Raw genomic sequence first — 50,497 nt, 5'->3', positions numbered from 1 at the left:
ATCAGTCCCATAGATGCCCCCGGTCTCTCCCGAGCGTCTCAACCGTCTTTCCAGTCCGTCAGGCCGTCTCTCCGACCCGTCAGCACCGCCTCAGCAGCGCCGGTGAAGGGGGTTCTAAGTATAACCAACAAAACCCGCAAGCGGAAAATACACAAAAACAGAAGAAATTCTTGAGAAGTTCATTTATCCAGCAATTACAGACACTTAAGTCAAGTCAATCAAACGCGCTGCCGTCGACAACAATGTAAAGGCAGGTCAGAATTCGAGGTTCAGCGCGTTATGCACATGATTACCCACAGACTCACGCCCGAGTCAGGCGGAATCGGCCCTGTTGGACCGGAAAGACAGGTTGGGAATCCGCAGGCGCAGGGCAAGCAAGGCGATGATGGCAACCAGGTAAGCAAGCGGCTCGATCTGAAATCCTTTTGCCAGCAAGAGGTAATGCATCGCCCCCAACAATGCGGCCGCGTATACAAGGTAGTGCAGCTTGCGCCAGCGCGGTCCCAGTCGGCGCACAGACCAGTTGTTGGAGGTCAACGCCAGCGGAAGCAGAAGAAGAAACCCCGCCATGCCGACCGTTATGTACGGGCGTTTGAGGATATCCGCCCAGATCTGGCTGGGAAGCTGCACATCGAGAACCAGCCACACAAGAAGATGCAACGCGACGTATAAAAACGTGAGCACCCCGATCGCTCGACGAAACTTCATCAGGTTGAGGCCGACATGCCGGCGCAGGGGTGTGACCGCCAGACCGGCAATCAGCAACTGAAGGGCCAGTTCCCCATATCTGTGCTCCAACGCCTCAATCGGTTCGACCCCCAGACCACCGGTCAGGCCAAGATAAAACAGCCAGGGCGCTGGCAATGCCCCCAGCAGATATATGACCCATACCGGAATACGGCGGAGTGTCTGGTTCATCGCCGACATGCTTCTAATAATTCTTGGCCAGATCCATGCCTTCATAAAGGCTGGCGACCTCTTGTTCATAGCCGTTGAACATCAGGGTCGGCTTACGTGACGCGAAAAGCCCGCCCCCGATCTCGCGCTCTGAAGCCTGAGACCAGCGTGGATGGTCCACGTTGGGGTTCACATTACTGTAGAACCCGTATTCGCGTGGATTGGACATGTTCCAGCTGGTGGGTGGTTCGTCCTTGGTAAGCGTAATCCGAACAATCGACTTGATCGATTTGAAACCGTATTTCCAAGGAACGACCAGACGCAAAGGCGCACCGTTCTGGTTGGGAATCGGGCGGTCGTAAATTCCGGTTGCCATGATTGTCAGAGGATGCATCGCCTCGTCCAGGCGCAAGCCCTCTCGGTACGGCCAATCGAGAACGGGAAACCGCGTTCCCGGCATTTCGTCCGGGCGATAGGCCGTCTCAAAAGCCACATATTTCGCACCGTCTTGCACGCCCGCCACATTGAGAAGGTCAGCCAGCTCAAATCCGTTCCACGGAATTACCATCGACCAGGCCTCCACACAGCGAAAGCGGTAGATCCGCTTCTCTATCGTCATCTCGGACAGGATGGCCTGAAAATCATAGTCGCCGGGACGGTCGACCAGACCGTCAATCTTGACGCTCCAGGGGTCGGTCACCAGCGAATGAGCATATTTCGCCGGGTCATCTTTTCTGGTCCCGAACTCATAGTAGTTGTTGTAGGTGGTGATCTCTTCCCACGTATTCGGCTCCAACCCATCCTGTGCTGCCGCCGGCTTGGCCATCGCGGTCAGGCCGACACCTGCCAGCCCGGCCATAACCTGCCGCCGGTTAAGGAACGCCGCCCGGGGGGTGACGTCGGCATGTGTCAAAGTATTGGTCCAGCGATGCGCCATATGGGTCTCCGTCATCTTCAGTGGTCGTTATTGACGTAGTGTGCTGATAGCACAGAGCCACGGAAACAGGCGTAACGATTGAGCGAAGTGATTGTAACGTTCCAATGTGACGAGGCCTTCGAATAACGTTTCAGCACCGAAATCTATAGACCCAAGAGCCTTTGGAGCCCGGAGGAAAACCGCGGTTTTCGTGGATTATTGTCAGAACACGGGCACAAAACTTTACAACTGCGGGCGCAAGGCTGCACTATTTCAGACGGGCGCCACGCCAAGCCGAACGCGAGGCAAGGCTGCGATTGCAGACTTTTGGCCGCAATGGGAGGAAGAAAAATGTGTGATATCTGCGTAATGAATGCCGTCAAAGACAAGATGCTGTCTCGTCGCGGGTTCTTCAAAGCTGCCGCCGCTTCGGGTGTTGCAGCAGCCGCGACCGGGGCCGTCGCGCCGGCAGCACTGGCGGCCGGGCATGGCGGTGTCGAGGATATGACCCATACGCTGAGCCCGGATTTCCCGACATGGGGCGGTGAACCCGGCATCTCGGCCGAGCAAGCTTTCAACTTTGCTGATCACGGCTTCAATCTGTTCAACCTGTCAATCAACGAACACACGGGCACGCATATCGATGCGCCGCTTCACTTTTCGGCGGATGGGACGTCGGTTGATGAAATCCCCGTCACGGATCTGGTCGCCCCCTTATGCGTCGTGGACATCGCAGCTCGGGCGGCCGAGGACGCTGACACGCGCGTCACCCCGGACGATCTGAAAGCCTGGATTGCGGCCAAAGGTGATATCCCTGATGGTGCCTGCGTGGCGATGCATTCCGGATGGGCAGGCAAAACCGCCACGGATGAGTTCCGCAATTTTGACGGCGAAGCGCAGCATTACCCGGGCTTCCACGTTGAAGCCGCGCAGATGCTGATGGAGGAGACCGGAGCACGATCAATTGCCGTTGATACCCTGTCCCTGGATCACGGCATGTCTGCAGATTTCGCGACGCATTACGCGTGGTTGCCGTCAGGCCGGTTCGGGATCGAATGTCTGGCTGGGCTGGATCGCGTGCCTGCGTCAGGTGCAACGCTGGTGATCGGCGCACCGAAACACGCAGGCGGCACCGGGGGTCCGGCCCGGATATTTGCATTGATCTGACAAATTCCCGGGCGGCCGACCAGCGCCCGTCCGGCCATCTTTCCGGCAGGGCCAAACTTCTGCCACAGTCGCAGGCCAGGACTTCGTGCATTCTTGATCTGTTCGGGACACCCTGCTTTCATGTTGCTCAGACCACTTGTTGTTTCTCTGTCTTTACTGTGCGGACCTGCATTGGCTGATGTGCAATCGTGCAAAAAGCTGTTTGAGCGCGCGCCGCAGGTCCTGAGCGATCTGAACCAGATCGGGTCTGAAGTTTATGAAGACAGCCATCCGGGTCTTGGCTATTCCGCCACTTTTGCAGACCCGTCCTCCAAGATCACGGTTTTCTTCTATGACCATCAACAAAGGGACGTCTCATCCGAAATGGCCCTTGAAAGCTTTAAGCAAGCTGCACGCGATATCGCTGCAATAGCTGCGCGGCGCGGTGCCGAGCTTGGCGAAATCAACGCCTATCAGTTGCGTGATCCGTCGCAGGTGTTGCCGTATCGGGCCGAGGCCAAAGCATCAGATGGCCTGTCCGAATTTCTGGCAGTCGGCGTCGTGGACAATTGTATTGTGAAACTGAGATTCACGGCCCAGTTTCCAATGGAGAAAGCGCAGGTCTGGATGAAGGTCCTCAGTGATTATCTGAACAAAGGCTATGGAAAGCCGACACGAAAAAGGCCCGCCAAAAAAGCGGGCCTTTCAGTTCACGGTGTCAGATCAATGCACCACGGCATCGTCCGGGCGGGGTCGCTCGGAAGTTCCCAAACGATCACCGATGATCAAACCATCGGGCCCGGCGGTGACCGGAACGACGTCACCATCCTTGATTTCCCCGGCCAGCAGAGCCTCGGCCAGAGGGTTCTGCAAGGCGCGCTGGATGACGCGTTTCAGCGGGCGGGCACCGAAGACCGGATCATAGCCTTCATTGGCCAGCCATTCCTTGGCGCTGTCATCCAGGGCCAGCTCGATCTTGCGGGCGGCCAGACGTTTTTGCAGACGTGCCATCTGAATATCGACGATGCCATCCATATCGGCCCGCTTGAGGCGGTCAAAGATGATCGTTTCGTCCAGACGGTTCAGGAACTCGGGCCGGAAATGTGCCCGGACCGCATCCATCACGTCGCGCTTGGCCTGTGAACTGTCCGCACCTTCGGGCAACTGGCTGAGCGCCTGAGACCCAAGGTTCGACGTCAGGATGATCAGCGTCTGTTTGAAGTCCACGGTGCGGCCCTGACCATCGGTCAGCACACCGTCATCAAGAACCTGCAACAGCACGTTGAACACGTCCGGGTGTGCCTTTTCGACCTCGTCAAACAGCACGACCTGATAAGGCCTGCGCCGCACGGCTTCGGTCAGCACACCACCTTCGTCGTAACCGACATAGCCCGGAGGAGCCCCGATCAGACGGGCAACAGCGTGTTTCTCCATGAACTCGGACATATCGATACGCACCATCGCGTTATCGTCGTCGAACAGGAAATTCGCCACGGCTTTGGTCAGCTCGGTCTTACCCACGCCGGTCGGGCCGAGGAACAGGAACGAGCCCAGCGGGCGGCCTTCGTCATTCAGGCCCGCACGCGCACGGCGCACGGCGTTGGCCACGGCGGTCACGGCCGCATCCTGACCTATCACGCGGGAATGCAGATCGTCTTCCATCCGCAGCAGCTTCTCACGCTCACCTTCCAGCATTTTCGAAGTCGGGATACCCGTCCAGCGCTCCACGACGGAGGCAATCTGTTCCGGACGCACCGTTTCCTCGGCCATCATGGCGTTGCTTTCGGCGTTCTCGGCCTCGGTCAGCTTTTTCTCAAGCTCGGGAATGACGCCATAGGACAGCTCACCGGCTTTCGCCAGATTACCCTCACGTTTTGCGATCTCCAGATCAGCCCGCGCCTTGTCGAGCTGTTCTTTCAGATCCCGCGCGCCAGCCAGCTTGTCGCGTTCGGCCTGCCACTGCGCGGTCATCTCGGCGGATTTTTCCTGAAGTTCGGCAAGATCCTTCTGCAAGGTTTCCAGACGATCCTTGGAGGCCGCATCGTCTTCCAGCTTCAGCGCCTCTTCCTCGATCTGCATCTGAAGGATCTGCCGATCCAGCTGATCGAGTTCCTCGGGCTTGGAATCCACCTCCATCCGCAGACGCGACGCCGCCTCATCGACCAAGTCGATGGCTTTGTCGGGCAGGAACCGGTCGGTGATATAGCGATGCGACAAGGTCGCCGCCGACACCAGCGCCGAATCCGAGATGCGCACGCCGTGGTGCAACTCGTATTTTTCCTTGATGCCGCGCAGGATGCTGATCGTGTCCTCGACCGTCGGTTCGTGAACCATCACCGGCTGGAACCGGCGCGCAAGGGCCGCGTCTTTTTCAACGTATTTGCGATACTCATCCAGTGTGGTCGCGCCAATACAATGCAGCTCACCCCGGGCAAGCGCAGGCTTGATCAGGTTGGCGGCATCCATCGCACCATCGGACTTCCCAGCCCCGACCAGCGTGTGCATCTCGTCTATGAACAGGATGATTTCACCCGCAGCTTCAGTCACTTCGGTCAGAACGGCCTTGAGGCGTTCTTCGAATTCGCCACGGTATTTCGCACCGGCAATCAACGCACCCATGTCGAGCGCCAGCAGCTTCTTGTCCTTCAGCGATTCCGGCACGTCGCCGTTGACGATGCGCAACGCCATGCCCTCGGCAATCGCGGTTTTACCGACGCCGGGTTCCCCTATCAGAACCGGGTTGTTCTTGGTGCGGCGCGACAGAACCTGCATCGAACGGCGGATTTCCTCATCCCGCCCGATGATCGGATCAATTTTGCCTTCGGCCGCAGCCTCGGTCAGGTCACGTGCGTATTTCTTGAGCGCGTCATAACCTTCTTCCGCCGATGCGGTATCAGCGGTGCGACCCTTGCGGATGTCATTGATCGCCTCATTGAGTTTCTGGGCAGACACCGCACCCGCCTCCAGCGCCTCTTTGGCCTTGGATTTGACCATGCACAGCGCCATCAAAACGCGTTCAACGGGCACAAAACTGTCGCCTGCCTTGGTGGCGATCTTCTGCGCCTCGTCCAGAACCTTGGCGGTCTGGCCGTCCATGTAAATCTGGCCGGCATCGCCGCTGACTTTCGGGATTTTGCCCATAGCGGCGTCCAGCGCCTCGACCACGCGGTTCGGCGCGCCGCCCGCGCGTGTGATCAGGTTGCTGGCCAGCCCCTGATCGTCATCCATCAATGCTTTGAGTATATGTGTGGGCTCCAGCCTCTGGTGCCCCTCGCGCAGCGCAATCGTTTGCGCCGCCTGCACGAATCCCCGTGCCCGCTCGGTGAACTTGTTCAAGTCCATGATATTCTCCTTTTCCAAGCGCCCCGTTTTGATGCGCCCGCCTGGCGGCACGCGTCGGTCGAAGCCTCACATTCAATCTGGGAAATATCTTTGCCGGTTCAAGAGGCTGAACGGCAGAATCCCGCACTATTCGCGCTGGATTGTGTAGACCGTGTACCCTCCGGTCTGGGCCACCTCAACAGCGCCCAGATCATCAACCAAAGACTGTGCCGCATCGCTGCCTGTCGGGCATGAGACAAGATCGGCGGTGTGGTCGAGGAAATTGCCGGTAAAGGCGGTTTCTCCGGTCAACTGGCACCAGTCATCCTCGGACCGATAACCGCGGACAAGATACAAATCATCATTGGTCGGGGGCGGCGCGGCGCCTGTTCCGGTCTGTGGAGGCGTGTCGGCGCAGGCGGCCAGCGTGGCCACGACGGCCAGCGGAACAAGGTGCTTCATGGTCTGTCCCTTTGATGCAATTTTCGTTTCAGAATGGCAGCACCATAGCACAGTTGGGACAAAGCGGGGAAACCGCTGGCTCCTTTGTCAGCCGTGGGGGTCAACCGCCGTCGATCTGCCGGATCAGCTTTTGCGCCTCGTCATCGCCCTGCTCGACCGCGAGGCGAAGAAACCTCAGCGCCTCTTCGACATCGCCGATTTCATAGAGCAACCGGCCGAATTTGCGCTGCGATTTCATATCGCCAAGCTTTGCGGCCCTGCCCCAGAACAACAAGGCCGCTTCCGTGTCCTGGGGCACACCGTCCCGCCCGTGATAGGTCAAGGACCCAAGATTGTGCAGCGCCACGACATTGTTCTGCTTGGCGGCCTGGAAATAATAATCCAGCGCCTGTTCGATGTCCTTGGAGTAGCCGTTCTCGCCGATCTCGTAGATGTAGCCCAGGCGCGCCGCGGCATCGGCGCTGCCGTTTCGGGCCGCCATCTTCAGATAGTCGACCGCGCGCTGCATATCGCGCGCGACATGCGTTCCTTCGCGATAGATTACGCCGAGGTGCAGCAGAGACGGCTCATATCCGAAGAACGCGGCCCTTTCATAATAGTACAGCGCCTTGTCGATGTCGGGCGCAACACCTTTCCCGTTCTCGAAGCCATACGCGACGTTGTGCATTCCCATCGGCAGACCGCTTTCGGCAGCCGCCATGTACCAGGCAAACGCGGTCTCGTGGTCCTCGAGAACGATCTCGCCATCACTATACAGCGAAGCGAGCGTGTTCATCGCCAGCCCGCTGCCCTCCATCGCGGCCAGTTCCGAAAACTCGAGCGCCATTTCCAGCTTGCCGCCCTTCATGAGCGCCCGGCCAAAGGCGGCCACGACCTCGGCATCGACATCCTGGTCTTTCAACAGCAGATCGGCGCAGATCGCCATCGCATTCTCGGCGTCCATGTCGGCCCATTTCACCCCGTCGAAATAGGGCGACTGGCCCGGTGCGGCAGCGGCCATCAAGCAGTCATACTCTCCATCCGAATAGTCGGGGTCTTGTGGTGGATCGTCGGGGTCGGGTTCCGGCCGGGGGCGCAGGTCGGAAACCCGCAGGCGCCGTTGCGGTTCCTTGGGGTCGTCGACCATTGCCGGCGCAGAGGCCTCCCCGGTCAACCCGACCAGCAGATCGCGCGCCAGCTGCGAATAGATCGGGCAATCGGCGTAGATCTGTGCAAAACTCTCAATGGCCGTCGCCGACCCGCTGTCCTTGACATCCGCCCAGACCAGTCGGGCCTCGCCGCAATCCGTTTCACCGGCCCAGACCGCGCCCGCCCCGACCAGAACAGCCGCCGCGGCCACCACACCCAACCGTATCATCCCGTATTTTCCTGCGTCTTTTCTTGTCTCGATGCGTCACACGCTCTACAGAAGCGCCGATCCCGTCAAGCTTGAAAGGCCGATACAATGCCCCAAACCGCCGATGACCGCCTGATCGTCGCCCTCGACGTCCCCAACGCGCTGGAAGGGCTGAAGCTGGCCGAGACGCTGGGCGACGCCGTGTCGTTCTACAAGATCGGCCTGGGCATGCTGACAGGCGGCGGGCTGGCACTGGCCAATGAGCTCAAGCAGGAACATGGCAAGCGCATCTTCCTGGACATGAAGCTGTTCGACATCGGCAACACGGTGGAAAACGCGGTGCGGGGGCTGGCGCAGTTCGATCTGGATTTCCTGACCGTGCATGGCGACCCGCATGTGGTGCGCGCCGCCAAGGAAGGCGCGGCGGGCAAGGATCTGAAAATCCTGGCGGTGACCATCCTGACCTCACTGAACCGCGACGACCTGGATGCCGGCATGATGAAGGCCGGTGACGTTCAGGACATGGTGGTGGAACGCGCCGCCCACGCCTTCGAGGCCGGCGCCGACGGCGTGATCGCCAGCCCGCAGGAGGCCGCCCTGATCCGCGCCCTGCCCCAGGCGGCGGGCCGGCTGATCGTAACCCCCGGCGTGCGTCCGGCAGGCGCGGCACTGGGCGATCAAAAACGTGTGGCCACACCTGCCAGCGCCATCCAGGACGGGGCGGATCATATCGTAGTTGGCCGCCCCATTTATCAGGCCGAAGATCCGAAATCCGCGGCCGCGGCCGTTTTGACCGAGTTAAATTCTCTGAAAACGTGATGAGAAGGGCCTTCGTTTCAACTGGGATTCATGCTGAAAAAACCGCCACAACAGGTTGACCTTACGTCAATTTTTCGCGAATCCGCGCCAAATCGTCCCTGTGCCAGAAAACACACATTCAAAAAGCGAGTTTTTGAAAAGCGCGCTTAACCCTATCTCAGCCCGAAAATCTTGGCGATTCTCAAGGAGATTTACTCCCCAACGAACCTACTCTTCCTGAGGTTCGTTACTTCCCCCCGCGAAGCGCGGGGGGTTTCTTTTCTCGGAATGATCTTTGATCGATATCACTGGATGATATAAGGAACCCCCAAGACAACTGCGGAACACACGAGGACGCAGATGCCCGGTCTTTGCCGAGATTGCCTGACCCCATTGACGAACGAACGCCGCTGCACGGCCTGCGGCAGCCCCAGGATAAAGTCTCATCCCGAACTGTTTGATCTGTCCATCGCGCATATGGATTGCGATGCCTTCTATGCTTCGGTGGAAAAGCGGGACAACCCGGAACTGGCAGACAAGCCCGTCATCATCGGCGGCGGCAAACGCGGTGTTGTGTCCACGGCATGCTACGTGGCCCGAATTCGCGGTGTGCGATCCGCCATGCCCATGTTCAAGGCGTTGCAACTGTGCCCCGATGCCGTCGTGATCAAACCGCGCATGTCCGTATATGCCCAGGTCTCACGGGACATCCGCGCCATGATGGACGAACTGACACCGGTGGTCGAACCCCTGTCCCTGGACGAAGCTTTCATGGACCTGTCCGGCACCGAACGCCTGCACGGAGCCCCCCCGGCCGTCATGCTGGCGCGCCTGGTCAAACGCATGAAGGATGAACTGGGTGTGACAGGATCCATCGGGCTGAGTCACAACAAGTTTCTGGCCAAGGTTGCCTCGGACCTCGACAAGCCCCGCGGGTTTTCGGTGATCGGCAAGGCAGAGACGGCAGAGTTTCTGAATGACAAACCCGTAAGGTTGATCTGGGGCATTGGCCCCGCCGCGCAGGAATCACTGGACCGGGCAGGGATTCGAACCTTCAACGACCTGCTGCGTTGGGATCAGGAGGCTTTGACTGCGCGTTTCGGCTCGATGGGGTATCGCCTGTGGCATTTGGCACGGGGTCAGGACAAACGGCGCGTTTCAGCCCATGAACCGATGAAATCCATCAGCAATGAGACCACGTTTTTCGAGGACACCGCCAATATCGACGTTCTGGACGGGCATTTGTGGCGCATGGCCCTGAAGGTCTCGGACCGGGCCAAGGCCAAGGATCTGGCTGGCCGGGTCGTTACGCTGAAGCTGAAGAAGGCCAATCACAAGGTTCTGACACGGCGCGTGTCATTGCGGGACGCAACGCAGATCGCCGACAGGATTTATCGCACCGCAAAAGGGCTTTTCGATCAGGTGGGGGATCAGGGGCCGTACCGCCTGTTGGGGTGTGGCCTGTCTGACCTGTGCCCAGCGGATCAGGCCGACATCTCCGGCGACCTGCTTGACCCCGGCGCTGGCCGCAGATCACAAGCCGAGCGGGCCACCGACCAAATCCGCCAGAGATTCGGCCCGGAAGCAATCGTGAAGGGCCGCGCTTTGCGCTAGTTTCATTCCGCAGCCAGACGGAGAGGTTTTGAACCGATTCCGGATATGTCGCGCACCACCTGCCGGAGGAGTTTCGAAAACGTCATGAAATTGGCGTTCGGCGCAATCTTTTCTTCGTCCATATACAAGGCCCGGTCGATTTCAATCTGGATCGCGTGTTGCTGGCGGGTGGGGCGGCCGTAAGTCTGTGTCACATAGGCCCCGGCAAACGGGGCGTTGCGCACCACGTTCAGACCTGCCGCAGCAAACGCCGATTCGATGAGGTCCACGATTTCGGATGACGCCGACGCACCGAACCGATCACCCAGCACGATTTCCGGCCGTTTATTTCGGGTCGTACCGGCCATGGCGACCGCCTCATGCGGCATCGAGTGGCAATCCACCAGAATGGCCTGGCCGAATTTCTCGTGTGATTCGGCCAGCAGGGATTTCAAACGTGCATGATAGGGTCGCCAATAGGTGTCGATACGCAACCGCGCCTCGTCCATGGTCAGCTTGCCGCTGTAGATTGCCCGTCCATTTGCCACAACGCGGGGAATCACACCCAACCCTGATGCGACCCTGGGGTTGTGCCCATGCCTGCGGGCACCGCTGATCAACGCCGGGTCCAGTTCGTCCAGACTGCGATTCAGGTCCAGATAGGCGCGCGGCATGGTCGCTTTGATCAAAGGCGCGCCATTTTCGGCCGCAGCGGCAAACAATTGATCCACGAAAGCGTCTTCCGAGGATCGAATCACGCTTTGATTCAGAACGGACCGCTTCAAAAACGCCTCGGGATAATTCCGCCCGCTATGCGGGGATGAAAAAACCACGCATGAACTGCGGTTTTCCGGCATATCCAATACAAAGGCTGCGTTCTGCATGATCCCTCCATCTTCGCAATCAACATAGACCGGAAAATAGTTCTGCCAAACCCCTTGAACCCTTTTGCGACTCCTTTTATAGACCCCGCTACCGGCGCGGGGTTCCGCGCCCCATTTCGTTATGGGGCTGGGCACGCAAAGGGAAAGTGGGCGGTTAGCTCAGCGGTAGAGCACTTCGTTGACATCGAAGGGGTCACAAGTTCGATCCTTGTACCGCCCACCATGATTTCACTGTTCCGGAGATCCGGGACACCCGAGTAACCCAGGCGCTGGCCACGTCCTTGATGAAGGCGCCGCAGATTGGAGACAGACCATGAAGGTCAAGAACTCGCTCCGCTCGCTCAAGAATCGGCACCGCGACTGCCGTGTTGTGCGTCGCAAAGGCCGCGTCTACGTTATCAACAAGACGCAGCGCAAGTTCAAAGCTCGTCAGGGCTGAGAACAGCAAAACACCGTTTTAGAAAACCGCGCTCTTGAGCGCGGTTTTTTTGTTTTCTGCACCTGTGGGCCTGACGTGCTACCCTTGCTTCGATATTGCGGAGTGTGAAACCCATGCGCGAACACGGCATCGATGTACTGGTGGGAACGACCAAGGGAACGTTCATTGTCTCTGGTGATCAGACCAGGTCAGACTGGAAAGTGACGGGCCCGCATTGCGAAGGATGGCCGATCAACCACGTCATTGGCGACAAGGAAACAGGCACGCTTTGGGCCGGGGGCGGTGGTGACTGGCATGGTGCCGGTGTCTGGCGTTCCGAAGACGGCGGTGTGACTTGGCAGGTCGCAAAACTCACCAAGGGTCAAATGGACGAGTGGGCCGCCAACGACCAGGATCTTGCCCAGATGATCGGCTGGACCGGAGAACCCGCACCATTCGCCGATGAGTTTTCGCAGGTCTGGTCTTTGCGCTATCGACATGGAACGTTGTACGCTGGCACAAAACCGGCCCGTCTGCTTGCCAGCCACGACAATGGTCGGACATGGGACACGCTTGAGGGCCTGACAAACCACCCCTCAGCACCCGATTGGAATCCCGGCGGGGCGGGGTTGGTCCTGCATACAATCGTGACTGACCCAAATGATTCGAAAAAGCTCTGGGTCGGCATATCCGCTGCGGGTGTGTTTGCAACCGAGGATGGCGGCGCAAGCTGGGAGCGGCGCAACAGATTGTCCAACGCCGAAGCTTGTGCGCACCATGATCATCCCGCTGCCCCCAGGGATGGTGAAACGGGTCATTGCGTTCACAACATGGTTCAAGCTCCGGGAACCGCGGATCTGCTGTACCAACAAAACCATCACGGTGTCTGGCGCTCGGCCGACGGAGGGCGCAGTTGGGATGACATCACCGAAGGCCTGCCATCCACCTTTGGATTTCCGATTCATGTTCACCCGCGCGATCCGGACACGATCTGGACATTGCCTTTGAACGGAGACAGCATCGGGCGCTATCCACCGGATGCCGCCGCGGCCGTTTGGAAATCCACAAACGGAGGCGCAACGTGGCAAGACCAGCGACGTGGCTTGCCGCAAGAAAACTGTTTTTTCACCGTTCTGAGACAGGCCATGGCCGGAGACCGCCGAGACCCCGCCGGCATCTATTTCGGGACCAACAGCGGCTCGGTTTTTGCCAGTGTTGATGAAGGGGACACATGGACGGAAGTCGCCCGCCATTTGCCCACGATCCTTGCAGTTGAGGTACTTGATCGTGAGTGATCCAGACACTGCTGTGTGACGCGGAATTTCCCGTTCAACACAACTCGCGCCCGCCCAAAAAAGCCTCGCAAGGGCGCCTGCGCTCATTTGACCAAGTAAATCTGTCGGATTTTCTTGCATCTCGCTGAGAATCGTATAATTGAGCAAATCAGTCGGGTTATTAGCCGACGCGAAATTCAATTGTTGGGGCAAACTATGCTGAAATCCACAACCTGCCTGGCCGCCGCTCTGTCGGCATTGATCGCAACATCAGCCGCCGCCGAAGGCGAGCTGAATCTTTATTCGTCGCGCCACTATGACACTGACGAACGCCTCTACACCGATTTCGAAGAGGCCACCGGCATCAAGATAAACCGGATCGAAGGCAAGGCGGATGAATTGATCGCGCGCATGGAAGCCGAAGGCGCGAACTCACCGGCAGACGTCATGCTGACGGTCGACACGTCTCGGCTGGCGCGTGCCAAAGATGCGGGCATTCTGCAAGCAATCGACAGTGAAACCCTGGAAGAGCGCATCCCCGCCAACCTTCAGGACGAAGACAACCAGTGGTTCGGCTTCTCGCAACGCGGTCGGATCATCTTTTTCAACAAAGAAAACGTTGCCAATCCGCCGGCCACTTACGCAGACCTCGCCAAGCCGGAATATAAGGGCATGATCTGCATCCGGTCCTCGACCAACACCTACAACCAGACCCTGCTCGCCTCGATCATCACACATGAGGGCGCCGAAGCCGCAAAATCCTGGGCCGAAGGCGTTGTCGCCAACATGGCCCGAGACCCGCAAGGGGGTGACACCGACCAGCTGCGTGGCATCGTTTCGGGCGAATGCGACATCGCTGTATCGAACACCTACTACTATGCGCGGGCCATCCGCAAAGACGTCAAAGGCCTTTCCCCTGACCTGGACAAGATCGGCCGGGTCTTCCCCAATCAGGACAGCTATGGTGCGCATATGAACCTGTCGGGCGGTGGCGTCGCGGCACACGCGCCGAACAAGGAAAACGCAATCCTGTTCCTCGAGTATCTGGCAAGCGATCAGGCGCAGAAGTACTTCTCGGCGGGCAATGACGAATTCCCGGCAGTGCAGAGCGTTGAACTGGCGGAATCAGTAAAGGCACTGGGTGAGTTCAAAGCTGACGACGTGAACCTGTCGGAGGTCGCAAAGAACATCCCGGAAGCACAGAAAATCTTTAACGAAGTCGGCTGGAAATAATCCGCTGCCTCGTCAAAAGCTTGCGAAGGGCGCAGAGCTTCTGTGCCCTTTTTCATTTACACATACATAATTTTTATTTAATTTTCCCGTAAATGAAAATTTCTCTCGTTTGTGATCCATGCTCGACAACCTCTCAAACCGCCTTGCCGTCCGTTTGAACGATCTCCGCCACGGGCGCGGGTGGTCCCTGGATCAACTGGCCGCCCACAGCGGAATCAGCCGCGCCACGCTGTCCCGCATGGAGAAAGGAGAGGTCAGCCCCACTGCTGAGAATCTCGGCCGCCTCTGTGCTGCTTATGACCTGCCGATGTCACGGCTTTTGATGATGGTCGAAGACAGCTTTGACCCCAAAGTGCCGTTTGAACGCCAGACCGAATGGCGTGATCCCGAAACCGGCTTTACCCGCCGCGCAGTTTCACCCCCTGCAAACGGCCTGAACGCCGAGGTCGTGGAATGCCACCTGCCGCGCGACATGGTCATCACTTACGAGGCGCCGCCCAAGTCCGGGCAGGAACACCATCTGATCCTGATCGACGGCGCACTGACACTGACAGTTGACGGAACACCCCATGCGCTGAGCGCCGGAGATTGCCTGCGCTATCACCTGTCGGGCCCAACCCGGTTCGAAACCGGCGCATCTCGCGGTGCGCGTTATCTCTTGGTGCTGATATGATCTCGCGTCTGACCGATCTCGATTTCAGCGCGGCAGTGGATGATCTGGCGGAAATCCTCCACGCCTGTGTGCATGACGGGGCCAGCATCGGCTTTGTCCTTCCGTTTACCGAGGATGACGCACGAAAATACTGGCTGCAAAATGTTCGGCCTGGGCTGAAAGCCGGTGCATTGGAGCTGTTTGTGATCCACGACAACGGGCGCATTCAGGGCACGGTGCAACTGATCCCCGCGACCATGCCCAATCAGCCGCACCGCGCGGATGTCGCAAAACTTCTGGTGCACCCGAACGCCAGACGGCGCGGTTTTGGCCGCGCCTTGATGGAAGCCCTCTTTCAACGAACGACAGAGTTGGAACGCACGATGCTGGTTCTTGATACCCGCAGCACCGATCCTTCTCGATTGCTTTATCTGGACCTTGGGTTTCAGATCGCCGGGGAAATTCCGAACTATTGCCGGAACCCGTTCGAAACCAGACTGGAACCCACAACCTACATGTATAAAGAGCTGTCAGTCTGACCCCAAACAGTGACCGTATGACCGTGGATCATGGATTTTTCCCCAGTGGTCCACGCGAAGTCGTGCGAAAGGTTCGGGGCATTCCCATGCCGCGCTTTTGCGCGGCGCGCGCTGCAACCAGGCCTGAACACAGCGGAACTCAATCGCCCGGCCACCTGAAGGGATGACCGGGCGATCAACTTAGTGCCTTGCGTTCAGAAATGCGCTGACTTCGTGCCTGCGGGCTTTTCCATCGGAGGCGCAAATTTGGTCAGGTCGATACCTTTCACGGCCGATTTGTATTCCTCGGCGGTCGGCATTCGGCCCAAAACAGCCGACAGCACCACCACCGGGGTCGATGCCAGCAGGGATTCGCCTTTCTTGTCCGCCGCGTCCTCAACAACACGCCCCTGGAACAGGCGTGTGGACGTGGCCAGCACGGTGTCACCCTTTGCGGCTTTCTCCTGGTTGCCCATGCAGAGGTTACATCCCGGACGCTCCAGATACAGGATGTTCTCGTATTCCGTCCGCGCTTTGCTTTTTGGAAACAGATCGTCGAATTCAAAGCCTGAATACTTCTGAAGAATGCTCCACTCGCCTTCTTCCTTCAGCTCATCGATGATGTTGTAGGTGGGCGCCGCAACGACCAGCGGGGCCTTGAACTCGACAGTGCCCTTCTCCTTTTCGATGTTTTTCAGCATCTGCGAGACGATGACCAGATCGCCCTTGTGCACCATGCACGATCCAACAAATCCCAGATCGACCTTCTTTTCCCCCTTGTAGTGGGAAACCGGCCGGATCGTATCGTGGGTATACCGCTTGGATACATCGGCGTTATTGACATCCGGGTCGGCGATCATGGGTTCGCTGATCTCATCCAGGTCAACCACCAACTCGGCAAAATACTTGGCGTTCTCATCCGGTTTCAGGGCCGGCTTTTCACCCGACTTGATTTCCGCGATGCGCGCGTCGGCCTTGTCGATCAGGCCTTGCAGTGTCCGGGCCTCGTTATCCATTCCCTTGTCGATCATGATCTGGATACGGCTTTTCGCGATTTCCAGAGATTCGATCAACGTGTCATCCGCTGAGATGCAGATCGACGCCTTGGCCTTCATCTCGGCCGTCCAGTCGGTAAAGGTGAATGCCTGATCCGCCAGCAATGTACCGATGTGAACTTCGATGATCCGCCCCTGAAACACGTTGTCGCCGAATTTCTTCAGCATCTGCGCCTGGGTAGCGTGAACCACATCGCGGAAATCCATGTGATCCGCCATCTGGCCCTTGAACGTCACCTTGACCGATTCCGGGATCGGCATGGTGGCTTCGCCAGTGGCCAGCGCCAGTGCAACAGTCCCCGAGTCAGCACCAAACGCGACGCCTTTGGACATACGTGTATGCGAGTCGCCACCGATGATGATCGCCCAGTCATCCACGGTGATGTCGTTCAGAACCTTGTGGATAACGTCTGTCATCGAGTGATAAACACCTTTGGGGTCACGCGCAGTGATCAGGCCAAAGTTGTTCATGAATTTCATCAGTTTTGGGATATTTGCCTGCGCCTTGGAATCCCAAACCGAAGCAGTATGACAGCCAGACTGATAGGCGCCGTCAACGGTGGGCGATATCACTGTCGCCGCCATGGCTTCCAGTTCCTGCGCCGTCATCAGGCCGGTGGTGTCCTGCGAACCGACGATGTTGACTTTCACCCGAACGTCCGAGCCCGCATGCAGAACTTTTCCTTCGGCCACACCAACCGCGTTTTTGTTGAATATCTTTTCAACCGCCGTCAGGCCCTGCCCTTCATGCGAGATCTCCTTGGACGGTGCGAAAGCGGATTTCACCTCGAGACCGAGCGTCTCGGCCGCGAATGTCTGGAGCTTTTTGCCAAAGACAATGGCATAAGATCCTCCGGCCTTTATGAACTCGATCTTTTGCGGCGTGAAGGATGATGACAGATCGACCAGCTCTTTGTCGCCTGCATCATTATACAACTTATTGTCCTTGGTGTTGATGGTCAGTACCGTTCCGGTCTCGACAGAATATTTCTGCTCGAGGATAGGATTGCCGTCGTTGTTCAGGATCGGCTTGCCGTCGGCATCCACTTTCTTGACCCAGTTCTTGAGATCGATGCCGATCCCGCCGGTTACGCCGACTGTGGTCAGAAAGATCGGTGAAATCCCGTTGGTACCGGCAACAACCGGCGCGATGTTCACGAATGGAACATAGGGGCTGGCTTGCTTTCCGGTCCACAATGCAACGTTGTTGACACCGGACATGCGCGACGATCCAACGCCCATCGTGCCTTTTTCAGCAACCAGCATGACACGCTTGTCCGGGTGCTGTTTTTGCAAATCCTGAATCTCGGCCTGTGCTTCGGGTGAGATCATGCACTTGCCGTGCAATTCACGGTCCGACCGCGAATGCGCCTGATTGCCGGGCGACAGAAGATCGGTCGAAATATCCCCTTCGGCCGCCACATAGGTCACAACCTTGATTTCTTCTTCGATGTCGGGAAGCCGGGTAAAGAACTCGGCCTTGGCATAGCTTTCCAGAATGTCCCTGGCGACGGCGTTCCCGGCCTCAAAGGCTGTTTTCAGACGGTTGGTATCTGCGTCGTACAGGAACACCTGGGTTTTCAGAACTGCGGCCGCTTTCTGCGCAATCTCTGCGTCATCGCCCAGCGCCAGATCAAGCAGAACCTCTACCGATGGGCCGCCCTTCATATGCGACAGCAATTCAAACGCGAAATCCTGCGAGATTTCTTCGACCGTCGCTTCACCCAGGATGATCTCTTTCAGAAAGCGCGCCTTTTCACCTGCGGCGCTGGTTGTGCCCGGAAGCGTGTTGTAGATGAAGTAGTTCAGTGAATCGGCGCGATGAGCGTGATCCGTATCTTTGATCTGCCCGATGATTTCCTGCAAAAGGGCACCGTCTTCGATGGGTTTGGGGTGCAGACCCTGTTCTTTGCGCGTCTCGATTTCGTTCAGGTATTCTGTGTAAAGGCTCATGACGGTTCCGACCATTTAGCTGATGCACCAGGCCGCGTGAAAGCCCGGCACCTTGATTTTGTATGCGGCGGTATACCAAAATGTGCCGGCATGCAAGATACCGATCTGCGACCCGGTGTCCTGCCCCACAGGCGATGCCCGCCGCAATGTCGGGCGGTGCGTCGATGGGAATGTCGATCCCCTAGCCCCCGAAAGCCGCAATAAGCGCTTTTGCCAAGGGCAAAGAAGAATAGCCCACCCGTGAAGGTGTAAGCCCCATCCGCACGGCCACCATGTCACGCGACGGGAAAATTCCGATGGACTGACCGTCATGCCCTTGCAACCAAACCGCGTCTTCAAACGGAGGCAGGTCGCCCGGCGATTTCAACCAAAGATGACCCTTGGCATATTCCCCACCAGACACCGCAACAGGTTCGAACATCCAGTCCACAAAACCTGTGGGCAAAATCTGTGCGCCGTCCCAAACCCCTTTTTGCAGCAGAAACTGGCCATACCTCGCCCAGTCTCGGGCCGTGGCGTACATATAGCTGGATCCGATGAATGTATCGGCGACATCTGTCTCGATGATCGCCGAAGCCATGCCAAGCGGTTCAAAAAGCGCATCCCGAGGATAGCTCAAACCGCCATCGGGCAGCTTGTCCTGCCAAACCCGGGACAGCGCGGTGGACGTGCCAGAGGAATAATTGAAGTCGGTTCCAATGCCGGCTTCCAGTGCACGGTCAGCAGCGAAACCGGCCATGTCATTGCTGAGATACAGCATCCTGGTCACGTCTGACACGTCTCCGTACTCTTCATTCCATTGCAGACCGCTTGTCATTGCCAGCATGTCCGCAACAGTAATGTCGCGCCTTGCGTCCTCTACCCATTCGGGAAAGCTGTCGACGAGGGTGTCCGATACATTCATCTGACCCGCGTTGATCAACGTCCCGATCAACCCGGCCGTGACCGTCTTGGTCATGGACCAGCCCAGCAACGGTGTGTCGGCGTCGAACCCTTCGGCATAGCGTTCGGCCACGATGCGCCCGCCTTGAACCACCACTACGGCGCGGTACCCTTCGCCAAGCAGCGTATCATCTGACAAGACGGCCTGAATTTTGGGATCATGAGACTGCGCAACGTCGTTTCCCGTTGGCCAAAGGCCGGACATCGGGGACTTGGCGGCCTCAAGCCGCTGCGCACTCAGGGATGTAGCATGCACGTTGGTGCAGCCAAGCCCCTGCCGAAACTGCGACGTGGCGGGCGCGAAGAACCGAAAGAGTCGCGCGTGAACAGTCTGCGCCTGTCGATCGACCTCAATCGAAACATGTTTGAGCAGCGGATGCCCCGGGGCCTGCACATCCACCGCAAGGACTTCTTCCGGATCACGTCCGGCAATGAAAACATTCGAACAGACAATCTTGGCCGAGTAATTCGTGCCCACTTTCAGCAAATCCGGGGGGGCGATCAGCAGATAACCAAGCAGCCCCACGATGCCCAGAACCACGCCACCTAGACCCGTTTTCAATACCTTCCTGAACATCCGCTGACCTGCCCTTTTGCTGTCTTTTCAGCACAGGTTAGATACATCCAGCTTGGTTTTGCCACTATTCCGTTGCGTATTCTTCCGATGCTGACCGGCAGACCCGGTGCCTTTCTCGGCGAACTGCTCAGCTCGCCTTGTCGCTTTGATCCTGCGACAACCAAAAGCTTTGCGATTGCCCGGCAAGACGTTGCCAGATCTGTTCACTGAACTCTGGCTTCGCTTCGGCCAAACGGACCATTCTTATTGTCAGTGCCTGTGCAGGCAGAGCCTCTTCAACGCTTACAAGCTGCCCCTGAGCAAGCGACGTGGCGACCAAAGAGTGGGGTAGCCATGCAACACCGATTTCATTCACGGCATATTGCAGCATCGCCAGCGTCAGGGCCGTCTCTGCCTTGGCCACGAGTCTGGTTTCGTCGGGCAAACGCGGTGCAATCAATCGGGAAAACACTTGCCCAAGAAAAACATCAGGCGGGTAGACAATCGCAGGAATGGTCTTGCCACCCAATTCGCCACGCATTGCCGGTGCGCATACCGGGATCAATGTGTCGGCACCAAGCGACTTTGCCTCAAACGCACTTTCGAGGCTCTGCACCCCGCCGTCCGATGCCGCGTACATGATCGCGAAATCGACTTCTTTCGAGATCAGCTGCAACAGGCATTTGTCCTGATTCCCCGATCGCACCTGAACCGAAATATCGCTGTTTTCGGTCAACATCCGAACCACTTTCGGCGAGACGGTTGTCGTCAGCGCATGCTGGCACACAAGCGTCAAAGGCTGGCTGGCCTGATCGCTTTCTGTTTTCAAACTGTGACGCAGTTTGTGCAGTCGCGCACTCAGCTCGCGCAGTTCTGGTTCCAATGCCTGAACGCCCGGCATCAGGGATACGGGTTTGCGGCGACGATCAAACAGGGTCGCACCGATACTGCCCTCGATGAGCCGCACCCGGCGGGTAAAGGCAGATTGAGTCAGCAGCCGTTTTTCCGCGGCACGTGTCAGCGATCCGCTGTCCAGCACGGCCAATATGTCATCGATCCATTCCAAACGCATGTGAATCAGATAGCCCAGACATCACCAACATGCAATTTTTGCAACATATCCACCGAATTTCGAATTAGCAGAGCGGCAAAACACAGCGTAAATTGACGAAAATCAATATTAGGAACTGTGACATGCATCTTGCGCGCTTTCCCCGCCTTCACCTCGCCCATCTTCCGACACCGCTTGAACCGATGAAGCGGCTTTCCAAAGAGCTGGGTGTGGAAATCTGGATCAAGCGCGACGATTGCACCGGCATGTCAACCGGCGGCAACAAGACCCGCAAGCTGGAATTCCTGATGGCCGAAGCGGAAGCGCAGGGCGCCGACATGGTGATGACGCAAGGTGCCACTCAAACCAACCACGGTCGACAAACCGCAGCATTTGCCGCCAAGCTGGGCCTTGATTGCCATATTCTTCTGGAAGATCGCACCGGCTATCAAGATGGCAACTACAATACAAACGGCAATGTCCTACTGGACCACTTGCACGGCGCGACCACCCAGAAGTTTCCCGGGGGGCACGATATGCCGGGCGAAATGGAACAGGCTGCCGCGAAGAAACGGGCAGAAGGCCGAAACGTCTATGTCATTCCCGGCGGTGGCTCGAACCCGACCGGGGCGCTTGGCTATGTAAACGCGGCCTTTGAACTGTTGGGTCAGGCCAATGACAGCGGATTGCGGATTGACCGGCTGGTACATGCAACCGGGTCGTCCGGTACGCAGGCAGGTTTGGTGACGGGAATGTGCGCCATGAATGCGCAGGTGCCGGTGCTTGGCATCGGGACAAGGGCACCTCGGCCAAAGCAGGAACAGATGGTATACGACCTCGCCTGCAAGACGGCCGAAAAGCTGGGGTGCGCAGGCGTGGTAAAGCGCGAAGATGTCATTGCCAATACCGACTATGTCGGCGAAGGCTATGGCCTGCCCACTGAAAGCGGCATCGAAGCAATCCAGATGTTTGCCGAATTGGAAGGTATCCTTCTGGATCCCTGCTACTCGGCCAAGGGCGCGGCGGGCCTGATCGATCTGGCGCGCAAAGGCGAATTCAAAGACCAGCGGGTCGTTTTCCTTCACACGGGCGGCGCGGCGGCTTTGGCGGGGTATGACTTTGCCTTCAATCACAAAGACCGCTGGGTGAATATCTGAGCAATGACGCTGCGCCCCATCGGCATTCTTGGCGGCATGGGCCCCGAGGCAACGATCCTCCTCCAGCGCAAACTGGTCGAGGCTGTAAAGGTCAGCGACGACCGGGACCACATTCCGCTTTTGATCGACATGAACACTCAGGTCCCGTCACGGATCGCGCATCTGATCGAAGGGGCGGGCGAAGATCCGGGGCCGACACTGGCGGCGATGGCGCGACGCCTTCAGGATGCCGGCGCCGTGGCGCTGGCAATGCCCTGCAACACGGCGCATCATTATGCAAAGGCGATCACCGAAGCCGTGACCGTTCCGCTGTTGAATATGGTTGAGCTGGCTGCGGATCACGCCGTCGGGACACTCGGAAAGGGTGGGTGCGTTGGTGTGCTTGCTTCTCCGGCGGTGCGCCGTACTTGTCTTTTCGAAACAGCCCTCAACGCGCGCGGGCTGTCAACCGTTTGGCCAACGGATGACGACGCGATGCTGGCGGCGATCCGCGCGATTAAGGTCAACGGCCAAACCGACAAGGCACGCGAAACGCTGAGAGCGTCCTCAAGGGCTCTGGTCAAGGCTGGGGCAGACGTGCAGCTTGTCGCTTGCTCAGAGTTCTCCCTCATCGCCGACAGCATCGCGGATGACGCCAATGCAGTGGATACGATCGACCTGCTGGTCCGCGCGATCGTCAATTTTTCTCAGACGGGCCGCCATACCAGGTAACGGCGCATCTTCCGCTCGATGGCCGGTCGGTGCACCAAAACGAACCCGTCCAGTCACAAACGCTGCCAAAGCTGGTGCGCGATCTGATCCAAACTGGCCGGATTGGAAAAGGCTGAAATCGTCAACGTCGCACACCATGCATCATCACCGATCGGCACCAGCAACCCCTGATCCAGCTCCGCCGAGATCGACGTTTCGGGCATCCAGGCAAATCCGCTGCCGGTCATCAATCTTCGTTTGATCGTTTCGACGAGACTATCGACATATATCGTTTCGGTATTCTGGGGTTTCCGGTCAACGGTGTTTTCAACGACCATGCCCAAGAACGAAGACCGGTCATAGGCCAGATAGGGGATCGGCGGGCCATCCTGTCGGGACAAATCCCAACCCAGTGTCCGCACCGGCCCCTCGGCAGCCACCGGGATCAGACGGTCCTTCAGCAGATCCTTACGCTCGAACGCGGTTTCGTCGATCATGGGCGACACAGAATGGTGATAGTAGCACAGCAGGATATCCACCGCGCCTTCGACTAAAAGATCACAGCAGGTGCTCAGAGAATCGGACAGGACGCGCGTGCGCAAATCAGGGATCTGCTTCTGCAACTCTTCTATGCGGGTCGCCAAAAAATTAACCGCAATGGTGTGCAGAACCGAAAACCGGATGAACCGACTGTCGCCCCGGTCGGCGTCCCGCAGGGATTGGCGCGATTCAGACAGCTGCGAAATTGCCGCCTGGGCAACAGGCAGGAATTGTTTTCCGGCCTCGGTCAATTGCACGGGATAGGTTGCCCGATTGACCAAAGGCAGCCCCACCCAGCTTTCCAACGCTTTGATTCTGCGGCTGAATGCGGATTGCGTGATGTTACGCTCATCAGACGCGCGGGTGAAGTTCAAGGTCCGGGCGAGGCATTCAAAATCGCGTAGCCAATTCAGATCCAATGCGTGTCCCCGCCTGTGAAAGAGCATTTTCAGCAAGGATACAGAAAACTATGCAGAAACAGAATAGTTTGATGAAATGTTCGAATTGGCTCTCGGAAAAGCTCCTGTTCTAGACTTCCGGGCAGGGTCCGGCGGTTGGTCTTGTTTTCAGCCTTCCGTCCGAATGTGTCGCCAAAGGCATGTTGGCGCGACCCTGTTGCGCGACGGGAAAATCGAACGACGGAAAGAACGACGCCGAACCACGGCGCACTTCAACAGAGGAGAAGACCATGAGAACCAATCTGAAAAAGCTGGGGATGGCTGCTGCGGTCAGCGTCTGTGCTGTGCCGGCATTCGCAGCCGAAGAGGTGAAAATCGGCGTGCCATCCTGGACCGGTGCACAAGCGATTGCCCATGTGCTGGGCGCGGTCGTGGAAATGCGCATCGGGGGCAAAGTGGAATATGTGCCCGGCAACAACGCCACGATCTTTCAGGCGATGGATCAGGGCAAGGGCGATATCGACGTTCATCCCGACGTTTGGCTGCCCAACCAGGAAAGTTTCACCAAGAAATATGTGGACGATGCGGGCACCGTCACCCTGTCATCGAACCCCTACGAGGGCAATCAGGGTTTCTGCGTCAGCAAAGACTTTGGTGAAGCCAACAACATCACCGACATCGCCGATCTGGGCCGCCCGGATGTGGCCGCATTGATGGACAGTGACGGCAATGGCAAAGGTGAAATGTGGATTGGCGCGCCGGGTTGGGCTTCGGCCAACGTGAACGAAGTCAAAACCCGCGACTATGGTCTGCTGGATTTCATTGATCCGATACGTGCCGAGGAAAGCGTGAAAACCGCGCGGATCAAGGACAGCATCGCCAAGGGCGAAGGCTACGCCTTCTATTGCTACAAGCCGCATGCCGTCTGGTACATGTTCGACGTCCAGATGTTGACCGAGCCGCCATTCGACCCGGCAAAATACGTGATGGTCCAACCGTCCGATGACCCGGACTGGTACAACAAATCCAATGTTGCGACCAAGGACGCCCTCAAGAACGTGCAGATTGCTTGGTCCAACACGCTGCCAGAGCGTTCTCCGGCGATTGCCGATTTCTTGGCGAATTTCGCATTGACGGCGGATGATGTCAGCGGGTTCGCCTATGAGATCAGCGGAAAAGGCCGCGACCCGGCGGACGTAGCCCGTGAATGGGTCGAAGCGAACCCGGATCGTGTCGACGCCTGGCTGGGTCTCTGATCTTTCGTCCAGAAACAGGGTGGCGGCGATGGACGGCGCCACCCAGATGCGCACCTCTGGGGGACTCATGAGCGACGATACCGTTATTAAAATCTCGAATGTCTGGAAGATATTCGGGGGCAGGCCCGAGGTGGCGCTGCAAGCAATCCGCGACCGCGGATTGGACAAGGCCCAGGTGCTGGCGGAATACAACTGCGTTGTCGGCGTCGCTGATGTCAGTCTTTCGGTCAACCGGGGCGAGATATTCTGCATCATGGGCCTGTCAGGCAGCGGAAAGTCCACTCTGGTCCGCCACTTCAACCGGCTGTTGGAACCCACCGCAGGCAAGATCGAAATCGAGGGCACTGACGTGATGGCCCTGGGCCCGAAAGAGCTTCAGCAGTTTCGCAACAACAAGATTGGCATGGTCTTTCAGAACTTTGCGCTGATGCCGCATCGGTCTGTGCTGGACAATGTCGCAATGCCGCTGGAAATCCGGCAGGTCAGCAAGAATGAACGCATGCGCCAGGCCGCCGCTATTCTGGATATCGTCGAGCTCGGAGCCTGGGGATCGAAATTCGCACACGAGCTGTCCGGGGGTATGCAGCAACGTGTGGGCCTTGCCCGGGCACTGGCGGCGAACCCGGATGTGTTGTTGATGGACGAACCGTTCTCGGCGTTGGACCCGTTGATCCGGCGGCAATTGCAGGATGAATTCATTCGACTGAGCAAAATCCTGAAAAAGACGACGATCTTCATCACCCATGATTTGGATGAAGCCGTCCGTATCGGGAACCGGATCGCGATCATGCGCGACGGCAAGGTGGTGCAGATCGGGACGGCCGAAGACATCGTCATGAACCCCGCCGATGACTATGTTGCCGATTTCGTGGCGGGTATCTCAAGGCTCAAGGTGGTGCGTGCCCACGCCGTCATGCGGCCCATACCTGAACATGTCGCGACCCACGGCCCCCTGCCCTCGGACGCCCCGCGTGTGAATGAAGGCGAAAACCTGAGCACGCTGATCAATCTGGCAATCGACACTGACAACGCGATCCTTGTGGAGGACGGCGGCGTGGATGTTGGCGTCATAACCCGTGCCGATCTGTTGCGCACCGTGATCGAAGGAACCGAAGTGTCATGAGGTCTTCAGATGTGAACCCGCTGGAAGATACCAAGAACGAGGCCGCTTTGGCATATGCCGAAGAGCGGCGCGAAAACATCCGGGCCTTCGTTCGCACCAGCCCCGACTATTACATCCGCAACTTCGACAAGATCGGCGCGTCGTCCCGCTTTACGCCGACTTTCAATCTGATGGCCGGGTTGTTTGGCCCGGTCTGGTTCGGTGCACGGGGCTTGTGGTCATGGGCGTTGCCATTTCTGATCCTCGAAACAATAGCCTATGTGCAGATCGCGCGCGGGATGTTCGGCGACCTGGCGGCCGAGGCAATGGAACGCATCGCGTCAATTGAAGGGACGCTTGAGCTGCGCCGTCAGCAGTTGGCCGCTGCCATCGAAAACAATTCGGACAAGATCGACGTCTATCAGCGAACGGTGGACTCGCTCGAAGAAAACATAGGCGGCATCCGCGCCGAAGCCGAAGCAATGGCCGCTGAAGGGCCATATATCGTTCTGACCGGCCTGATCATTCTGATCATCGTCAAGCTTGTTCAGTCTCAGGTGGCAAACTGGGCGCTCGAGGCGCGTTTCTCGGAATGGCTGTCAGATCGTTCAATCCGATCTGCAATGCCGGTATCGCAGATCGTGTTCAGCGCGATCTTTATGGCGCTGATCGTTTCTGCGGCGATGATGCATTACAGCTTTCCGGGGCGTTTCTCGTTGCTTAGCCACTTCCCGACAGACCCTAATATCCGCCTGACCAGCATCACCTGGGTGGAAGATTTCATCGCCTGGTGCGTGCGCAACAGCGAAGCGTTCTTTGACGGGCTGACATTCGGCATCCGTACCCTGCTGGACGCGCTTGAGGTCATTTTGGTGCAGACGCCATGGATCGTGATCGCCAGTCTCATCATTCTGCTAACTTGGCTGACTGCGGGCGTCAGCACGGCAATCTATTCGGGCGCGTTTCTGGCCTATATGGGGCTGTTGGGCTTTTGGGAGGGCGCAATGACCACGCTGGCCTTGCTGGGGACAGCGGCGTGCCTGTCGATTGTCATCGGAATTCCATTGGGCATGTTCGCGGCGCGCCGCCCTCGGTTCTACGCCTTCATCCAGCCGATCATGGATTTCATGCAAACCATGCCCGCCTTTGTTTTCATGGTCCCCGTGATCGCGTTTTTTGGTGTCGGCAAGCCGGCGGCGGTCGTGGTCACGATGATTTTCGGTGGTACGCCCGTGGTGCGCCTGACCGTTCTCGGCTTGCGTGGCGTGCCCGAAAGTGTACGCGAGGCGGCGATCAGTTTCGGCGCCAACAAATGGTACCTGCTCACCAAAGTCGACTTGCCACTGGCAAGCCCGTCGATCCGGGCGGGGATCAATCAGACAATCATGTTGTCACTGGCAATGGTTGTTGTTGCGTCTCTGATCGGTGCCAAAGGGCTGGGCGAGGATGTTCTTGAAGCGTTACAATACGCGAATGTGGGCCAGGGTATTCTTGCGGGGTTCTCAATCCTGTTCTGTGCCATGATCCTCGATCGGATTGTACAGGGCGGCCGGAAATGACACCCATTGTGTTTGTTCACGGGTTCCTGGGCGGCAGTCGGCAATGGCAGCGGCAGGTCGAGGCTTTGCAAGGTTACGATGTCATCACGCTGGATCTGCCGGGGTTTGGCGAAAATGCACAACGTGACGCATATTGCAGCATCTCAGGCTTCGCGGACTGGGCTCTGAATGAGCTGACGATACGCGACATCGAGACATTCCACCTGGTTGGTCACTCGATGGGTGGAATGGTCGCGCAGGAAATGGTTGCCCGTGCGCCCGAGCGTGTTGACCGTTTGGTTCTTTATGGCACCGGCTCCGTAGGAGTGCTGCCCGGGCGGTTTGAGACCATTGACACCTCGAAAACCCGTGCTTGTGCAGACGGTCCGAAAGTGACGGCGCGGCGGATTGCGGCAACCTGGTTTCTCGAACGCGAAAAAGCCTTGGAATATGAACTTTGCGCCACGATAGCGCAAAAAAGCAACCTGAAGGCCATGCTGTCAGGTTTGGATGCGATGCATTCCTGGAGCGGCGCTGAAAACCTGCCGGCAATCAAGACCAAGACGCTGATTATCTGGGGGGATCGTGATCGCACCTACCCATGGAGTCAGACGGAACAGTTGTGGCAATCCATCCCGAATGCAAACCTCGCGGTGATACCAAACTCTGCACATGCGGCGCATTTGGAAAAAGCCGAGCTGTTCAACGGGATATTGCGAGATTACTTTGCTGCCTGATGAATTGCGCCAAACAATTGAACCGGTCAGATGATGCCATTCTGCGGCAAACCGGATGATCGATTTGGTCGAACGCCATGGTCCGTCAGATTAATCCGTTGATCGGCCGGAGTTTCCGTATCAACGCGTCGCCGCAAGACCACCAGTTCGTGGCCTGATATTCAGCAGGGCCCCAAATTGGCATGCGTTCCTGCCCTCACGCTTGAATCGTTGAAAAAGTTTCCTTCGCGCAGTTGTGCACCCAATCCAACGGCACTGCGCAAACCGATCAGATTTGCAAAAAACGAACGTCCGGCATGGACCGGATCGTGGCCAGATCCTGTTCGTAAAGTTCTGTAAACGCTTCAACTATGTCAGAGTTCCAGCCCGGCAAGTCGAGCTCTTCTTCGATTTGCTCCGTTCGGGCGTATTCGTCCAGAATATTTGCCATTTCTTCACGTCGGCAGCCGGGATCGATGGCGTCCCCTTTTCTCACGATGTCCAATACATGACGTTGTCCGGCTTCTGTCAAAAGTGAGGACAGAAGTGCAAACTCTTCATGAAGCACAGCCTCATCAGGCAATCCCGCTATTGCGCGGATGATATCCCCCCAGATAAGCGGCGAATTCTCGTGTTCCCACAAGGTGAGTTGAACCTGAGGCGCAAGATCCCGCAGGTCTTCGATCATGCCAAGCCAGCTGAGGCAGCTTAAATCGGTACTGGCCAGAATGTCCCGCTGATGGTCTTCATGGATCGAGGTCAGAATCTTTGGGATAAAAACCCCGGGGTTTACCAGCCCTGCAAACACATGAACCTGTACGCCGTCCAGCAGAGTGTCCGTATGGGCCGTTCTATTCCCCGCAAACGGATAGATCTGCCCGTCTTGCAGCGCGGTGCGCCTGGGGCCAAAGAACTTGTCGCTCGACACAACCACGCGGTCCAGATTCTGGTTTCCGGCAACAAGCTCGGACAATCTGTTCCGTGCGTCTGCATCAGATACATCCTGCAGAATCGAGTCAGACATCACTTTGACGAATAGCCGGGACCGACGCGGCCCCAGAACCGCAGTTCGATACTTGGCCAGTACGCTCCTGTTCGCACCAAGCGAGGACATCACCAGCCCTTCATCCGAAAAGGCAACACCGGCGTGGATGGCAACCTGCATTTTTCCTTTACCCCTTGGCTTTTCTGCATAGCCGCGTCCGTTACCACACGCGAGATATTTGCAACGGATGAATTCAGCGTTTTTTTGCACGTTCTCAGGAAATTGGGCAATGTCTAAGTTTGGGCTAAAATTCAGGCTTGCAGTCTACTGCCAGAGGAAGTAATCGACAGCCAGTGCCCCTATAGCTCAGCTGGTAGAGCAACTGATTTGTAATCAGTAGGTCCGCGGTTCGAGTCCGTGTGGGGGCACCACTTAACCATTTGATGGCAAAGCAAAACGGGCGACCCAGCGGGCCGCCTGTTTGCTGTTCTGCAACAACTCTGCAACATCTTGCGCCAGCGCAATAAGCAATTTCCGGATTGGAGAAATACCTTATGTGGTATAGCTTACCAATGATCACCTCGTAATGTTGTGCTTTACGTTGGCGGGATCGCATCGTTACAAAAAACAAAAAAACGGAGAATTCATGCGACTGCCTCACCCAATCCCGTACCAAGGAAGCAAGCGGAAACTGGCACCCACAATTGGGTGCTACATCCCCCACTCAAAGACCTTCTACGAACCGTTCTGCGGCTCAGCAGCCATGACGATATTTGCTGCTTACAATGGTTTGGCCGACCAGTTTGTGCTGGGTGATAGCCTAGAACCTATCGTTCAATTGCAGCAAGCTATAGTAGAACAGCCGGAAGAAACATCTGAGTTGTATAGAACTATCTGGCTGGGGCAGGAGGAAGGTGACTACGGTTACTTCAACCGAGTCCGTGATCGCTACAACGAGAATCGCAATCCCGTCGATCTGCTCTACCTGATTTGCCGGTGCGTGAAGAATGCGGTGCGGTTCAATCGCGACGGGCGGTTCACACAGTCGGTCGACAAACGAAGATTAGGTATGCGACCTGAAAAGATGCAGGCGGCAATTTTCGGCGTTTCATCCCTGCTAAAGGGTAAAACAGATTTTCGCGTAGGTGACTGGCTGGATACAACTTCCGATGCATCGAAGGCCGACTTTGTTTATATGGACCCGCCATATCTTGGAACGTCAATCGGTCGCGACAAACGATACCATCAGCAGATGACGCAAGAACCTTTGATCGAAGGGCTTGCAAGCCTGAACTCGCGCGGTATCCCGTTCGCGCTGTCCTACGATGGAATGACCGGCGGCAAGGAATATGGCCCGCCGCTTCCAGATCATTTGGGAATGACGCGATTGCTGCTGCACGCGGGTACATCATCGCAGGCAACTTTATCAGGCAGGAAGGCCGAAACTATCGAGAGTCTCTATGTTTCGGAAGGGCTAACTGAACCGGTAGATGGCATTATCCACGCTCCACAGCAGATCGCGCTAGCGATTTGAGAATAGCGGCAACAGTTGTCCCGTTCGCATCTGCCTGAGCCTTCAAAGCGTCAAACACCTTAACTTCGTCATCCTGCCATTGCACATCGGCACGGCGGACCTGCTTCATCGCTATGTGTGTGTATTCTTCGGGAAAGGCCCACATACAAGCGCGGCACACTCCCTCATCTTGCGTGTCTTTCCAGTTCACGCACGCCTCACACGACCATGACTTTGCGCGCTGGCTCGAAGCGTCAAGCAACATATAGGCATCTGGGTTGGTTTCGTCGTGCGCACCATCGCCTACAACTTCGTAAGGAATGCGGTGGTCGATTTGTAGATAGCGCCCATCGAGCTTTTCGTTCGTGAACGCTTCCCGCGAGTCGTAATAGGCTAGCAGTTTGTCCTTGAACGGTTTCGAGAAGGCTTTTCTCCCTCCGATGCGCCCTTTCTTGATCTTGGCTGGATCACCAAAAACATATGCGCCAATCTGCCTTCCGGTTCGTTCACTGGTGACACGTATCGTGTCGAGCGGCACGCCCTGTTCACGAACATCTCGTGCCGCGCGAGGCGGATGATCGTAACCGTAGACGTTTTGAAGTTCTTCGGTCGTAACCTGACCGTGTTTCAAGATGTGGTCGATTACAGTTCGCGGACGTTTCGCCGTAACCTTATCACATAATTCTAGAATCTTAGGATCAACTGACATGACCCCTTGTTACCCTACAGCCCAATAGGAGTCAGCAGTGGACAAAAGATATCAGTCTAAGAAAGAGGAAATACCGCCCTAACGTGAATGATCCCGGATAACGAGACGTGGTATCTTTCCGGTCTTTTCCCAATGCTCGAGTGAGCGGCGCGTAACACCAAGCGGGCGCAGGCGCTTGTAGGTGCTGGTAATCGTTCCGCCTGTCTCGTGCTCCTCGGTCGCGACTCGCAGTATCGTGTCCCACAATTCCGGGTCGCGGTGTTCAATCGCAGGACCCTTGCTTTGCCACGGTGGGATACCGTTGTCGTCGCGATACTCGCGCTCCGTCTTCATGGGTTTGATCAAGCCGCTCGAGACCCAACGCGAGAACGTGCCGCGATCAATCGGGTGCTTGACAGTGATCCGTTTAAACGCCTCGGCCTGAGACTGGCCGTTCGTGCGAACGTCGTCGCAGATCGCGACAATCTCGTTCCAAACTTCAGGCTCTCGTTCTGATAAAGGACGTAGTGGCATGTTCATCATGCTACCATTCCATTATGTCGGATTTGAGGCACTTGAGCAGCGCGTCGCTGACGCGGGTTAATGCGCTTCCCCCGTCAGTGGGCGTAGATCACCGAGAACCGCCTCAGCGCGCGATTTTTACCGGGGAAGCGTGCGGGTTCTCGATCAGTAGTAACCGCGCAGTTTGCTTTCGCCGACAAAAGCGCCGACGCTGCGATGGTCGGACAACCACAAGGCCAACGCCGCCGAAACGGCAAGGTCCGCGTGGCCGAACTTCGTACCGCCTTCGATCTTCACACGACCGGTTGACCCGACATCGGCCTCAAAGCTCTCAAGCTCTTGGCGCATGAGGTCGCGGGCGTCGAAGTTGCCGATGGACAGGTCGCCTGTGTGGATGGCCGAGTTCAGCGCCGACAAGAGCCGGGTGCGCCCCACATTGTTGAAAGTGCGCCCGCGTTCTGTGGTCTCGGTCTCATTCTCCCCGGCCACCATCTGAACGCGCGTGTGCTGGACCGACTTGGTATCGAGCAGATCGCAGAAGGCACGGCCCACGCCCGACGAGTCCACGACAAGATAGGCGCGGCCCGCGATGGACGGGTCCATCATCAAGTTACGGGTGACGGTAGCGAGATCCGTGTAGGACATGGCGGGTAGATGGTCCGCCCGGACAATCTCGCGGCGGCGTTTGGTCAGTTCCTGACGCCCGTTCGCATCGTAGAAAGGCACGCGCTCGTCGAGCAGGATCGAATAGGCGTTGCGGTCCTGCGCCTGCGCAATGTCGAGGCCCACGAGGAAGCGACGATAGCCTTTGACGATCTCGACCGCCGGATCGGGGTTGGGCAGGATCAAGTCCTCGCCCTTTTCAACCAAGCCCTGCATAGAGGTCTCCTAGTTTGAGTTGCGGGGTGTTTGTGAAGGCGGCTGCAATCGCCGCCGAGTCGAAAAACTGCTGACCCCGGCCCATCCAGTTCAGGCCGTGTTCAACATCGAACTCGAACTTGGACAGAACCTTTCGCTGACGTGCGACCAGCTTCGCCATGCGCGGTATGTCGAGGGAACAGGCTCGGATGCGTTCGACTTCGGGATACATCTCCCAGTCGCTCCACATCTCATAGGCCTTGCCGGATTTTCCCCCCGGCGTGGTGATTAGGATTGTTTTTGCATGATCCTCTGCGATGCTGAGCGTCGAGCCATAGACAGCATCTGGGATGAACGCGGCCTCGTCATAGATCAGCAGACCGTTCTTGACGCCGTAGCCACGGGCCTGCTCGCCGTCTTGCCCTGCCGGGACACAGACGACAGACGAGCCGTTTTTGAGGTGCAATTCGGTCATTGTGCGGCGCTTGACTTCAATCGGCAGCGCCATCTTTTCCCAAGTGTAGGCGATCTTGGAAAATAGAAGCTGGGACTGCGCCAGTGTCTTCGAAAGGATAATTACTTGATGCTCGGGTTTGGACAGTTCCTGTCCGGCCATGACGCCCACGGTTGTCGATTTCCCGATACGGCGCGATGCCAGCACCATGATGATGTCCGAGGTGGAGTTCATCAGCGTACGCTGCCAATCGTCAGGCGGGCCACCAACAACTCGCTCAAGCAGGAGTTCCGGCTTTACCCGCTCGTGCAGCGTGCGGAGGAAAAGGCCCAGATCATTCGACATCGAGCGGAATCCGCCGGTTTTGAACCACCTGCCGGAAGGTCTCGAATGCCTCCGGGTGCGCTTGGAACACCACCCACAGCACATCCATCAGTTTCTGAACGTCCGGGTGTTCGTTCAGACCCAGCACCACAGTCGTCTTGTCGCGCAGGTTCGAATAGACCTTGAGCAGGTTCTCATAGCTCTTGTTCTGGTCCCTCAGCAACTGCATCATCGGGGCTAGCACGTCCATCAGATTGTCGCTGCCACCTTCAACCATGCCGTTCAGGGTGCGATAGAGACGCTTCTGCTCCTTGAGGATACCCTCAATGCCGCCTTCGATCTTGTCTTGCGCGGCGTTCACTTCCTGGTCGAGCGCATCTGCGTCGAGCTTGTTCGCCTCGACGAGAACGATCTTCTCGACCTCCGGCGTGATGAACCGCTTGCGGAACCGAGTCAGGCTTTCAAGATCGACGCAGCACCTTTGCGCGATTTCCTTGAATTGGCGGCGGCGTAGAACGCAGTCGATGACCACCTCGACCACATCAGAGCGGGCGCGGATGGTAGACCTGCGGCCATTGCCCGATTCCACGGGCAAGGCCTCTCTGATGCGGTCATAGTTCATACCCTTGCGCCCTTATCCCAGAGCGGTTGGATGCGTTCGAGGAAGTCAGTTAGCAGGTGCCCGATGGTGCCACCTGCACCCCCGAAATGCTTAATCAACCACCGCATGTCCGCAGCATAAATCGGGTTGTCCACCGCCTTCTCAGCGGGGCAATCATATTTGTCCGAAACCCACGACAGGAACACGAGCGACAGCAAGACAACCCGCGACCGCTCTCTTTCCGAAATTTGGTTATGATCGACATAGACGACATGCCGCTCATCCACATGGATGCGTGATGCGTCAACACCACGTAAGCCAAGTATTGCCTCCGCCACCACCTGACGGGCGATGCGTTTAAACGGGTCGGTGCGATAGGTGTTCATTGGCCAGCCACAATCTCAAGATCGACACCTTGCTTCTCGGCCTCAGCTTTCGCAGCCCGATATTTCTGCACGTCCCGCGCGTCGGCGCGCGAAATTTGGACGGGTGCGGAACGCTCAAACGTCATAGGCTTGGGGGTCGTGTCGCCGTTCGAGATCAATTTAGCCGCCGCTGCGGACAGGCTTTCGAGCTTGCGACCGCTCTCCTCGATCTCCGCGTCTTTTTTTATGTTGTGCAGCTTGTCGAGCAGTTCGTCGTTTTTCGCGACAACACCCTTGATCTGGGTTTCGACCTGTTCGGCCAGCTTGGGGATGATTGCTTCGGCAATCTTCGGTGCGAGAGCGGCAATCAACGCCTCTGCTTGGGCGTCGTTTGTGTTCGTGGTCTTATCGTCGGACACGGTGTGTTCCTCCTATCTGAAATGACGAAGGGGTGAGCCGAAACCCACCCCAATGTCGTCAAACAAATAGGAGGGCCTCACCCTTACGCACACAATCGGTCGTCTTCCGGTTGCCGCTCAACCGAAGAAGCAGGTGGAGTTGAAAGATGATAAGTAAAATCAGGTGTTCGAACGATCTCGCCCTTTTCGATCCCGATATTCAGGACATTGCGCACGCCGTGTTCTGAAATGTCACCGTCCCAGTGACCGAGTATCTGCGTGAATTTCAGATTGGGGGTGTCACGCAGAAGGGCAAACACGGCTTTGCGAAGGTCGGCGTACTTCATTCTGATAAATGACCGCTTCGGCTTTCTCTGTTCGATCTTGGGCTTGTTCGCACGGTCAACACGCGCTTTCGCCGCCCGTTCTTCCTCATCCTTCAACCGTGCCCAAAATTCGCGCGCGACGTGGACATGATCTAGGGATATGCGACCGTCGAGGTCAGGAGGAGCCGCCCCCTCAAGGATCGCAACAACCTGCTGTCTGAGGATGTCGGGATTGAGGTCGGCCATAGTGCATATATCGACCCGCGACCGATACCATCCGCCCGACGTGGCCGTAAGAAAGCGCAAGGCATCATCGCGCACGACATACGCCTCGTCCTTGTGCGATGTGAGGTTGCACGAGCCGAACAAGTCCTGCAGCGAGCGCGCAATGCACGCCCGCCACATATCGTGGGCTGACGACTCGACGTCCTTCGTCGTCGTTTTCATCATGCGGGGCTACTTGTCGGGATGATGTCCGACAGATCACCGCCTTCTTCCTCGATCATGTCCCTTTCATCTTCCCAAGATCGGTCACTGCGGACAATTTCGCCCTTTTGCAGGTTCTCGTGCAGGGAAGCTCGACTGATAACGCCCGACAGATAGAGTTTCATCTGCTGTTCGATCATCTTCGGTTCCATCGACGACTCGATGAAGTCGCGTGACAAGGTGACGGATGCCTCGTCGGGATTGTCGCCAACCCATTCAGCAGCAAGGCGCAGAAGGCGGTTGAGACCGGCCTCGACCGAGACAACCACTCCATGCAGGAGCGCAAGCTCTGACCGGGTGCGCTGGGTTGCTGTGTCGATAGTCTCGTTCCGGTTGACGGTCGAAGACAGCATCCGTGCGCCAAGGGATATCATCGTTTCCGATTTCTCCTCCATGATCTCTTTCATGGCCGCAACGCCGGAGCCTGCGAATTCCAGCATACCGACTTCTGTGCCTTCCGGCAGGGTCCAGACAGCCCCAGCACCGATCTGCGTTGGCACTTTGTTCGCCGGGACAGAACCCGCCACCCACGGCGTAGGGCTGGCCGTCAGGAAGATCGCGTGTTCTCGATCTGCACTGTTCTTGAAATGGGAGATTGCCACCTTGCACAAGGACAGGAACGGCGGTGTGACATGCTCCGGGCGCAGTCCCTCGTGGCTGACCATGATGAACGGGATATAGTCGAGCGGCTTGCCGTTAACGGTAGGAATTAGGTTCTCACCTATATCGACGCGGTTTTGATGTTGGTCGCGGACGAAGCGCCGGAATTGATAGACACCCGCCTCTAGGATCAACTCATATGTAACGTCTGCCCCGTCCCAATCTTCATCGGAGGCCAGATGTACGCGCGTCAGTACCTTCCGGCCCCCGACAAATGCGGTTTCAAAATCCTCAATGTTTTCTGCACGGAATGTAGAGATATGCGGTACGGAATTAACCGTCGCACCATCAACCGGGAAGTCGAGCAGGACGCCGAAACGGCCCATTGCCGCGACCTCGCGGACCATATCCTCAATCAGAACCTGCATGGGCGCATTCTCGTATGTCGCGTTCAAACGCATCATCTCAAGACGCGGCGGCAGGTTGATTACCGGGTCTTTGCGCAGGGCGAGACCGACAAGGGCGCGGAGCGTCATTTCCGGTGCGCCATAGAAGCAGGCGCGGTCGAGGTAATGAGTGAAATTCTGCGTCGTCATACCGTCAGGTTTCGGCACATACAGTTGCCCCTGAGCTTTGACGCTGTCTTCACCGCTCAAGCAATCTCGAATGAGGTGATACTGAGCTTGCAGTTGGTCCCAGCGAGCGCGGGTCATGCTGGGGCCTCCATGACAAGCCGGAACAGGTGAAGAAACGGCAATTCGAAACGCCCGCCGCTTGCATGGATGCGTAACCCATCGCGGTAGCGATCAATCATGACGGCTCCGGCAGTCATATCCTGTTTTTCGGGATCGAGCAGTAGGTCGCGGAGGGCGGCTTGCAGCGCCAGCTTTGAGATCGGAATAGGAAAGATGGTTGAGGACGAAATGGTCCTTAGTTCAATAGAGCAGGCGTCTTCGCCGTTCGAGAGACACGTGATGGACATGGGTGTTGCTTTCGTAGTTGGTGAACGGCCATCCGAAAGGAAGTGCGCGCGCGGATAGCCGTTCAGATGAGCCGGGACGCGCAATGCAATACTGGACGTATGCCACCGGGGCGCTCAACTTGAGTTTAAGGTGCAGGTCATTGTTTGAGCTGGAAAAATCAGGTGCTTTGTTTTGTGCCGATGCCGCGCGTTCAACTAAGAGCAGATCGGGTGTTGCACCCTTTCGCCAGACCTACCAGAATTGCGCCTACAGAAGCAAAAAGAGAAAGAGCGTTGAGTTGAGTGAATATTTTGAGATTGCATACGCCGCTGCTGCCAAGCGTCTATGCCTTTTTACAGGAACAGGTTTTTCGAAGGCTCTCAGTGAGAACAATGCCCCAGGATGGCAGGAACTTCTTGAGGCGATTTGTGACATGCATGTGGACAACAAAGGTTTCAAAGAGGCCTTATTTCCTAGCGACGGGAAGCCTTCGTTGCAGCTAGACGAAGCCGCGCAGGTCATTGAGATAGAGCTTTCCAAGGCAGGTAAATCAATTCATGACGAGATCGCTGATTTGATCGGTGGAATTGATCTATCCGGCTCCCTCCCTGAGACGGAAAAATTCTTCAAGGAGAGGTCATACAGAATTGTAACCACCAACTATGACAAACTGGCCGAAGCTTTGGCAGCGTCAGACTGCCAATCCCTTTCACCCGGGCGTCCGGTCCCTCGATCAAACAGCCGGGTCAAATCATTTCATGTCCACGGTTCTATAGATGTTCCGAGACGTATGGTGGTTACCGCGGATGACTATTTTACCTTCATGAACTCCGATTCATATTTTTCGAGAAAACTCAGCACTGTTTTACACGAAAACACAGTGGTTATCCTCGGGTATTCTCTCGGAGATACAAACTTGAAGACAATATTGAGTGACTACCGGGGCTTTGTTCGCTCTCACATTGTCAGCAATAGTATCTTCTTGGTGTCTAGAAGTGCCGTGGATCAGCGGATTATTGATTACTATTCGAACTGCTACGGAATTCGAGTGATACAGGAAACAGAAGTTGAAGAGTTCTTTGCTGAGACAAACGCTAAAATAGAAGAAGCTGAAGAATGCTTGGAAAAGTCTGTTAAAAACATCAACAAGGTGTTGTTCGACAAGTATCACTTTAAGGACAATTATTTACAGGCGGAAAGCTCGTTCTACCAAATAGTTTCCGCAATTGGCGCAATCGGCGTCAGCCTTGAAGAGGAGGCTGTGGTAGACACATTCGCTGACATCATTGCCAAGAAAATGGAATTGACGAGCAAGACAGGGGCTTGGCCACAGTACGTTCAACTTGCATCATGGCTGACTTATCTGGGCAGTCTACTCGACGTGCGAGGTACTTCACTCGAAAAAATCTACTTGGATGCAGTTAAGTTTTCTATGGAGAAAATGAGCAAGGGTATGGTGCTAGGGTATTCTTGGCACGCATATAAGGTGTGGGATGCACGATGGTCCAGTTTAACCGCTGCCAATCGTTCCCTCGTCGCACAGCATATTAAAGACAACTCAACAGATCCAGATGCGGGGGAGATCGTTTCTAGGGCCTAGTGGCTTTTCTCAGATATTTCCGGGTGTGGGGGCGGGTTTCCACGTCAGCAGCAGGGGGTTCCAAAAGGTGCCGATGTGTATCTGCGACTCGGTCGCAACTGGATGTTGCAGCGATGTTGCAGAGCCTGACCAACCGCTTGATGTACCACGGCAATTCACCAGTGGATTTGATCGTCAATCAATTGGTCAGGCGCAAAGTATGTCAGCATTGTTGACATATAACGGATAGGTCGCTCCGAGTGACAGTGCAGCGCATCCGTATCGCGGCATCGCAGGCGGCAAGTTAAACTGCAACTGCCGTTAATAGAGACACATACTATTAAGACGAGTTGCAGTTTAAATCGGCCCTCACTCCCTGACGTGTTGCGCACTGCGCCACGGCCATGCTGCTGGCATCATATCTGCCGCCAACGCGCCCAGATCGAACTCCCAGCCCGCAGCCGTTGTGACCTCGCCCTGCAACATCGCGCCGTCTTCATCCAGCCAAGGTTCACGCTCCAACGCCTCCCGCATCGCCAGCACTTCCGCCATGTGCCGCGATACTTCGGCCATTGCGTCGAACCTCGGCCCATTGTCATCCTCGCGGCGCTTCGCATCGCGCCAATCGACGATCTCGACACGATCACAAAGATACCGCCAACCACCCTCTGCGAGCCAGACACGGGACCACTGTTTCGATCCCTTCAAACGCACCTCAATAAACTCAGCCTGCCGCTCCATCGCCCAGCCGAATAGATCACCGACAGCACCTTTGATACCCGGCCCAGACATGCCCTCAAACTTGCGGAACAACATCTGAGCGAGCCGTGCCGACTGAACGCGCACTGGCGCACGGGCATACTCCAGTTCCTCTGGCAGCAGATCGTCGAACCGCTGCACCTCGTCCACCTTCACGGGCAGCACCATGTTGGTGAACAGCCTGATCTCGCAGCCTTGCCGCACATGCCGCGCCCGCGCCGCTGCCTGCATCATCGCGCCTTCGCAAACGACCCAGCGCACATCCTCAACTCTCGCATCGGTATGACGTTCGCACCAAGCCATGCCAGCGCCCCCGACCATCGCAATCGGGCGCTTGGGATACCACTGCGCTACTGGAACAATAGGATCGCCGTCCTGATGGATAGCGCGTGCCATGTCCTCAACATCCTGCGGCGCTGGAAGTGGCCGACCAACAATGTCGATCTTGCCACCGGCCCAATCATTCAGCCCCTCAACGGCATTGAACCAGCCCGCGAGCATCATGTTCTCGTCAATAAGCGCCTTATAGGAAAATAGATGCCGCCCTTCGGACACACGCGCCACATCTGAACGAAACTGCTCGGCCCGCGCCTTTTCCTTCTTGTCCGTCTCGTCCCATTCCTCGACCCGGTCGCCCGTGCCGTAGAGCAAAGATTTCTTCGAGGCGTTGATGGGGATTTGCGTCACCTTCGCGTCTGGGTGCTTCTCGACTTCGATGGACACCCATTCGTCCACTGGCAGAACGGCTTCAACCATCGAGCGTTTGATGGTGGCCGATAGGACTAAGACTGGCACGCGCGGGCTGTCTGTCTCGTCGTCCCACGGGATGCCAGCAATCTTCTGCCGCCAGTTGAGGTAGATGCCCTTCTTATTCGGTGTGACACGGAGCCGATTGAGCGAACCAGCCTCAAGCGCATCGCGCAGACGACGCCAGAACGAAGCATAGCGATGCCAAAGGCCGTCATAGTCGCCTGCTGCCTTCAAGGCTTCGGCCACGGACATGTCCGGCGTGATTTCCACGTCCGGCGCAAGGGCCGTCTCGGCCTTGATCAACTCCTTGCAGACCTCGACCGTGAAACCAGCCTCGCGTAGTCGGTCAAGGGTCATGCCCGCCTTGATGACCTGAGCCAGCTTGAGCAGCCATTCTCCCATGTCGTGCCGCATCACATCGCATAAGTCTTTGACGTCGACATACCCCTGCTTGATCAATGCGCCGAGAAAGTTCTCGTCGATAACAACGAAGTTCGGAACGCGGCTTCGCCCGTGTTCTTTGGCAATCTGCAACGGAAGGTGGGCATGGGTGCGGATGCGAAGATCGTGGGTCAGCGACTTGTCCAGTTGATCCCACCAGATGCAGCTAGGTCGATCCACACACTGCGCCATTTCGTTCCCGCAAAAGATTTGACGGGTCTCCTTGACGATGCCTTGTACCTTTGAAATGGCTTCATGCTTAGTGCAGACTGGCCGCCCGTTCAGTTCTTGGCCGCGACCAAGCTCCGTGTAGGCAGTCATGCCGTGCGAGCGGGCGTCTGCTTCGATCTGTGACGATAGGTTATGGTTGGGCACATAGAGGTCGGTGAAGAACACTCCGTTGGTGTCCGCCTCATACCGGGTTTCTACACCAAGCCAGTGCAGCGCCCAGTGCGTCTTGCCGAGACCGGCCTCGGCCTCAATCACTTTCACACCCGGTTCGCGGGCCTGAACAAAAGCCTTGATCTCGTTGCTGAGCGTTTGGCTGGCTCGTTCCAGAGGAATTTCTTGCCTCGTCGTGGGAAACGCTTTCCGCTTTCGCCGCGCCCCGCGAATATTGTGGAACCGGCTCTTGATATACTGCTCACCAAACTCGTGCCTGTCCGCCGCTCGGACACCGAGACGCTCATATTCCGCAGACAAAGACGTCCAGCATTCGATGAACACGCTGTCCGGGAACGCGGTGCGATAAGCGATCATGAATTTCAGAACAGAGTCGTGGCGATTACTTGCATCCCAGCGCAGCGTTGGCATTTGACCGAGTGCTACAGCAGGTGCCACTTCGACTTCGATCATGTCAGGCAGTTTCGGGACACCAACGGGGCCAGCGATACCGTCAACGAGGAAAGCGCGAACGGGGTGTGGATCGTCGAGACCACGCAGCGCGGGTCTGGCCGTAAAGACGAAACCGCCCGGTTTATAGATGCCGTAGTCGATTAGTTTCCGGTCGGCCCCGATCCGCTGCGAAAGTTCCGCGTTCCAGTGTTCCGCATGGATTTGTTGCTCGGTCAGGTCCATCGGCTCGACTTCGAAGGCAACACGCAGTCGATGCCCCGGCTTGAAGCCTGACGACGGTGAGAAGGCATAAACGAACTGCCGATTGCGCAGGAACGGCAGGGCAAAGCGGACGGCTTCCTCAGCGGTCCCATCGTATTCTAAGGAGTCGAGATCGACGACGCATAGGCTGGTAGCATTGTCCGCAAAATCGAGGCCGGTGCGACCGCCGTGTTCGATCAATGGTTCGCCAAGAACCAGCGACGCCGTAGGAACATCTGCGAGCCGGTTCAACAGGTCTCGAAGGCCCGCCAGATCGTCAAAGGAATGGCGCTCGTAGACAAACTGCTTGGCGTACCGAAAGCCTTCGGCACGTTCGTCTTGCTCTGGGCCTTTCTCGCCGTTCCGCCAAACCTTTCGCAGTTCAGGCCCTGTGCTGGTCGCTATATGTATGTGCATCTGCTTCTCTCACGCAGACGCTATTACCTTGTTTTCCGGTCGGTTTCCATCAAAGCGTGTCTTATAAGCGAGTTGTAGAAGCGATGGGTTTGCTTGCTTTGGTGGAAACGACTGAGGGACGAGGTATTAGCGGCTTCGTCCCTCTTTTTAGTTCACGCGGTGAGAACGCGCCCACGCGAGAACGTCCTCCCGATCATACAAAATTGTCCGGCTGGAAATGTGCAGGAACGGCGGGCCGCTTTCCTGTCCGGCGTTGCGCTCTTTGCGCCAGAGGTAGAGCACTTCCTCGGAACGGTTTAGGTATTCGGCACATTGCGCAGGCGTCATGAGGTCAGGCAGAGTCTGCTTGACCTGCAAGGTTCGTACTTCTTCGCGCAGCGCACGGATTTCATGTGTGAGGTCTTCCATCATCGGCTCCAATCTCACGTTCGAATAAGACACGGGCCCGTTGATGGTGCTGGTGAGTGCCCTCATGCGATCCGGCACCAGCCCCGATGGATCGCAATAAGGTCATGCCGGAGGATTCTGCCAAACACCGGCGCCGACACGCGGCGACGTTATCGCCTGCCACCGATCTGGACAACATTCGAAAGAGGTACTGCCCCGCATTCCACCTCAATTTGTTTCGCGATGGCGTTGGCGTGTCGATGCGATGCCGACCCCTGATCATAGATACCCTGAACACCTTTCTCTACATCACCGCGCAACTGGTCGATGATATAGGCGGGCAGGTCCGCGCGCCGTGCAGCAGTTGTGAACAGGCGGCGGCAATCATGTGGGCGGAGAATGTTGTGGGCATTGGAGAGGCGTTCTGGGTGGTAGATGTGTTTCTCTATGTCATGCTGCGGGAAGACCCATTCGCTGTGCTTCGGCAGCGCCTCAAGCAAGGCGACAACGCGGTCGGCCAAGGGGAATACACCCAAGCGCCCATTTTTCAATCGCGCTACCCTTAATTTGCCGGCTTCGAGATCAACATCTTCCCAGCGGAGCGAGATCACGTTTCCGGCTCGGAGGCCCGTGAACAGCATCAATTCGAAAGCCGCAGCGATGATCTGATTTGAGGTCCGTTTCTCCTCGATCAAGTCAAGTGCGGGCCATCGCTCATCTGGGTCAAACTTGACAGTGTTGTCAAGCTGATAGGTCTTGGTATCGACTTTAAGATCATCCGCGACATTGAAACAGCGGCGAACCGCAGCCGCTCGTTTGAATGATGTCCGGATGATCTGGGCAAGATGTTTGCGCGTCGCAGTGCCTTTGTGGCGCATCACAACCTCTTCGAGATGGTCGAGCGTAATGTCTTCGATCTTCATCTTGAACAACTCGGCCATGTTGTTGCGCACCTGCGCCCTATATTCACCTTTTGTTCTTTCCGAGGCATTGGAGCGTTTGATGTGGGAGTCCAACGCATCACCTAGAGTGTGAATGCCTGTCGATGTGGCGTCTGTGCGGGTCGTGACTTCCGCCATCTTTTCCTTCGCCTTGTCACGAGCGGCAAACACCGTCGGCAGATCAGGCCACGAGCCAAGTGTGATAGAACGAACCTTGCCGTTGATACGCTTTGACAGGATCCACGTCTTGGTCGTGGCACCGACAGCAAGCCGGATGCCGCGGGCATCGGGGTCGGATTTGACCGTGAGGTCGGAGTACATGGTTGTCTTGCCAGGGGTCGGTTTGATCTTTGCGACTTCCGGGCGGGTGGTAAGTTTATGATTGGGCATTGCTCTACAACATCCTCTGCAACATTCAACAACGGCATACTACGGTATACAACCATAGGTTGACCACTTGTTTTTCGTTGCAGAGCGGTGCTTTACCTTATTTTTATGGCGTATTCCGGCGAAGCCCGATGACCAAGTGAGTTCTTTGTAATCAGTAGGTCCGCGGTTCGAGTCCGTGTGGGGGCACCACTTTAAAATCAATAACTTACGTTGATATTCCGCCGCTCGTCCTGTGCCGTTTCTCCGCTCTGGGGGACATATGGGGGACAAAGCGCCTGATTTTCTCCACCCGGCGTTGAAACCGTCCAGCGCCCAAATCTCATCGTTAGAAATCAGCCGGGCCGAGCGTTGTAACCCAGCGGGTTACAACAAACCCCTCAACCGACAACCGGCAGAAAGTCCGAATGGTGATAACCGCACCGCGATACGGATTTGAAAGTGTCGCAATTTGCGACAGTTGTTGATATCCGACATTGTGTCGGGTTTGCCGAATGCAAACACGCCAGCCCCGTCAAACTTAAAGCAGGTCTCAAACCCGTCGATCCGATTTGCATCCGCGCCAATGGCAAACAATCCCGAGCCTCCATAGGGCGTGAGTGTAATTGTGAACGGGCAAACGCAAAGAAACCGCCCGGTTCAAGGGGCGGTCTCTCAGCAGGGGGGGGCGGCAGGGACTGTCTAGATATCCACTTTGCCCAGCAGCCGTTCCGCGTCGTCCCGGATCAGCCTGTTATATTCATCATCAATCGCGCCATCTACCCGCGCCGAGATCCGCGCCTTAATGGCAAGGTCTTTGAAGTCCTGCGCCGGGGTTCTCATTATTCGGACCTCAACCCTTAGGAATTCATCGCAGGCAGGATCGACAAACTGAGAATAGTGCTCATCAGTCAATGCCTCGGCATCCGGGTTGCCCTCGGCAGTCAGGCGGGCAAACAAGGCGTCGCTTTCGCTAATCAGGTTGCCATATCGATTGCCGAACTTCTCCCAATTGACATAGAGGCCCTGAATTTCGGTTTCTTTACCAGTAAGCTCACTGGCAATAGCTCCGGTTGCGATTGCCCCTGAGAGAACGGGGATGCTCGATTTCAGCAATGTGCGGCGGTGAATGTTGGTCATTTGTTACCCTCTCAAGCCAAAGATTGAAGTGTGGTCAGAACGTTGTTCAGGACTTGAGAGTCCAAGTCCTTGAAAACACCGCCAGTGAGGTCAAAGTTTGCCTCCTCGCTAAGCGCGAACTCCAACTGCGCGGCGGCACCCTCAGGCGTCTTGGCTGGTGTAACGCTAATCAGTTCTTCCAGTTCCTGGCTGCGAATCCAGTCAGGGTTAGTCATTTCAACGTCCGGTGTATCCGGTGCGTACATGCGCTGGATCAGAGACTTGTGTTCTGCAATCCACCTTGCGTGAGGGTCGGGCGACTTGGCCTGTACAACAGTGCCAGCGGCCAAGGCGGCAAACGGTGCGGATTGGATAAGAGTGCGACGGTCGATCATGAATGGCTCCTATTATTGAGTGAAATGGTGAACGTGTCCGTCTGCGGCGATCCGGGACACGGTTGCGAGATTCACAGAGCGCGGGGCCTGTGCCTCAGTGTCCCAGACGGGCAGAAGGTGCGGGTGGCGACGTGCGCGGGTCTTGGTGGCCGCGCGGGCCGCTTTGGTTGCTGCGTCGCCTTTGACGTGCTGACGCAGGGTGGCGGGTTGCACACGCATGGTGCGCGCGGTCCCGTCTTTCTTGGTGAAGGTGATGGAAACGAGCCGGCCTTTTGCCTTGGCAATCAGGTCGCGCTTTTCCGCGTAATCCTTTGCCTTGGCCTCATGGTCCAGCGCAACGCGCAGGGCCAGAACCAGTTCGTCATGCTTGCGATAGTCTGCCTGTGCCCATGTATCCTTGTTTTGCAGCAGGCCGATTGCTTCCCGGATATGATCCGCCTCGGTCATGCTTGCGCGGCGCACAGCTTCCTTAGCTTCGTCCCATGCCTGCCACAGTGCGTTGCGCCAGATAACCCGGTGAAACTTGCGACCTGCCATAATGGCCCATGCGCGGTTCATGATGTTCTGGCGGTCATACATGGTGGAAACCCTTACCTTGCTGTTTTGCATACTGTGTATTAACTTTAAATACAGGGTACGCATATTGTCAATACCCTGTTAGCGCTTTTGCATACGAGGTTTGCACAATGACACCTGAGCAGCTTAGAATGGCCAGAAATGCCCTTAGAATTGGGACCAGAGAGCTAGCGGATATTGCTGGTGTTTCATTCACCACCATCAACCGCTTTGAGACTGAGAAAGGCGGGATGCAGCACAGCAACGCAGAGGCAGTGCGAAAAGCCCTAGAGGCCCAAGGTATTCAGTTCTTGGATAATGGAGACACAGCCAATGGTCCGGGCGTGGTTCTGGTCAGAAAAGGTGACCTATGATGATGCGGTCCGCATTTTTCGCGGTTGTTTTTCTACCACCAAAGGTTGGATTGGTGTTTCCCGACACCGCTTTTGCACAGAGCTTTTCTTGTAGCTTCGGGCAGCCTGCTTGTTTGGATTACGGGGACAAGATTTGCAGTTCCCAAGGAAAATGTGTCAATGAATATGCTGTTTGCTTCGACCAGTACACTTGCGACTATGAGGGATTCACGTGCAAATCCAGTTTGACTGACCTAGCTACCGAGTACGATGGGCTGGTTTACGATTACAACAGCTTGGTCAACGCACACAACACACTTCGCGATGACGCCGAGGAACTCAGCAAAAACTACCAACGCTTGTTCTCAGAATACGAAGATTTGGTTTCCGAGTACGAAGACGCGGTTTCAGAGAGAGATAATATTGTGTCGTGTGTTGAGTCCGCCTCTTCGGTAGCCGATGCTCAATATTGTTTCTAGCTTGGGACTTGCCGTAGGTGACATATCAGTTTCCACCTCGCCTACTGCAGGCGAAAGCAGCCGCCCACTATCTCGGGGTCTCCGCGTCGAAACTTCGGACGTTGGGCATTCCAGTAAAAGTGTGTGGGGCGAACAGGTTATACGATATCATCGATCTAGACGCGTACGCTGACTCGTTGCCCTACGACGGACAGACAGACGGGACAAACACATGCGACGCGGTGTTTGGATCTGGGAAAAGTCCTCGAAACTCGTGGTGACCACAGCTCAGGTTTTGCTTTAGGAGGCAACAAAGTTGCTCGTATTCATAGACGAGACTGGCGATCCTGGCTTTAAGCTAGAGCGGGGCTCATCCCCTAACTTTGCGCTTTCAATGGTGCTTATCGAGACAAAAGACGCGGCTATGCAAACTCAGGCCGCAATTAAAGCTGTGTCGTCTTCTGAGCGCGTAAGACCCGAGTGGAAATTTTCAAAGGTCAAGGCAACCAAGCGGGACGCCTTCTTTAGGGCTGTCGCTGACTGCCCATTCGTCTGCCGCACTGTGGTTGTTCAGAAGCGCCTCATTCGATCACACAATCTGAAATCCAAACCGCGTCTGTTCTACAACTTCTTCACCCGTATGATGTGCCAGCATGACGGCGGTATGCTTGCCGACGCATCGTTGGTTATTGATGGATCCGGGGACAGACGGTTTAAGCAGGAACTACAGGCTTATCTGCGCCGAGAGTTGCCGCCAGGAGCCATCCGAAAGATGGGCTTCAAGGATTCGCGAAAAGACGAATTGGTTCAACTTGCCGATATGTGTGTTGGCGCTGTGGCAAGGTCATACACCGACAAACAAGACGCAAAAAGATGGCGTGAAATGTTGGCCCGCACCGGTAAGATTCACAATGTTTGGGAGTTCAAGTAGTTGCGCCCCACCTTCCTATCCAACTCGACTGGCTGGAACGCACACCCTACGGCGACAGTTCGGACAGGTGGGGCGACTTGGCAAGTTATAAGTAGGCACTAACTGAAAAATAGTCAATAAGTGGTCACCTATCACCATTTCGCTTGGCCGATTTACAAAGTCAAAAATACTACCTTGCTTCAGGTCTTCCGTCCCTTTTTCTTGAGCTCTTTGGCGACTCCCTCTGCACCCTTGGTATAGCGGATCACAATGGGCTCCACGTCGCTGTGGCGTAGGTTTCTGGTTTCCTGAGGTGCGCGTGGTATTGGCGGCACTTTGCACCTCTCAACCAAGTCCCCCAGTTGGTCCTGGTCAATTCGAACGGCCTTACCTATGCGAATTAGAAACCCGTGTTCTTCTGCCGCAGCGCGCAGCGAACCCTTCGGTACGTTGAGGACCTTGGCGGCTTGTTCAATGGTCAGTAACTTCACCATTTATTCACTCCATCAACTCAATTCGTTCTAGAATTAGCGATGCTGTTCGTTCCAGCGGTATTCGACGATTTCGGTCTCCAAGAACATGCGGAAATTGTCATCGGATACCATTGTCAATCTGATTGCATTTGAAGCGTCGGACCATACTGCAATGCCCTCTAAGTTGCCGTGGGTGCGTATCTTGGTCTGTAGAAGAGTACCGGTCTCGACAATTCTGTCTTCCGCGAATGCGAAGCGCCTCACCCTATTTGAAAAACCAATCCCCCAAACAAATCGTCGTTCCAGCAAATACAAATGACCATCAGGTCCGGTGTCAGCTCCCACCGGCACGTAGGAACCTCTTTTCCGAATCTCGCCTGATACAGACCATTCGTTGTTCTCAAGACGAAAAACAGGAAAGGAATTTCCCGGCCAAGTCTCTGGTATCGCAATGACCCGGCCCTGTGGGTCAAGTGACAGCGCTTCTAATCCCAGGTTGTAGGGCAACGACCTGAACGGTTGGGTTTCGGTTTCGTATTCGATATGGTTTGTCGTGAATTCGCCGGGGTTGAAATACTCAACATCGTGGTAGTTTTCGGTGCTGACCCAAAGCCTACCACTCTTCTCCAACGCGAGCCCTTCCAGGTCACTGTTTACTTCATCATGGTAATTCATGGAGCCCGGAGTCCGGGGCCGAACAATCTCAATGTTTCGAATGCCGACAATTGAGTCACCTTGTCTTTGTACCTCAGAGAAAACCAGCATCGGCCTGTCTGACACGGCAATCAGCTTTGTTCCGTCTTCACTTATTTCCAAACCAGATAGGCCGCCAAATCTACCTTCTCCCGGCCATATCCAACTTAGCTCACTCAACAATTCCACTTGCGAAACAGAACCGTCATTTAAAAGAGCAATATATGCTCTCAGGGAAGCTAGGCTGACCAAAGCAGAGCAAACCACAAGAAGAAGCGAAGTACGTTTCAAGGGATTTTCCGAACAAATCACATCTTTCGCCTGACAATGACGAAACGAACAATACCGTCGCAACAGAATCCTGCAATCATTTGGCCTAGATCAATCGCGGCGGCTTCCGTCTGCTTTTCTTTCGTACTTTACAGAACTAACGTGCAGTTTCTTCTCTTCACTGCATTGGTGCACTTATTGCGACGTAGCGTCACTTTGGAAACCGCAGCTGTTAAGAAGTTGACGCAAAGGTCAGCTACGTAAAGGCTTTTTGACCATACAGTCAAAACACTGACGCAAAACCCCTCTTTCTTCCCCCTTACGTCTCAAAGCGAAACTCTTACATCCGCCGTGTCGCTGCGGGTTTGCACTCACGGAAGGAGATCCTTGAGCCTGGACACCACCTTGGCTCGGATCGGGCCCGCAGCGACAAGATTTGAGTGTCATGCTGGGAGGCGAAGAACTTGGTGCTGAATGTCTTAACTGCCCTTCGGAGAGTTCAAACCAAAGAAAGCCGTACTGCTCATCTCAACGATGAAGATTGCGAGCTGCGCCTGGGCGAAGAAAAGGGCGGCTGTAGACTGAGGAAAGAAGCGATACGGGCCCTGTTTCACAATGAGTTTGTAGAGATGGGCAGAGACCTGCCCAAGCCTCCTATGTAATTCGTCAATGGCCAAAGCCCTCTCTGATGATGCAGCTTGCGCCAGTATTACCGGACACGAATGGGCTCAATCAGGCTGAGCCGGTATTTCCCGGTAATAACCGGCGTTACCGAGTTGTCGGTATCGGTTGTTTCCCGAATCAAAAAAATCTCAGATTCCGACCTCACCCCCTGCTACATCCGCTACATGGGATATGCTCCACCGTGGAGCAAACCTGACGGATCGACGTGTAGGGCAGCGATTAACCTAGTAGCAAAGCGTCATAATGCCGGTCGGGCCGTTACTGATTAGAATGCACTTAGAGAGCATGTCTCGACCAATGAGACCATCTATGCCCTGTGAGCGAACATGGGTTTCCATCACTGGTAACGCCTCGATGTAGAACGGTGC

General features: G+C 56.4%; 47 protein-coding genes and 2 tRNA genes. 20 read left to right on the top strand and 29 right to left on the bottom strand.

The window, feature by feature from the left end:
- Positions 1 to 312 precede the first annotated feature (312 nt).
- Together msrQ and msrP are read right to left on the bottom strand one after the other, a co-directional pair.
- The gene (msrQ, locus tag AC2FNN_RS10460; RefSeq protein WP_496758418.1) at positions 313 to 927 is read right to left on the bottom strand and encodes a protein-methionine-sulfoxide reductase heme-binding subunit MsrQ; all 615 of its coding nucleotides are present in this window, start codon (positions 925 to 927) and stop codon (positions 313 to 315) included.
- Between the two features lie 4 nt (positions 928 to 931).
- Complete coding sequence (msrP, locus tag AC2FNN_RS10455; RefSeq protein ID WP_496758420.1) at positions 932 to 1,834, bottom strand: protein-methionine-sulfoxide reductase catalytic subunit MsrP; 903 nt, start codon at positions 1,832 to 1,834, stop codon at positions 932 to 934.
- Between the two features lie 330 nt (positions 1,835 to 2,164).
- Here msrP and AC2FNN_RS10450 point away from each other — a divergent pair, with 330 nt between their 5' ends.
- On the top strand, positions 2,165 to 2,980 hold the full coding sequence (locus AC2FNN_RS10450) for a cyclase family protein (protein ID WP_496758417.1): 816 nt from the start codon (positions 2,165 to 2,167) through the stop codon (positions 2,978 to 2,980).
- A gap of 702 nt (positions 2,981 to 3,682) precedes the next feature.
- Here the strand turns inward: AC2FNN_RS10450 and clpB are convergent.
- The 3 genes from clpB to AC2FNN_RS10435 all read right to left on the bottom strand — a co-directional run bounded on the left by clpB (position 3,683) and on the right by AC2FNN_RS10435 (position 8,099).
- Positions 3,683 to 6,301 carry an ATP-dependent chaperone ClpB gene (gene clpB / locus AC2FNN_RS10445; protein ID WP_496758416.1) on the bottom strand — a complete coding sequence of 873 codons (2,619 nt, stop codon included), beginning with the start codon at positions 6,299 to 6,301 and terminating at the stop codon, positions 3,683 to 3,685.
- A 126-nt stretch (positions 6,302 to 6,427) separates the two neighbouring features.
- A complete protein-coding gene (locus tag AC2FNN_RS10440; protein ID WP_496758414.1) occupies positions 6,428 to 6,742 on the bottom strand; it encodes a hypothetical protein in 315 nt (104 codons plus the stop codon).
- A gap of 100 nt (positions 6,743 to 6,842) precedes the next feature.
- The gene (locus tag AC2FNN_RS10435; RefSeq protein WP_496758412.1) at positions 6,843 to 8,099 is read right to left on the bottom strand and encodes a tetratricopeptide repeat protein; all 1,257 of its coding nucleotides are present in this window, start codon (positions 8,097 to 8,099) and stop codon (positions 6,843 to 6,845) included.
- Positions 8,100 to 8,186: 87 nt separating this feature from the next.
- On the opposite strand from AC2FNN_RS10435, the gene pyrF reads away from it, so the two are divergent.
- Together pyrF and AC2FNN_RS10425 are read left to right on the top strand one after the other, a co-directional pair.
- The gene (gene pyrF, locus AC2FNN_RS10430) at positions 8,187 to 8,897 is read left to right on the top strand and encodes an orotidine-5'-phosphate decarboxylase (RefSeq protein ID WP_496758411.1); all 711 of its coding nucleotides are present in this window, start codon (positions 8,187 to 8,189) and stop codon (positions 8,895 to 8,897) included.
- A 339-nt stretch (positions 8,898 to 9,236) separates the two neighbouring features.
- On the top strand, positions 9,237 to 10,490 hold the full coding sequence (locus AC2FNN_RS10425; protein WP_496758410.1) for a DNA polymerase IV: 1,254 nt from the start codon (positions 9,237 to 9,239) through the stop codon (positions 10,488 to 10,490).
- Between the two features lie 2 nt (positions 10,491 to 10,492).
- On the opposite strand, the gene AC2FNN_RS10420 is transcribed toward AC2FNN_RS10425, so the two are convergent.
- Positions 10,493 to 11,353, bottom strand: a complete 861-nt coding sequence (locus AC2FNN_RS10420) for an N-formylglutamate amidohydrolase (RefSeq protein WP_496758408.1) — start codon at positions 11,351 to 11,353, stop codon at positions 10,493 to 10,495.
- Positions 11,354 to 11,501: 148 nt separating this feature from the next.
- On the opposite strand from AC2FNN_RS10420, the gene AC2FNN_RS10415 reads away from it, so the two are divergent.
- From AC2FNN_RS10415 to AC2FNN_RS10390, 6 genes are all read left to right on the top strand, one after another.
- A tRNA-Val gene (locus AC2FNN_RS10415) sits at positions 11,502 to 11,576 on the top strand.
- Positions 11,577 to 11,666: 90 nt separating this feature from the next.
- Positions 11,667 to 11,792, top strand: coding sequence for a type B 50S ribosomal protein L36 (gene ykgO / locus AC2FNN_RS10410; protein WP_005648635.1), 126 nt, complete (start codon positions 11,667 to 11,669; stop codon positions 11,790 to 11,792).
- 113 nt (positions 11,793 to 11,905) lie between these two features.
- The gene (locus AC2FNN_RS10405; RefSeq protein ID WP_496758407.1) at positions 11,906 to 13,066 is read left to right on the top strand and encodes a WD40/YVTN/BNR-like repeat-containing protein; all 1,161 of its coding nucleotides are present in this window, start codon (positions 11,906 to 11,908) and stop codon (positions 13,064 to 13,066) included.
- Between the two features lie 195 nt (positions 13,067 to 13,261).
- Complete coding sequence (locus AC2FNN_RS10400; RefSeq protein ID WP_496758406.1) at positions 13,262 to 14,278, top strand: Fe(3+) ABC transporter substrate-binding protein; 1,017 nt, start codon at positions 13,262 to 13,264, stop codon at positions 14,276 to 14,278.
- Positions 14,279 to 14,396: 118 nt separating this feature from the next.
- The gene (locus tag AC2FNN_RS10395) at positions 14,397 to 14,951 is read left to right on the top strand and encodes a helix-turn-helix domain-containing protein (RefSeq protein WP_496758405.1); all 555 of its coding nucleotides are present in this window, start codon (positions 14,397 to 14,399) and stop codon (positions 14,949 to 14,951) included.
- Positions 14,948 to 15,469, top strand: coding sequence for a GNAT family N-acetyltransferase (locus AC2FNN_RS10390; RefSeq protein ID WP_496758403.1), 522 nt, complete (start codon positions 14,948 to 14,950; stop codon positions 15,467 to 15,469). Before AC2FNN_RS10395 ends, AC2FNN_RS10390 begins: the two co-directional genes overlap by 4 nt.
- A 194-nt stretch (positions 15,470 to 15,663) precedes the next feature.
- Here the strand turns inward: AC2FNN_RS10390 and AC2FNN_RS10385 are convergent, their stop codons facing one another.
- The 3 genes from AC2FNN_RS10385 to AC2FNN_RS10375 form a co-directional block, all read right to left on the bottom strand.
- A complete protein-coding gene (locus AC2FNN_RS10385) occupies positions 15,664 to 18,456 on the bottom strand; it encodes a bifunctional aconitate hydratase 2/2-methylisocitrate dehydratase (protein ID WP_496758401.1) in 2,793 nt (930 codons plus the stop codon).
- A gap of 181 nt (positions 18,457 to 18,637) precedes the next feature.
- A complete protein-coding gene (locus tag AC2FNN_RS10380) occupies positions 18,638 to 19,975 on the bottom strand; it encodes a serine hydrolase domain-containing protein (protein WP_496758399.1) in 1,338 nt (445 codons plus the stop codon).
- Positions 19,976 to 20,102: 127 nt separating this feature from the next.
- Positions 20,103 to 21,026, bottom strand: a complete 924-nt coding sequence (locus AC2FNN_RS10375) for a LysR family transcriptional regulator (protein WP_496758398.1) — start codon at positions 21,024 to 21,026, stop codon at positions 20,103 to 20,105.
- Positions 21,027 to 21,148: 122 nt separating this feature from the next.
- Here AC2FNN_RS10375 and cuyA point away from each other — a divergent pair, with 122 nt between their 5' ends.
- Complete coding sequence (gene cuyA / locus AC2FNN_RS10370) at positions 21,149 to 22,162, top strand: D-cysteate sulfo-lyase (RefSeq protein WP_496758397.1); 1,014 nt, start codon at positions 21,149 to 21,151, stop codon at positions 22,160 to 22,162.
- A 3-nt stretch (positions 22,163 to 22,165) separates the two neighbouring features.
- On the top strand, positions 22,166 to 22,873 hold the full coding sequence (gene cuyB / locus AC2FNN_RS10365; RefSeq protein ID WP_496758396.1) for a cysteate racemase: 708 nt from the start codon (positions 22,166 to 22,168) through the stop codon (positions 22,871 to 22,873).
- A 53-nt stretch (positions 22,874 to 22,926) separates the two neighbouring features.
- Here the strand turns inward: cuyB and AC2FNN_RS10360 are convergent, their stop codons facing one another.
- Entirely contained in the window at positions 22,927 to 23,811 is an 885-nt protein-coding gene (locus AC2FNN_RS10360; protein WP_496758395.1) for a LysR family transcriptional regulator, read from the bottom strand.
- 269 nt (positions 23,812 to 24,080) lie between these two features.
- On the opposite strand from AC2FNN_RS10360, the gene AC2FNN_RS10355 reads away from it, so the two are divergent.
- The 4 genes from AC2FNN_RS10355 (at position 24,081) to AC2FNN_RS10340 (ending at position 28,423) form a co-directional block, all read left to right on the top strand.
- Positions 24,081 to 25,046, top strand: a complete 966-nt coding sequence (locus AC2FNN_RS10355; protein WP_496758393.1) for an ABC transporter substrate-binding protein — start codon at positions 24,081 to 24,083, stop codon at positions 25,044 to 25,046.
- Between the two features lie 67 nt (positions 25,047 to 25,113).
- Positions 25,114 to 26,169, top strand: coding sequence for a quaternary amine ABC transporter ATP-binding protein (locus AC2FNN_RS10350; RefSeq protein ID WP_496758391.1), 1,056 nt, complete (start codon positions 25,114 to 25,116; stop codon positions 26,167 to 26,169).
- The gene (locus tag AC2FNN_RS10345) at positions 26,166 to 27,707 is read left to right on the top strand and encodes an ABC transporter permease (protein WP_496758390.1); all 1,542 of its coding nucleotides are present in this window, start codon (positions 26,166 to 26,168) and stop codon (positions 27,705 to 27,707) included. Before AC2FNN_RS10350 ends, AC2FNN_RS10345 begins: the two co-directional genes overlap by 4 nt.
- Positions 27,704 to 28,423 carry an alpha/beta fold hydrolase gene (locus AC2FNN_RS10340; RefSeq protein WP_496758389.1) on the top strand — a complete coding sequence of 240 codons (720 nt, stop codon included), beginning with the start codon at positions 27,704 to 27,706 and terminating at the stop codon, positions 28,421 to 28,423. The genes AC2FNN_RS10345 and AC2FNN_RS10340 overlap by 4 nt, the downstream gene beginning before the upstream one ends.
- Positions 28,424 to 28,691: 268 nt before the next feature.
- Here AC2FNN_RS10340 and AC2FNN_RS10335 read toward each other — a convergent pair whose 3' ends face one another.
- The gene (locus AC2FNN_RS10335; protein WP_496758387.1) at positions 28,692 to 29,567 is read right to left on the bottom strand and encodes a hypothetical protein; all 876 of its coding nucleotides are present in this window, start codon (positions 29,565 to 29,567) and stop codon (positions 28,692 to 28,694) included.
- 175 nt (positions 29,568 to 29,742) lie between these two features.
- Between AC2FNN_RS10335 and AC2FNN_RS10330 the strand changes: the two genes are divergently transcribed.
- Together AC2FNN_RS10330 and AC2FNN_RS10325 are read left to right on the top strand one after the other, a co-directional pair.
- Positions 29,743 to 29,818 (top strand) — tRNA-Thr (locus tag AC2FNN_RS10330).
- Between the two features lie 215 nt (positions 29,819 to 30,033).
- Entirely contained in the window at positions 30,034 to 30,921 is an 888-nt protein-coding gene (locus AC2FNN_RS10325; protein WP_496758386.1) for a DNA adenine methylase, read from the top strand.
- Here the strand turns inward: AC2FNN_RS10325 and AC2FNN_RS10320 are convergent.
- The 10 genes from AC2FNN_RS10320 to AC2FNN_RS10275 form a co-directional block, all read right to left on the bottom strand.
- Positions 30,884 to 31,609: a helix-turn-helix domain-containing protein gene (locus AC2FNN_RS10320; RefSeq protein WP_496758384.1), complete on the bottom strand. Its 726-nt coding sequence runs from the start codon at positions 31,607 to 31,609 to the stop codon at positions 30,884 to 30,886. The two genes, AC2FNN_RS10325 and AC2FNN_RS10320, sit on opposite strands and share 38 nt — an antisense overlap.
- Positions 31,610 to 31,687: 78 nt before the next feature.
- Complete coding sequence (locus AC2FNN_RS10315) at positions 31,688 to 32,122, bottom strand: hypothetical protein (RefSeq protein WP_496758383.1); 435 nt, start codon at positions 32,120 to 32,122, stop codon at positions 31,688 to 31,690.
- Positions 32,123 to 32,275: 153 nt separating this feature from the next.
- Positions 32,276 to 32,989 (bottom strand): hypothetical protein, encoded by a 714-nt coding sequence (locus AC2FNN_RS10310; protein WP_496758382.1) that lies wholly within the window; start codon positions 32,987 to 32,989, stop codon positions 32,276 to 32,278.
- Entirely contained in the window at positions 32,973 to 33,767 is a 795-nt protein-coding gene (locus AC2FNN_RS10305; protein WP_496758380.1) for a terminase large subunit domain-containing protein, read from the bottom strand. The genes AC2FNN_RS10310 and AC2FNN_RS10305 overlap by 17 nt, the downstream gene beginning before the upstream one ends.
- A complete protein-coding gene (locus AC2FNN_RS10300) occupies positions 33,757 to 34,368 on the bottom strand; it encodes a hypothetical protein (RefSeq protein ID WP_496758378.1) in 612 nt (203 codons plus the stop codon). The genes AC2FNN_RS10305 and AC2FNN_RS10300 overlap by 11 nt, the downstream gene beginning before the upstream one ends.
- Positions 34,365 to 34,733 carry a hypothetical protein gene (locus AC2FNN_RS10295; RefSeq protein WP_480507507.1) on the bottom strand — a complete coding sequence of 123 codons (369 nt, stop codon included), beginning with the start codon at positions 34,731 to 34,733 and terminating at the stop codon, positions 34,365 to 34,367. The genes AC2FNN_RS10300 and AC2FNN_RS10295 overlap by 4 nt, the downstream gene beginning before the upstream one ends.
- The gene (locus AC2FNN_RS10290) at positions 34,730 to 35,131 is read right to left on the bottom strand and encodes a hypothetical protein (RefSeq protein WP_496758376.1); all 402 of its coding nucleotides are present in this window, start codon (positions 35,129 to 35,131) and stop codon (positions 34,730 to 34,732) included. The genes AC2FNN_RS10295 and AC2FNN_RS10290 overlap by 4 nt, the downstream gene beginning before the upstream one ends.
- Before the next feature lie 83 nt (positions 35,132 to 35,214).
- The gene (locus AC2FNN_RS10285; protein WP_496758374.1) at positions 35,215 to 35,886 is read right to left on the bottom strand and encodes a hypothetical protein; all 672 of its coding nucleotides are present in this window, start codon (positions 35,884 to 35,886) and stop codon (positions 35,215 to 35,217) included.
- Positions 35,883 to 37,235 (bottom strand): DUF4055 domain-containing protein, encoded by a 1,353-nt coding sequence (locus tag AC2FNN_RS10280; protein WP_496758372.1) that lies wholly within the window; start codon positions 37,233 to 37,235, stop codon positions 35,883 to 35,885. Before AC2FNN_RS10280 ends, AC2FNN_RS10285 begins: the two co-directional genes overlap by 4 nt.
- Positions 37,232 to 37,504 (bottom strand): hypothetical protein, encoded by a 273-nt coding sequence (locus AC2FNN_RS10275; protein WP_496758370.1) that lies wholly within the window; start codon positions 37,502 to 37,504, stop codon positions 37,232 to 37,234. Before AC2FNN_RS10275 ends, AC2FNN_RS10280 begins: the two co-directional genes overlap by 4 nt.
- Positions 37,505 to 37,644: 140 nt before the next feature.
- Here AC2FNN_RS10275 and AC2FNN_RS10270 point away from each other — a divergent pair, with 140 nt between their 5' ends.
- Positions 37,645 to 39,084, top strand: coding sequence for an SIR2 family NAD-dependent protein deacylase (locus AC2FNN_RS10270; protein WP_496758369.1), 1,440 nt, complete (start codon positions 37,645 to 37,647; stop codon positions 39,082 to 39,084).
- A 348-nt stretch (positions 39,085 to 39,432) separates the two neighbouring features.
- On the opposite strand, the gene AC2FNN_RS10265 is transcribed toward AC2FNN_RS10270, so the two are convergent.
- The 6 genes from AC2FNN_RS10265 to AC2FNN_RS10240 all read right to left on the bottom strand — a co-directional run bounded on the left by AC2FNN_RS10265 (position 39,433) and on the right by AC2FNN_RS10240 (position 46,312).
- The gene (locus AC2FNN_RS10265; RefSeq protein WP_496758367.1) at positions 39,433 to 42,525 is read right to left on the bottom strand and encodes a hypothetical protein; all 3,093 of its coding nucleotides are present in this window, start codon (positions 42,523 to 42,525) and stop codon (positions 39,433 to 39,435) included.
- A 147-nt stretch (positions 42,526 to 42,672) separates the two neighbouring features.
- The gene (locus AC2FNN_RS10260) at positions 42,673 to 42,933 is read right to left on the bottom strand and encodes a helix-turn-helix transcriptional regulator (RefSeq protein WP_496758365.1); all 261 of its coding nucleotides are present in this window, start codon (positions 42,931 to 42,933) and stop codon (positions 42,673 to 42,675) included.
- A gap of 149 nt (positions 42,934 to 43,082) precedes the next feature.
- On the bottom strand, positions 43,083 to 44,243 hold the full coding sequence (locus tag AC2FNN_RS10255; RefSeq protein ID WP_496758364.1) for a tyrosine-type recombinase/integrase: 1,161 nt from the start codon (positions 44,241 to 44,243) through the stop codon (positions 43,083 to 43,085).
- A 678-nt stretch (positions 44,244 to 44,921) separates the two neighbouring features.
- Complete coding sequence (locus AC2FNN_RS10250; protein WP_496758363.1) at positions 44,922 to 45,359, bottom strand: hypothetical protein; 438 nt, start codon at positions 45,357 to 45,359, stop codon at positions 44,922 to 44,924.
- A gap of 11 nt (positions 45,360 to 45,370) precedes the next feature.
- Positions 45,371 to 45,733 (bottom strand): hypothetical protein, encoded by a 363-nt coding sequence (locus AC2FNN_RS10245; RefSeq protein WP_496758362.1) that lies wholly within the window; start codon positions 45,731 to 45,733, stop codon positions 45,371 to 45,373.
- Between the two features lie 12 nt (positions 45,734 to 45,745).
- Positions 45,746 to 46,312 carry a hypothetical protein gene (locus AC2FNN_RS10240; protein WP_496758360.1) on the bottom strand — a complete coding sequence of 189 codons (567 nt, stop codon included), beginning with the start codon at positions 46,310 to 46,312 and terminating at the stop codon, positions 45,746 to 45,748.
- 107 nt (positions 46,313 to 46,419) lie between these two features.
- Between AC2FNN_RS10240 and AC2FNN_RS10235 the strand changes: the two genes are divergently transcribed.
- Complete coding sequence (locus AC2FNN_RS10235) at positions 46,420 to 46,662, top strand: helix-turn-helix domain-containing protein (protein ID WP_496758359.1); 243 nt, start codon at positions 46,420 to 46,422, stop codon at positions 46,660 to 46,662.
- Positions 46,663 to 47,415: 753 nt separating this feature from the next.
- The gene (locus AC2FNN_RS10230) at positions 47,416 to 48,030 is read left to right on the top strand and encodes a DUF3800 domain-containing protein (RefSeq protein ID WP_496758357.1); all 615 of its coding nucleotides are present in this window, start codon (positions 47,416 to 47,418) and stop codon (positions 48,028 to 48,030) included.
- A gap of 179 nt (positions 48,031 to 48,209) precedes the next feature.
- Here AC2FNN_RS10230 and AC2FNN_RS10225 read toward each other — a convergent pair whose 3' ends face one another.
- Positions 48,210 to 48,503 carry a helix-turn-helix domain-containing protein gene (locus tag AC2FNN_RS10225; RefSeq protein WP_496758355.1) on the bottom strand — a complete coding sequence of 98 codons (294 nt, stop codon included), beginning with the start codon at positions 48,501 to 48,503 and terminating at the stop codon, positions 48,210 to 48,212.
- A 33-nt stretch (positions 48,504 to 48,536) separates the two neighbouring features.
- Positions 48,537 to 49,466, bottom strand: coding sequence for an esterase-like activity of phytase family protein (locus AC2FNN_RS10220; RefSeq protein WP_496758353.1), 930 nt, complete (start codon positions 49,464 to 49,466; stop codon positions 48,537 to 48,539).
- Positions 49,467 to 50,497 lie beyond the last annotated feature (1,031 nt).

Source organism: Ruegeria sp. BHSA118 (genome assembly GCF_059613405.1).
Note: the sequence above shows the minus strand (reverse complement) of the source record. Positions and strands in the feature narration are given on the sequence as shown.

Bases quoted from the DNA above. Each gene is read 5' to 3' on its own strand.
- pyrF (WP_496758411.1), top strand. From the start codon at position 8,187: ATGCCCCAAACCGCCGATGACCGCCTGATCGTCGCCCTCGACGTCCCC.
- AC2FNN_RS10250 (WP_496758363.1), bottom strand. From the start codon at position 45,359: ATGACCAACATTCACCGCCGCACATTGCTGAAATCGAGCATCCCCGTT.
- AC2FNN_RS10400 (WP_496758406.1), top strand. From the start codon at position 13,262: ATGCTGAAATCCACAACCTGCCTGGCCGCCGCTCTGTCGGCATTGATC.
- msrP (WP_496758420.1), bottom strand. From the start codon at position 1,834: ATGGCGCATCGCTGGACCAATACTTTGACACATGCCGACGTCACCCCC.
- AC2FNN_RS10265 (WP_496758367.1), bottom strand. From the start codon at position 42,525: ATGCACATACATATAGCGACCAGCACAGGGCCTGAACTGCGAAAGGTT.
- AC2FNN_RS10355 (WP_496758393.1), top strand. From the start codon at position 24,081: ATGAGAACCAATCTGAAAAAGCTGGGGATGGCTGCTGCGGTCAGCGTC.
- AC2FNN_RS10320 (WP_496758384.1), bottom strand. From the start codon at position 31,609: ATGTCAGTTGATCCTAAGATTCTAGAATTATGTGATAAGGTTACGGCG.
- AC2FNN_RS10295 (WP_480507507.1), bottom strand. From the start codon at position 34,733: ATGAACACCTATCGCACCGACCCGTTTAAACGCATCGCCCGTCAGGTG.
- ykgO (WP_005648635.1), top strand. From the start codon at position 11,667: ATGAAGGTCAAGAACTCGCTCCGCTCGCTCAAGAATCGGCACCGCGAC.
- clpB (WP_496758416.1), bottom strand. From the start codon at position 6,301: ATGGACTTGAACAAGTTCACCGAGCGGGCACGGGGATTCGTGCAGGCG.
- AC2FNN_RS10380 (WP_496758399.1), bottom strand. From the start codon at position 19,975: ATGTTCAGGAAGGTATTGAAAACGGGTCTAGGTGGCGTGGTTCTGGGC.
- AC2FNN_RS10305 (WP_496758380.1), bottom strand. From the start codon at position 33,767: ATGTCGAATGATCTGGGCCTTTTCCTCCGCACGCTGCACGAGCGGGTA.
- AC2FNN_RS10450 (WP_496758417.1), top strand. From the start codon at position 2,165: ATGTGTGATATCTGCGTAATGAATGCCGTCAAAGACAAGATGCTGTCT.
- msrQ (WP_496758418.1), bottom strand. From the start codon at position 927: ATGTCGGCGATGAACCAGACACTCCGCCGTATTCCGGTATGGGTCATA.
- AC2FNN_RS10335 (WP_496758387.1), bottom strand. From the start codon at position 29,567: ATGCAGGTTGCCATCCACGCCGGTGTTGCCTTTTCGGATGAAGGGCTG.
- AC2FNN_RS10325 (WP_496758386.1), top strand. From the start codon at position 30,034: ATGCGACTGCCTCACCCAATCCCGTACCAAGGAAGCAAGCGGAAACTG.
- AC2FNN_RS10235 (WP_496758359.1), top strand. From the start codon at position 46,420: ATGACACCTGAGCAGCTTAGAATGGCCAGAAATGCCCTTAGAATTGGG.
- AC2FNN_RS10435 (WP_496758412.1), bottom strand. From the start codon at position 8,099: ATGATACGGTTGGGTGTGGTGGCCGCGGCGGCTGTTCTGGTCGGGGCG.
- AC2FNN_RS10285 (WP_496758374.1), bottom strand. From the start codon at position 35,886: ATGATGAAAACGACGACGAAGGACGTCGAGTCGTCAGCCCACGATATG.
- AC2FNN_RS10405 (WP_496758407.1), top strand. From the start codon at position 11,906: ATGCGCGAACACGGCATCGATGTACTGGTGGGAACGACCAAGGGAACG.
- AC2FNN_RS10385 (WP_496758401.1), bottom strand. From the start codon at position 18,456: ATGAGCCTTTACACAGAATACCTGAACGAAATCGAGACGCGCAAAGAA.
- AC2FNN_RS10280 (WP_496758372.1), bottom strand. From the start codon at position 37,235: ATGACCCGCGCTCGCTGGGACCAACTGCAAGCTCAGTATCACCTCATT.
- AC2FNN_RS10225 (WP_496758355.1), bottom strand. From the start codon at position 48,503: ATGGTGAAGTTACTGACCATTGAACAAGCCGCCAAGGTCCTCAACGTA.
- AC2FNN_RS10420 (WP_496758408.1), bottom strand. From the start codon at position 11,353: ATGCAGAACGCAGCCTTTGTATTGGATATGCCGGAAAACCGCAGTTCA.
- AC2FNN_RS10390 (WP_496758403.1), top strand. From the start codon at position 14,948: ATGATCTCGCGTCTGACCGATCTCGATTTCAGCGCGGCAGTGGATGAT.
- AC2FNN_RS10245 (WP_496758362.1), bottom strand. From the start codon at position 45,733: ATGATCGACCGTCGCACTCTTATCCAATCCGCACCGTTTGCCGCCTTG.
- AC2FNN_RS10345 (WP_496758390.1), top strand. From the start codon at position 26,166: ATGAGGTCTTCAGATGTGAACCCGCTGGAAGATACCAAGAACGAGGCC.
- AC2FNN_RS10350 (WP_496758391.1), top strand. From the start codon at position 25,114: ATGAGCGACGATACCGTTATTAAAATCTCGAATGTCTGGAAGATATTC.
- AC2FNN_RS10310 (WP_496758382.1), bottom strand. From the start codon at position 32,989: ATGCAGGGCTTGGTTGAAAAGGGCGAGGACTTGATCCTGCCCAACCCC.
- AC2FNN_RS10300 (WP_496758378.1), bottom strand. From the start codon at position 34,368: ATGAACTATGACCGCATCAGAGAGGCCTTGCCCGTGGAATCGGGCAAT.
- AC2FNN_RS10255 (WP_496758364.1), bottom strand. From the start codon at position 44,243: ATGCCCAATCATAAACTTACCACCCGCCCGGAAGTCGCAAAGATCAAA.
- AC2FNN_RS10275 (WP_496758370.1), bottom strand. From the start codon at position 37,504: ATGTCCATCACGTGTCTCTCGAACGGCGAAGACGCCTGCTCTATTGAA.
- AC2FNN_RS10240 (WP_496758360.1), bottom strand. From the start codon at position 46,312: ATGTATGACCGCCAGAACATCATGAACCGCGCATGGGCCATTATGGCA.
- AC2FNN_RS10260 (WP_496758365.1), bottom strand. From the start codon at position 42,933: ATGGAAGACCTCACACATGAAATCCGTGCGCTGCGCGAAGAAGTACGA.
- AC2FNN_RS10395 (WP_496758405.1), top strand. From the start codon at position 14,397: ATGCTCGACAACCTCTCAAACCGCCTTGCCGTCCGTTTGAACGATCTC.
- AC2FNN_RS10425 (WP_496758410.1), top strand. From the start codon at position 9,237: ATGCCCGGTCTTTGCCGAGATTGCCTGACCCCATTGACGAACGAACGC.
- cuyB (WP_496758396.1), top strand. From the start codon at position 22,166: ATGACGCTGCGCCCCATCGGCATTCTTGGCGGCATGGGCCCCGAGGCA.
- AC2FNN_RS10440 (WP_496758414.1), bottom strand. From the start codon at position 6,742: ATGAAGCACCTTGTTCCGCTGGCCGTCGTGGCCACGCTGGCCGCCTGC.
- AC2FNN_RS10315 (WP_496758383.1), bottom strand. From the start codon at position 32,122: ATGCCACTACGTCCTTTATCAGAACGAGAGCCTGAAGTTTGGAACGAG.
- AC2FNN_RS10340 (WP_496758389.1), top strand. From the start codon at position 27,704: ATGACACCCATTGTGTTTGTTCACGGGTTCCTGGGCGGCAGTCGGCAA.
- AC2FNN_RS10375 (WP_496758398.1), bottom strand. From the start codon at position 21,026: ATGCGTTTGGAATGGATCGATGACATATTGGCCGTGCTGGACAGCGGA.
- cuyA (WP_496758397.1), top strand. From the start codon at position 21,149: ATGCATCTTGCGCGCTTTCCCCGCCTTCACCTCGCCCATCTTCCGACA.